45 protein-coding genes and 1 pseudogene (1 of these 46 only partly in view) are annotated in these 47714 nt (G+C 64.3%); 31 read left to right on the top strand and 15 right to left on the bottom strand.

Translation table 11 applies throughout. From position 1 onward, the window contains the following. The first annotated feature begins 711 nt into the window (after positions 1 to 711). From MMB92_RS03360 to MMB92_RS03285, 15 genes are all read left to right on the top strand, one after another. On the top strand, positions 712 to 1359 hold the full coding sequence (locus tag MMB92_RS03360; RefSeq protein ID WP_277562517.1) for a lytic transglycosylase domain-containing protein: 648 nt from the start codon (positions 712 to 714) through the stop codon (positions 1357 to 1359). 24 nt (positions 1360 to 1383) lie between these two features. Beyond that, a complete protein-coding gene (locus MMB92_RS03355) occupies positions 1384 to 1737 on the top strand; it encodes a TrbC/VirB2 family protein (RefSeq protein ID WP_077177727.1) in 354 nt (117 codons plus the stop codon). A 19-nt stretch (positions 1738 to 1756) separates the two neighbouring features. Next, on the top strand, positions 1757 to 2077 hold the full coding sequence (locus MMB92_RS03350; protein ID WP_080323868.1) for a VirB3 family type IV secretion system protein: 321 nt from the start codon (positions 1757 to 1759) through the stop codon (positions 2075 to 2077). 1 nt (position 2078) lies between these two features. Further along, entirely contained in the window at positions 2079 to 4559 is a 2481-nt protein-coding gene (locus tag MMB92_RS03345) for a VirB4 family type IV secretion/conjugal transfer ATPase (RefSeq protein WP_080323867.1), read from the top strand. Further along, on the top strand, positions 4556 to 5707 hold the full coding sequence (locus tag MMB92_RS03340) for a type IV secretion system protein (protein ID WP_277562516.1): 1152 nt from the start codon (positions 4556 to 4558) through the stop codon (positions 5705 to 5707). The genes MMB92_RS03345 and MMB92_RS03340 overlap by 4 nt, the downstream gene beginning before the upstream one ends. A 15-nt stretch (positions 5708 to 5722) precedes the next feature. After that, complete coding sequence (gene virB5, locus MMB92_RS03335) at positions 5723 to 6430, top strand: P-type DNA transfer protein VirB5 (RefSeq protein WP_059781567.1); 708 nt, start codon at positions 5723 to 5725, stop codon at positions 6428 to 6430. 181 nt (positions 6431 to 6611) lie between these two features. Then, positions 6612 to 7316: a type IV secretion system protein gene (locus MMB92_RS03330; protein WP_077177731.1), complete on the top strand. Its 705-nt coding sequence runs from the start codon at positions 6612 to 6614 to the stop codon at positions 7314 to 7316. Then, on the top strand, positions 7313 to 8137 hold the full coding sequence (locus tag MMB92_RS03325; protein ID WP_077177732.1) for a TrbG/VirB9 family P-type conjugative transfer protein: 825 nt from the start codon (positions 7313 to 7315) through the stop codon (positions 8135 to 8137). Before MMB92_RS03330 ends, MMB92_RS03325 begins: the two co-directional genes overlap by 4 nt. Continuing rightward, entirely contained in the window at positions 8130 to 9353 is a 1224-nt protein-coding gene (virB10, locus tag MMB92_RS03320) for a type IV secretion system protein VirB10 (protein ID WP_080323866.1), read from the top strand. The genes MMB92_RS03325 and virB10 overlap by 8 nt, the downstream gene beginning before the upstream one ends. Further along, positions 9350 to 10501: a P-type DNA transfer ATPase VirB11 gene (virB11, locus tag MMB92_RS03315; protein ID WP_212266459.1), complete on the top strand. Its 1152-nt coding sequence runs from the start codon at positions 9350 to 9352 to the stop codon at positions 10499 to 10501. The genes virB10 and virB11 overlap by 4 nt, the downstream gene beginning before the upstream one ends. A 363-nt stretch (positions 10502 to 10864) precedes the next feature. Then, a complete protein-coding gene (locus MMB92_RS03305) occupies positions 10865 to 12577 on the top strand; it encodes a type IV secretory system conjugative DNA transfer family protein (protein WP_077177735.1) in 1713 nt (570 codons plus the stop codon). Then, a complete protein-coding gene (locus MMB92_RS03300; RefSeq protein WP_277562515.1) occupies positions 12574 to 14421 on the top strand; it encodes a PriCT-2 domain-containing protein in 1848 nt (615 codons plus the stop codon). The genes MMB92_RS03305 and MMB92_RS03300 overlap by 4 nt, the downstream gene beginning before the upstream one ends. Before the next feature lie 74 nt (positions 14422 to 14495). Next, the gene (locus MMB92_RS03295) at positions 14496 to 15509 is read left to right on the top strand and encodes an LPD7 domain-containing protein (RefSeq protein ID WP_277562514.1); all 1014 of its coding nucleotides are present in this window, start codon (positions 14496 to 14498) and stop codon (positions 15507 to 15509) included. A 6-nt stretch (positions 15510 to 15515) separates the two neighbouring features. Beyond that, positions 15516 to 16034: a hypothetical protein gene (locus MMB92_RS03290; RefSeq protein WP_059781551.1), complete on the top strand. Its 519-nt coding sequence runs from the start codon at positions 15516 to 15518 to the stop codon at positions 16032 to 16034. A gap of 1 nt (position 16035) precedes the next feature. Next, positions 16036 to 17091 carry a relaxase/mobilization nuclease domain-containing protein gene (locus MMB92_RS03285; RefSeq protein ID WP_277562513.1) on the top strand — a complete coding sequence of 352 codons (1056 nt, stop codon included), beginning with the start codon at positions 16036 to 16038 and terminating at the stop codon, positions 17089 to 17091. 512 nt (positions 17092 to 17603) lie between these two features. On the opposite strand, the gene MMB92_RS03280 is transcribed toward MMB92_RS03285, so the two are convergent. The 3 genes from MMB92_RS03280 to MMB92_RS03270 all read right to left on the bottom strand — a co-directional run bounded on the left by MMB92_RS03280 (position 17604) and on the right by MMB92_RS03270 (position 20808). After that, entirely contained in the window at positions 17604 to 18413 is an 810-nt protein-coding gene (locus MMB92_RS03280) for a TlpA disulfide reductase family protein (protein ID WP_058902647.1), read from the bottom strand. 579 nt (positions 18414 to 18992) lie between these two features. Continuing rightward, a complete protein-coding gene (locus tag MMB92_RS03275; RefSeq protein WP_034202893.1) occupies positions 18993 to 19583 on the bottom strand; it encodes a DUF4410 domain-containing protein in 591 nt (196 codons plus the stop codon). 220 nt (positions 19584 to 19803) lie between these two features. Next, complete coding sequence (locus tag MMB92_RS03270; RefSeq protein ID WP_062885210.1) at positions 19804 to 20808, bottom strand: hypothetical protein; 1005 nt, start codon at positions 20806 to 20808, stop codon at positions 19804 to 19806. Positions 20809 to 20990: 182 nt separating this feature from the next. Between MMB92_RS03270 and MMB92_RS03265 the strand changes: the two genes are divergently transcribed. The 3 genes from MMB92_RS03265 to MMB92_RS03255 all read left to right on the top strand — a co-directional run bounded on the left by MMB92_RS03265 (position 20991) and on the right by MMB92_RS03255 (position 22506). Continuing rightward, the gene (locus MMB92_RS03265) at positions 20991 to 21242 is read left to right on the top strand and encodes a type II toxin-antitoxin system Phd/YefM family antitoxin (protein ID WP_062885211.1); all 252 of its coding nucleotides are present in this window, start codon (positions 20991 to 20993) and stop codon (positions 21240 to 21242) included. After that, positions 21242 to 21661, top strand: a complete 420-nt coding sequence (locus tag MMB92_RS03260; protein ID WP_171984103.1) for a type II toxin-antitoxin system VapC family toxin — start codon at positions 21242 to 21244, stop codon at positions 21659 to 21661. The genes MMB92_RS03265 and MMB92_RS03260 overlap by 1 nt, the downstream gene beginning before the upstream one ends. A 119-nt stretch (positions 21662 to 21780) precedes the next feature. Then, positions 21781 to 22506 (top strand): class I SAM-dependent methyltransferase, encoded by a 726-nt coding sequence (locus MMB92_RS03255; RefSeq protein ID WP_006493299.1) that lies wholly within the window; start codon positions 21781 to 21783, stop codon positions 22504 to 22506. Between the two features lie 162 nt (positions 22507 to 22668). Here MMB92_RS03255 and MMB92_RS03250 read toward each other — a convergent pair whose 3' ends face one another. Continuing rightward, a complete protein-coding gene (locus MMB92_RS03250) occupies positions 22669 to 23133 on the bottom strand; it encodes a hypothetical protein (protein ID WP_012493077.1) in 465 nt (154 codons plus the stop codon). A 78-nt stretch (positions 23134 to 23211) separates the two neighbouring features. Continuing rightward, positions 23212 to 23613 carry a hypothetical protein gene (locus MMB92_RS03245; RefSeq protein WP_077021669.1) on the bottom strand — a complete coding sequence of 134 codons (402 nt, stop codon included), beginning with the start codon at positions 23611 to 23613 and terminating at the stop codon, positions 23212 to 23214. 167 nt (positions 23614 to 23780) lie between these two features. Here MMB92_RS03245 and MMB92_RS03240 point away from each other — a divergent pair, with 167 nt between their 5' ends. Further along, positions 23781 to 24104 carry a helix-turn-helix transcriptional regulator gene (locus MMB92_RS03240; protein ID WP_227743184.1) on the top strand — a complete coding sequence of 108 codons (324 nt, stop codon included), beginning with the start codon at positions 23781 to 23783 and terminating at the stop codon, positions 24102 to 24104. Between the two features lie 273 nt (positions 24105 to 24377). Here MMB92_RS03240 and MMB92_RS03235 read toward each other — a convergent pair. After that, positions 24378 to 24852 (bottom strand): annotated as a pseudogene (locus tag MMB92_RS03235) (GNAT family N-acetyltransferase). 234 nt (positions 24853 to 25086) lie between these two features. On the opposite strand from MMB92_RS03235, the gene MMB92_RS03230 reads away from it, so the two are divergent. Next, positions 25087 to 26751 carry an ABC transporter ATP-binding protein gene (locus MMB92_RS03230; protein ID WP_277562512.1) on the top strand — a complete coding sequence of 555 codons (1665 nt, stop codon included), beginning with the start codon at positions 25087 to 25089 and terminating at the stop codon, positions 26749 to 26751. Between the two features lie 18 nt (positions 26752 to 26769). Here MMB92_RS03230 and MMB92_RS03225 read toward each other — a convergent pair whose 3' ends face one another. Then, positions 26770 to 27807 (bottom strand): aldo/keto reductase, encoded by a 1038-nt coding sequence (locus tag MMB92_RS03225; protein ID WP_060265452.1) that lies wholly within the window; start codon positions 27805 to 27807, stop codon positions 26770 to 26772. Between the two features lie 127 nt (positions 27808 to 27934). On the opposite strand from MMB92_RS03225, the gene MMB92_RS03220 reads away from it, so the two are divergent. The 3 genes from MMB92_RS03220 to MMB92_RS03210 all read left to right on the top strand — a co-directional run bounded on the left by MMB92_RS03220 (position 27935) and on the right by MMB92_RS03210 (position 30666). Then, the gene (locus MMB92_RS03220; RefSeq protein WP_277562511.1) at positions 27935 to 28816 is read left to right on the top strand and encodes a LysR family transcriptional regulator; all 882 of its coding nucleotides are present in this window, start codon (positions 27935 to 27937) and stop codon (positions 28814 to 28816) included. A 177-nt stretch (positions 28817 to 28993) separates the two neighbouring features. Beyond that, positions 28994 to 29293, top strand: coding sequence for a helix-turn-helix domain-containing protein (locus tag MMB92_RS03215; protein WP_006494624.1), 300 nt, complete (start codon positions 28994 to 28996; stop codon positions 29291 to 29293). Positions 29294 to 29313: 20 nt separating this feature from the next. Continuing rightward, positions 29314 to 30666 carry a pyridoxal-dependent decarboxylase gene (locus MMB92_RS03210; protein ID WP_277562510.1) on the top strand — a complete coding sequence of 451 codons (1353 nt, stop codon included), beginning with the start codon at positions 29314 to 29316 and terminating at the stop codon, positions 30664 to 30666. A 3-nt stretch (positions 30667 to 30669) separates the two neighbouring features. On the opposite strand, the gene MMB92_RS03205 is transcribed toward MMB92_RS03210, so the two are convergent. Continuing rightward, the gene (locus MMB92_RS03205) at positions 30670 to 31587 is read right to left on the bottom strand and encodes a LysR substrate-binding domain-containing protein (protein ID WP_006494622.1); all 918 of its coding nucleotides are present in this window, start codon (positions 31585 to 31587) and stop codon (positions 30670 to 30672) included. Between the two features lie 144 nt (positions 31588 to 31731). Here MMB92_RS03205 and MMB92_RS03200 point away from each other — a divergent pair, with 144 nt between their 5' ends. The 5 genes from MMB92_RS03200 to MMB92_RS03180 all read left to right on the top strand — a co-directional run bounded on the left by MMB92_RS03200 (position 31732) and on the right by MMB92_RS03180 (position 40052). Beyond that, positions 31732 to 32955 carry a Zn-dependent hydrolase gene (locus MMB92_RS03200; protein ID WP_006488437.1) on the top strand — a complete coding sequence of 408 codons (1224 nt, stop codon included), beginning with the start codon at positions 31732 to 31734 and terminating at the stop codon, positions 32953 to 32955. Between the two features lie 119 nt (positions 32956 to 33074). Next, positions 33075 to 33542: a cupin domain-containing protein gene (locus tag MMB92_RS03195; RefSeq protein WP_006488377.1), complete on the top strand. Its 468-nt coding sequence runs from the start codon at positions 33075 to 33077 to the stop codon at positions 33540 to 33542. Between the two features lie 326 nt (positions 33543 to 33868). After that, positions 33869 to 36334 carry a GH92 family glycosyl hydrolase gene (locus MMB92_RS03190; RefSeq protein WP_277562509.1) on the top strand — a complete coding sequence of 822 codons (2466 nt, stop codon included), beginning with the start codon at positions 33869 to 33871 and terminating at the stop codon, positions 36332 to 36334. Between the two features lie 65 nt (positions 36335 to 36399). Next, complete coding sequence (locus MMB92_RS03185; protein WP_060265462.1) at positions 36400 to 39078, top strand: GH92 family glycosyl hydrolase; 2679 nt, start codon at positions 36400 to 36402, stop codon at positions 39076 to 39078. 152 nt (positions 39079 to 39230) lie between these two features. Beyond that, the gene (locus MMB92_RS03180; RefSeq protein WP_034202882.1) at positions 39231 to 40052 is read left to right on the top strand and encodes an SDR family oxidoreductase; all 822 of its coding nucleotides are present in this window, start codon (positions 39231 to 39233) and stop codon (positions 40050 to 40052) included. Between the two features lie 87 nt (positions 40053 to 40139). On the opposite strand, the gene surE is transcribed toward MMB92_RS03180, so the two are convergent. The 3 genes from surE to MMB92_RS03165 all read right to left on the bottom strand — a co-directional run bounded on the left by surE (position 40140) and on the right by MMB92_RS03165 (position 42144). Beyond that, complete coding sequence (gene surE / locus MMB92_RS03175; protein ID WP_006494616.1) at positions 40140 to 40919, bottom strand: 5'/3'-nucleotidase SurE; 780 nt, start codon at positions 40917 to 40919, stop codon at positions 40140 to 40142. Between the two features lie 189 nt (positions 40920 to 41108). Further along, positions 41109 to 41417: an AzlD family protein gene (locus MMB92_RS03170; protein WP_006486305.1), complete on the bottom strand. Its 309-nt coding sequence runs from the start codon at positions 41415 to 41417 to the stop codon at positions 41109 to 41111. Continuing rightward, the gene (locus MMB92_RS03165; protein WP_058902653.1) at positions 41410 to 42144 is read right to left on the bottom strand and encodes an AzlC family ABC transporter permease; all 735 of its coding nucleotides are present in this window, start codon (positions 42142 to 42144) and stop codon (positions 41410 to 41412) included. Before MMB92_RS03165 ends, MMB92_RS03170 begins: the two co-directional genes overlap by 8 nt. 125 nt (positions 42145 to 42269) lie before the next feature. Here MMB92_RS03165 and MMB92_RS03160 point away from each other — a divergent pair, with 125 nt between their 5' ends. The 3 genes from MMB92_RS03160 to MMB92_RS03150 all read left to right on the top strand — a co-directional run bounded on the left by MMB92_RS03160 (position 42270) and on the right by MMB92_RS03150 (position 44349). Further along, positions 42270 to 42728: an Lrp/AsnC family transcriptional regulator gene (locus MMB92_RS03160; protein ID WP_006486309.1), complete on the top strand. Its 459-nt coding sequence runs from the start codon at positions 42270 to 42272 to the stop codon at positions 42726 to 42728. Positions 42729 to 42953: 225 nt separating this feature from the next. Next, complete coding sequence (locus tag MMB92_RS03155; protein WP_006486306.1) at positions 42954 to 43523, top strand: hypothetical protein; 570 nt, start codon at positions 42954 to 42956, stop codon at positions 43521 to 43523. A 148-nt stretch (positions 43524 to 43671) separates the two neighbouring features. Then, entirely contained in the window at positions 43672 to 44349 is a 678-nt protein-coding gene (locus MMB92_RS03150) for a YebB family permuted papain-like enzyme (RefSeq protein WP_006486296.1), read from the top strand. A 54-nt stretch (positions 44350 to 44403) separates the two neighbouring features. Here the strand turns inward: MMB92_RS03150 and MMB92_RS03145 are convergent, their stop codons facing one another. The 4 genes from MMB92_RS03145 to MMB92_RS03130 form a co-directional block, all read right to left on the bottom strand. Then, positions 44404 to 45036: a LysE family translocator gene (locus MMB92_RS03145; RefSeq protein WP_277562508.1), complete on the bottom strand. Its 633-nt coding sequence runs from the start codon at positions 45034 to 45036 to the stop codon at positions 44404 to 44406. A gap of 142 nt (positions 45037 to 45178) precedes the next feature. After that, the gene (locus tag MMB92_RS03140) at positions 45179 to 46048 is read right to left on the bottom strand and encodes a PASTA domain-containing protein (RefSeq protein WP_277562507.1); all 870 of its coding nucleotides are present in this window, start codon (positions 46046 to 46048) and stop codon (positions 45179 to 45181) included. 106 nt (positions 46049 to 46154) lie between these two features. Then, the gene (locus MMB92_RS03135) at positions 46155 to 46487 is read right to left on the bottom strand and encodes a DUF2322 family protein (RefSeq protein ID WP_006493310.1); all 333 of its coding nucleotides are present in this window, start codon (positions 46485 to 46487) and stop codon (positions 46155 to 46157) included. A gap of 53 nt (positions 46488 to 46540) precedes the next feature. Next, a protein-coding gene (locus tag MMB92_RS03130) for an MFS transporter (protein ID WP_080747331.1) crosses the window boundary here: on the bottom strand, positions 46541 to 47714 show its 3' portion. 260 nt of this gene lie beyond the right edge of the window; only the last 1174 of its 1434 coding nucleotides appear in the window; the start codon falls outside the window, past its right edge — the gene reads right to left on this strand; it ends in the stop codon at positions 46541 to 46543.

Below are 47714 nucleotides of genomic sequence, written 5' to 3'. Positions count from 1 at the left end.
CCGAAGCGATGGTGCGCCCGGCGAGTGCATCGCTCCTCGGCCTGTCAACTGATACACCCGCTTTGCGCTTCGCCCCATGCAACACCTCCTCGATTAAAGGTGTTGCGACGACCGGTTGAATTCGCCCATGGCGATATGGAAGTAGATTTCAGCTGGACATTGGGGCTTCAATTTGCGCCGATGCCGCCACCCTGACAGTCCGCTGGTTAGCCTAGGCAGCGGGCCCTGATAGTGCCGGGACCGGGCACAGGCCCGCGCATTGTTGGTGTTTGTGGACAATGCGACGAGCCGGTTCGGATGCGGTACTTCACGCAAACTGAATCGACCTTCAGCTGCTTCGGAGCGACGTGAGCAGGCATCGAGCGGCGCGGCAAACCGGGGTCGGCCACTGACACGGTTCAACGGACAGACAAACGTTTGAGTCGAACTGATTTCAATCGGCGATACAGAGCCAACCCGACGGGAAAACCCGTCTACAAGACGGGTTTGGGTCAGTGCTTACCGGCTGCTTGAATACCCTCGTGTTCCCGCCATCGTTTGCGCGGGTCCGACAGCGAGGGGGCAGATCATGCGCGTGAACGACAATATGGACCAGATACCGGTGCGCGGCCGAGCCGAGGGTGCGACTGTCATTCGGACGGCCGGTACGCCCGTATTGATGATATGTCGACGCGATAATATCAGCGCGCGCCGCACGAGCGGAGATGGGCGATGACCACTCAAGACTTCGTGGCGATGGCTCAGCAGTGTGCGCCTGCCGTCGCCCCGCAGACGTTGGCTGCCATTGTACGAATCGAATCGGGATTCAATCCCTACGCTATCGGTGTTGTCCATGGCCGTTTGGTGAGACAGCCTCGGCGCGAGGACGAAGCGATCGCCACGGTCAAGGCATTGCCAGCGGCGGGGTGGACCTACAGCGCCGGCCTCGCGCAAATCAATCATGACAACTGGTCTCGTTACGGATTGACCGCGAGGACCGTCTTCGACGTCTGTCGGAACCTGAGCGTTGGTGCGGCTATTCTTCGGGCATGTTTTCTGCGGGCTCGCCCTATTCATGTCCATCCACAAGAGGCGTTGCGCGCTGCGCTGTCGTGCTATGCGAGCGGGAATTTCGTAACCGGTTTTCGCGTCGGATATGTGCGACGGATTACGGAAGCAGCGGCGTCGGGCGACACTTTCGTTCCTGCGCTGACGTCATCTGCAAAGCCGATTCCGGTGATACGCGACCGTGTGACTGGGTCTCGGGCTGAGAGCCGCGGGCGCTCGACTCCTGTGTCTCCTCCATCCTCGAACCCGAACGACGATACAGCGCGAAACCAAAATAACGGTGGAGTCGAAGGCAGTGCCGTTATTTTCTGAGCAAGGAAGGTGGAATTCGGCTGGATGGAGTGCATTATGAAATCTGTATTCCTAATTAACATAAGCGACGTGAGACTGAGAAAAACGTGTGTTGCGTGGATCTCGTCGAATTGGCGCCGCATTGCAGTGCTCGGCGTGCTCGTCATGGCAACCCCTCCGGCATCTGCACAACTCAGTCAGGTCAATACCTTGCTGATCACTATTCAGAACACGTTGCTCGGTGTGGGCGGGGTGGTGTGTTCGATTTCCATCATCTGGGCCGGCTTCAAAATGATGTTTCAGCACGCCCGGTTTGGCGATATCGCGCATGTTTTCATCGGCGGCCTTTTCGTTGGCTGCGCAACGGTTATTGCTGGCATGTTGATTCCGACGGCCTAACGTGAACACGGAGCTGATTGTGAACACACTCTCTGATCCCGTATTCAAAGGCTGCACGCGGCCAGCGATGCTATGGGGCGTTCCACTTGTACCGCTGTTGATGGTCGCCGGCGGCATGCTGATCCCGGCAATCTGGGTATTGATGGCGAGCGCGCCTTTGGGTGTCGCAATCGTACTGTTGATCATTCCCGTGTTCGCGACGATGCGCATGATTACGCGTCAGGACGACCAACGTCTCGCTCAGCGCATGCTACGCGTGAAAATGAGACTGTGCCAGCGCAACCGGCGCTTCTGGGGCGCGCATGCCTATGCGCCGACCCGATTGAAGGCGCGAGGGTGACATGAGCACACCGTCGGCACACGCAACCCTCGTACCGCGCGAAGTGGTGCTCGCAGATTTCATCCCATTTTCGTCGCATGTCACGGACCGCGTGATTCGCACACGCGAGGGTGACTATATACAAATCTGGAAAATTCCCGGGATTGCATTCGAGACGGCCGATCCTGCCGATATTCTCGCGCGCCATGTCACCTTCAATCAGCTGGTGCGCAATCTGCCGGGTGGCCACGTCGCGCTATGGACGCATCGGCTACGGCGGCGTACCGCGGACAGGTTCGAGACGACCTATCTCAACCGATTCTGTCAGGACTTGGCTGAGCGCTACTACGCGAGCTTTGCCGGTTACACGATGATGACCAACGAGCTCTACGTGAGCGTCGTATATCGTCCTCACCGGACGCGATTGGGGCGGCTGTTCAGCCGTGCAGCACGCCGTACAGTTGACGACATTCAGCGCGATCAGCAAGACGCATTGCGTGCGTTGGCCGATATCGCCGCGCAGATCGAGACTGGTCTCAAACCGTGGTCGCCATGCGCGCTCGGTGTGTATGAACGCCGCGATCCATTGACCAAGCGGCTCTGTCGCTATTCCGCCGCGCTCGAGATGCTTGGTTACCTAGTCAACGGAACGTGGGAGGCGGTACCGGTTGGATACGGTCGAATTTGCGACACTTTACCAACCTCGCGCCTGTTCTTCCACCGTGAGAAGCTCGAGATCCGCACACCTACGCGCACCCGCTATGCGGCGTTGCTCGACCTGAAGGACTATCCGGAGCAAACCGAGCCAGGCATGCTCAATGGATTGCTCTACGGCGACTTCGAGTACATCGAAACGCAAAGCTTTACCGTGCTTGACCGTCCCAGTGCCAAGGAGGCGCTCGAGCGCCAGCGCAACCAACTGATTGCGGGAGATGACGTTGCTGTCTCGCAAATCGAGGCAATGGATCAGGCCGCGAATGATCTCGTTAATGGCGATTTCGTTTTGGGGGAGTACCACTACACGTTGGCTGTGCTGGGAGATACCTTGGATGAGGTAGTGCGGCATGTCGCTCAAGCACGAACGAAGCTTGCAGACGCCGGCTTCCAGAGTGCGCTCATTGATCTGGTCGCCGATGCTGCGTGGTTCGCGCAGTGCCCCGGCAACTGGCGATACCGACCGCGAGAGGCGAAGCTCACATCACGCAACTTTTGCGCGATGGCCAGTTTGCATAATTTCGCGACTGGAAAGCGAGAGGGTAATCCGTGGGGCGAAGCTATCACGATTGTCAAAACGCCCAGCGGGCAACCGCTCTATCTGAATTTTCACGCGACGCCCGAGAAAGTCGACTCAAACGACGAGAAGGCGCTTGCAAACACGCAGATCATCGGCCGAGCCGGTGCAGGCAAGACTGTGCTTGAACTGTTTCTGCTCGCGATGGCAATGAAGTACGGTGTGATGGGCGTGCTCTTCGACAAGGACCGAGGAGCGGAAATCGGGATTCGCGCCATGGGTGGTCAATACACGGTATTTCACCGTGGTGAGCCCACCGGCATGAACCCGTTCCAGTTGGAAGCGGACGAGGCGACACACAGTTTTTGGATACGTCTCGTGTGCAAGCTGGTCGACAACGGAGTACCGCTGTCCGCGAAGGATGAGCTCGATATCTCTCGCGCGATCCGGGAGGTTGCACGCATGGATCGATCGCTGCGTCGGTTGTCCATGGTCAGGCAACTGTTGCCAAACGTTGGAGATAACAGTCTTCATGCGCGGCTTGCCAAATGGTGCGCCGGCGGGCGCCTCGGGTGGGTGCTCGATAACCCGGTTGACCGGATTGATCTAGATGCGCACCGATTGTTCGGTTTTGACGACACAGAACTGCTCGACGATCCGGAGGTATGTGCGCCACTGACGATGGTGCTGCTGCATCTGACCGAACGCCTGATCGATGGGCGGCGTTTCATCTATGTGATGACGGAGTTCTGGAAGCGCCTGCGCGACCCGGTGTTCAGCGAGTTTGCCAACGACAAGCAAAAGACCATTCGCAAGCAAAACGGCCTAGGTATTTTCGATACCCAGTCCCCTGCGGATGTGCTTAGCAGTCCAATCTCTCGTGCGCTTGTAGAGCAGACGGCTACATTTTTCTTCCTCCCCAACCCGAGCGCAGACCACGATGATTATGTCCACGGTTTCAAGCTGACCGAAGCAGAATTCAACATTGTGAGACGCATGGGTGAGCACAGCCGGCTGTTCTTGGTCAAGCAGGGTCATCGTTCGGCAATCGGGCGACTCGATCTCTCGGGAATGGGCGACGTGCTCGATGTCCTGTCGGGCACGTCAGACAATGTTGCGTTGCTCAATACGATCCGGGCCAAGGTCGGGGACGACCCCGATGTGTGGTTGCCGCGCTTTCATGATGCCCTGACTGCTCGCCGGCGCCAGACGAGTGCGTTTCAAACCGCATTGTCGAGCACCGCTACACACGTGCAAGGTGGTGTTCTATGAATGGCCTCTTCAGCGCGGTGGGCGGTACGCTCGAAAATGGTATGCACACGTACGTAAGCGATGCATCGTCTGCGTTGTCGTCCGCGTTAGTACCCGCGGCTACCACGGGAGTGGTGATCTGGGTTCTCGCGTATGGCATGGCAGTGATTCGCGGAGAGGCACACGAGCCGGTGCCGGCATTTGCGTGGCGAGGTATGAAAGTCGTCATCACGCTCGCGTTTGCGCTAAGTGCGGGGCTGTACCAGTCCCAGGTCGTCAGTGCCGTGAGCGAGACGACAACCGGCGTCGCCCAGGCAATTCAGACAGCAGCCGTTCGTACCGGCGCAGGAAATGGTGGATGCGGGTCAGTAGAACAAGCGAGCGAGGCAAGCGAGCATGCTGTGGGCATTTACCGGACGCTCGATTGCTATGATCGGCAGCTTAACCTCGTGGTCGACGCCTATTTCGACAAAGCGACCCATGAAGGTCTGAGCATGAGCGGCATCGTCGCAGGTATCGGCGACCTCGCTTGTGGTCTGGTTGCCGCCTTCGGGGGCGCAATCTTTCTGATGGTGCTCGGCGTCGAAGTGATGATGGCACGCATGCTGCTCGACCTCGTACTTGCGCTGGGTCCCATATTCATTGCGTGTGGAGCATTTAGTCCTACTGTTAGATTTTTCGAAGCTTGGACTGCCAAGCTCGTGAACTATGCGCTGTTGCAAGTGTTGGTTGCGGCTTTTCTTGGTCTCGCGCTCGCAGCGTTCTCGGCCAACCTCGCACCGTTTCAAGTAACGACTGCTGATCCGGACGCTTCTGCCGATGCGTTGGCCGCTGCCGCCCGTCAAGCACTTCAAGCAAGCGCCCCGTGGGCGGCGGCTTTCGGCATGTTTGTTACATCCATGCTATTGGCGACGATTGGGTGGCAGTTGCCGGCTGTGGCTTCGGGGCTTGCGGGCGGTGCGACCGTCTCAGGCTTTGGAGCGTTTGTCGCCGGCTACGCATCCAGACAGGCGGCAGGTGCGCTGGCCTTCGCACTGCGCAGTGCAAACCGAAACGCGTCTTCCGGCGGTCGAATATCTAGGCCTGGCGCATTGGTGAGCGCCGTTTCGCCGCATCCTCCCGCCTATCAACGGGCTGCACGCGAGCAGCTTGACCGTGCGCACGACTGAACAGGAAGCGAAGCCATGAAGCGATACCTATTCACGCATGTACTGATGAGCGTCATTGTCGCGGGCTCGGCGTCGTTTATTGAGCCGGCGAAAGCGGAAATCTATTCGGTCTATGACGAAAAGAACGTCGCCCAGGCGATCGCGATGGTCGGGCAGCTCAAACAACAAGTGCAGCAGGAGATGGCGTTGTACCGCTCAATGAGCGGCGCGCGCGGCTTTGGTGCGTTGCTGGATAGACCGGGGGTGGTCAATGCGTTGCCGGGCAATTGGCAAAGCGTGTATGCAGCGATTCGCGAGGGAGGGTATGCCGGATTGACTGGTCCGGCCCAGGCGCTGCGTGCGCAAAGCAAGCTCTACGACTGTGAAGATCAGCATGGCATCGATCAGCGAATTTGTCAGCGTGCATTAAACAAGCCATTTCAGGATAAGGCACTTGGCCTGCAGGCATATCAGACCGAGCTTGCCGAACTCGACCGGATTGAACGTCTGATGCGGCACATCGATACGACACGGGATCCGAAGGGTATCGCGGAACTGCAAGCACGAATCCAGTCGGAGAGTGTGGCGGTCGGAAACGAAATGACGAAGTTGCAGATGTTCAAGATGCTCGCGGAAACCGAGGATCGCTTGATTACCGAGCAGCAGACTGAACTGCTTCTTAAGCGAGCGGGCAACACGCGGCGACTTCAGGATCAGATGGTGCCGATCACGTTTGGTCGATAAGGAGAACTGCAATGACGCGACGCCGGATGATATGCGTGCTTATCGGGCTGAGCATGTCGATGTCCGGATGCAGCGGTGTGCCGTCCAGGCTCGTGCTACCCGATGGAGCTCACCGCGTACCGGTCAATCAGCAACTACCGGTGCCGCCGGGGGCGAACCTGCGGCTGGATGGAGCTTGTCCGTGAACGATCAAAGCGATTATCGGCGTGCGCTTGATTTTGAGGCGTCGCTCACCGCGTTGCAGGCATGCTCCGAGCGTCGCGCATGGCAAGTGGCGTTTGCCGCCGTTATTGTTGCGGTCGGTTCGGTAGCGGCGCTTGCCGCGATGATGCCGTTTTATCGCGTGGTGCCGTTGCCTATCGAGGTGAACAAGCTCACCGGCGAGGCGCAATTCATCGAGGTGCTCGACGCAAAACACGTGCCGCTGCGTGAGATCGAAGATAAGCACTGGGTCGAAGTCTATGTACGCACTCGCGAGCGCTACGACTGGGGACTGTTGCAAATGGATTATGACCGTGTCCTGGATATGAGCGACGAATCGGTCGCGCGCGCATATCGTCAAATCTATAGCGGTCCGAACGCGTTGGATCAGCAACTGGGCGCTTCAGTTCAATACCGCACCCGAATAGTATCGACGACGCTCGTGCCCGACGAGCCGGGACATGCTGTTGTGCATCTCGAGCGCACGGTGCGCAAGAACGGCATCGATACCGGTGAGCCAGCAAAGCGCTTTGTGATTACGCTCGCCTTTACCTACCGCCCCACGGTGCTGGTGCGGGAACGTTCGGCCATCGAAAATCCATTCGGCTTCAAGGTGACGGCGTACAGCCGAGATGTGGAGGATACGCCACCTGCTCCACAGCCCGGTGCAGGAGCTGGCCGATGAAGACGCTCGCGACCATGGCGATCCTGTTGGCGTGCTTTGCGGCGCAAGCAGTCGACGCACACGTCATGCCGGACTGGACGCACGATGCCAGGGTGCGCAAAGTGCGTTATGTGCCGGACGAAGTCGTGCGCATTATCGCGCAGCGCGGCTTTGCCACCCACGTCGAGCTGGATCCGACCGAGCACATTCTTGTGGTTGCGCCAGGGGACCGCGACGGTTGGTATGTGGTAGCCAATCGGGGTGACCATGACGTTTATCTGAAGCCGAAACTCGCCGCTCATGACACGAATCTGATTGTCCGGACCGATCGGCGCAGCTACAGCTTTGATCTTCTCGTTCTGCCCCTGAAAGCACGCTTTGGCAACGCGCACGAGATGTACCGGGTAAGTTTCGTGTACCCGGACACCGCTGCGTCGGATGCGTTTATTGCCGCGCGCTTGGCGTGTTTGCAGAAACGGCTGTCTCAGCCGTCTGTCGTGCGTAACGCCGCGTACTCGATGCAGGTCATGCCACATGCAGAGGATATCGCACCGTCCGCAGTATGGGACGACGGTCGCTTTACGTACATTCGAATCCCCAACAATCGTCGTATACCCGCGATCTTCCGAATCGAGGACGATGACACCGAACGCGTGGTGGACAAGCACATGGACCGTGATGTGGTGGTCGTCCATGAGCTTGCTCGCCGACTCGTGTTGCGTCTGGGCGATGAGGCGGTTGGTTTGTGGAACGACGCATTCGACATTGATGGTGTCGCGCCGCGGCACGGTGTGACGGTCGACGGCGTGCGCCGCACGCTGCGGAGTCGCGAACATGACTGAGGACACTTCGCCCAACAGCGCAGCGACGGACGACAGGATCCGTCGCAACAGCTCGGCAGATATGGATACAGGTATGGGATCCGAATCATCTGTCATGCTCGATCGCGGCATGCCCAGCCTGGATGGGTTCGGGCGACGATCGTTCATCAACTGGCTAGTACCGCTCGCGATCATCGTACTTGCGCTAATAGGCGCGGTCTGGACAGTTCATGGTGTGCTCGCTCACCGAGACGAGGCTGCGCGTGCGCGCCGCAGTGCGCTCCATGCGCGAGGCGCACACGAAAAGGTGTTCGACGAGGTGCCGGCACTTGCCGAGCCTGCATCGGCTGCTGCTATGCCTATACCGGCGCCAGCACCGGCCGCGGTACAGCCTGCGCCGTCCAGTGATCGTGCTGCTCCGTTACGCAGCTACTACGACGCGCCGTTGCTTGCCGTTGGGGCCAGCAATGGGCAAATGGCAGACGCGAGCGAGAGTGAGTCAGCTTCCCCCAGTATTTTGCCCGTACATGCGGACCAGCAGCCGTCGAATGCGACTGCCGGTATGGCCGAGGAGCGGGCGAAACCCTTCTCACAGCCGCTGTCTCAGGTGCTCACGCCGACGCGCATGCCAAAGATGATGGCAGCGTTTATCGGCAACCGCAGTTTGCTACTCGCTCAGGGCACAAAGATCGATTGCGCGGGCGACACCGCGTTCGATTCCACCCAGGCAGGTATATCGACTTGCACGGTCGCACGTAACGTCTATTCCGACGACGGGCGCGTGGTGCTGATCGAGCGCGGCTCGCAAATCAATTGCGAATATCGTGCGAATCTTGCGCCTGGGCAACGACGTGTATTTATTCTGTCAGCACGAATTGCTACGCCGCACGGGGTAGCCGTACAGATCGATTCGCCGGTAGCCGACGCACTGGGCCGCATGGGTATGGATGGATCGATCGAGAATCACTGGGGCGCGCGCGTGGGCGCGGCGATGATGCTCGGACTGAGCCACGATGCGATCGGTTATCTGGCCACGCGCGGCAGCAATGGCAACGGCACGATTGTCTACCAGAACACACAGGCGCAAGGCAGCGACATGGCCACACGCGTACTCGATCAGACCATCAATATTGCCCCGACGCTCAGGCAACATCAGGGTACCGAGTTTACGATTGTCCTTGCTCGCGATCTGGACTTCAGCTCGGTTTATGCACTGGAGCCGGAGGGGGTGCGATGAAGGCGTTCGACGCAACACGTCAGCCGCAAACCGATCGCGTAGCCGATGCGATGTCGGTATTGCCCGATGATGCATCGGTGACGGAGCTGATGCGTTCATTCGCACCGTTGCTCGACGACGAAGCCGTAACGGAGCTCGTGATCAACCGACCACAGCGTATTCTGACCGAAACCCATCGCGGGTGGCAGGCACACGATTTACCGGAACTTGATTTCGAACGACTCATGGCGTTCGCCGTGGCGATTGCCACATTGACGAATCAGGGCGTCTCGACCGAGCATCCGCTGCTTTCCGCGCTATTACCGGATAACGCGCGCCTCCAACTCGTGGTGCCGCCCGTGGTTCCGCCGCGGACGGTATCGATCACGATCAGGCGCCCGAGCGCGGATGAAAAGACGCTTGAGTGCCATCGTGCCGACGGCATGTTTGAGGACACGGTTTGGAGACACGTCGGCGGTCTCGGCAAGACAGGCCTAGCGTTGCGCGGAGCCGATCGGATGCTCGTCGAGCGGCTCGAAGCGCGTGATTTTTCCGCCTTCTTTGAAAGCGCCGTGCGAGCACGCCGCAATATTGTCATTGTCGGCAGCACGGGCTCCGGCAAGACGAGCTTTATGCGCAGCTTGTGCCGATACCTGAGCGCAACCGAGCGCATCGTGACGATCGAAGACGTACGCGAGCTGTTCATTCGGCATCTCGAAAACTGCGTCCATCTCCTCTATAGCAAAGGCGCTCAGGGGCGCGCACACATAACGCCTGCAGATTTGATTGCCTGCGCCATGCGCATGCGTCCCGACCGGGTGTTGCTTGCCGAGCTCCGCGGGGCGGAAGCGTACGACTTCCTGAAGCTTTTGACCACCGGGCACGCCGGCTCGATGACGAGTTTTCATGCGTCCAGTGCGGGCATTGCCATCGAGCGTTTTGCGCTCATGGCGAAGGAGCATCCCGAGGCAGCTGCCTGGGACATTGCTTCGCTCAAGCGTGTGCTGCGCTTGACCATCGACGTGATCGCTCACATGGAGGCGCAGCCCGTATTGGACTCACACGGTGTGCAGGTCGGCAAACGCTGGGCGATGACCGAAGTCTGGTTCGACCCGCGCGAGAAGGCTGCCATCGAGTTTGGCCCAACCGAGAGGTGCTGCGATGCATGACATGTCCGGGACGCTTGCTCCAGTGTGGCGTGTGACGATTCTTACGCTTGCCATCACGATCGGGATATACGTCGGATTGGCCGCAGCCGAATGGTTAGCCTCGTGCATGCTATATGCAAGCATGCACCGCAATCCCATTCGCGCAAGCTGGTCAACGTGGCTTGATGCATTAGTGGCATGGTACGACGGCCGTCTTCCGAATATGGGGAGACGTGTGGCCGGTGCGGGCCTCATGGGGTTGCTTGTCGCCTTCGGCGGCCCTGCGCTTGCCGTGTATACGTGGCTGGAACAAGCAGGCCGCAGACCCTTGTATGGCGACGCGCGCTTTGCGAATGATGCGGAGATTCGTCGGGCGGGGCTGTTATGAGACAGATTGCACCCGCGAAGTCTCAACCGACGCTTGTGGTGGGCCGTTGGCGTGGCCGCTATCTGCGCTTTGCCGGCCAGCAATTCGTGCTACTTGCCGCGCCCGCTCGTTCAGGAAAGGGCGTGGGGATTGTGATCCCGAATCTGCTGAGCTATTCCGACTCCGTGGTCGTGCTTGATATCAAACAGGAAAATTTTCGTCTCACGGCAGGCTTTCGGCGCGCGCACGGACAAGCCGTGTACCTGTTCAATCCGTTTGCAGAAGATGGCTGCACGCACCGCTACAACCCGTTGTCGGTCATTGCAGACGACATGTTTCGCGTCGGCGACATTCTGGCGATCGGTTATGTGTTGTATCCGGCCGGCGGGCATGACGAATTCTGGAAAGACCAGGCACGCAACCTTCTGTTGGGACTGGTCCTGCTGCTGTCCGATTTGCGTGAGGCGCGTCGTGCTGGCGCGAGCGGGGTGCCCGACTACCCGATCACAATGGGCGAGGTATTGCGGCAATCGTCGGGAAATGGTCAGCCGGTCAAAACCTACTTGAACCGGATGCTTATACAGCATCGACAGTACTTGAGCCGCGCCTGTATTGATGCACTGAATCGATTCCTCGCGAATGACGACAAGGTCCTGGCGAGCATTCTGGCCACTTTTAATGCGTCACTGACGATCTGGGCCAACCCGATTGTTGACGCGGCGACGAGCGCGAACGACTTTGATCTGCGAGACGTCAGACGCCGCAAGATGTCCGTATATCTTGGCGTGACGCCCGATCACTTAAGTGAGGCGGCGATACTGATGAATCTGATGTTCTCGCAGCTCGTGAATCTGAACACGAAGGAGTTGGCAGAGGACAATCCGGCATTGAAGTATCAATGCCTGCTGCTGCTCGACGAGATGACGGCAATCGGAAAAATCCATATTATCGCGCGTGCGGTGGCTTATATGGCGGGCTACAACCTGCGCCTACTCTCGATCGTGCAATCCGACTCGCAGCTCGAGTCTGTGTATGGCCGAGCTGACGCGAGGACCATTGTCACGAATCATGCGATGCAGATTCTTTTCGCCCCGCGCGAACAGAAGGACGCCAATGCCTACTCCGAGATGCTCGGTACGCGCACGGAGCGATCGCGCAGCACCAGCCGATCGAATGGCATGTTCGGTGCGCGCGGCGGTGCGAGCGAGAGCTTTTCCGATCAACGTCGTGCGCTGATGTTGCCGCAGGAGATCAAGGAGCTCGCGCGCGACAAGGAAATCATTCTTCTCGAAAATACCAAGCCGATTTTGGCAGACCGGATCTGCTATTGGCGCGATCGTGCATTTACTTCACGGGTAATGGACGCGCCAGCGGTGCCTGCACTCGATCTCGTGAGATTTGGTGCACAAATCGAGCAGCGGCTGCGCGAACTGAGCGATGACGACGTCGATGAACAGACGGGCGAGCTGACGCATGTGCGAGCGGACTATCTGGAACTTGTACACGCCTGGGATCCGCGCGAGCTGCCGCAGGCGCTGGACAATGTCAGTTGCGAGGAGGTAGCCGCGTATGTGGATCGGCATTTCACGCTGCTGGGCGTGCCGGCCGAGGACGTAGCGCGCGCCGGACGTCGGTTGGCGCGCGGCGAAGATGGCATGACTGATACTGAGACGGGCGCGCGCAAGCGCGACCCGAGCCCCGTCGCCCGGGCAAGTGGTGGTGTTCAATGAGCGTTGCATATATCAGTGAGGCGGATCGAGTGCGCACTGCTTTGGCGACGATTCCGGCTGACGACTATACGACATGGGTCGACATGGCGTTCGCCGTGAAGCATGGGCTTGGCGAGGCAGGTTTTGAGCTGTGGGATGCATGGAGCCAGACCGCGCCGAATTACGATGCACGATCGGCGCGTGCGACATGGCACTCGGCGAGCGAAAGTGGGGCGATTACGCTTGCGTCGCTGTTTTGGCTGGCCCGCGAGCATGGGTTCGATCTGGCCGGCTCGCGCGCGTTTGGCGATCGCGCGGCGCGGTCCGCGTCGGCGCATGCCCCCATTGTGGGCTCCGACGCCTCACTCGAGCGCAAGCGCAGGGCGCGCCGCGCCGCGGTCGCTCGGGATGCGCTGAGTATCTGGCGTTGGGCACGGCCGGTGGCACCTGACCATCCTTATCTGGTGCGCAAGCAGATTGCGCCGTTGCCTACCCTGCGCGAGCTTGAAGCAGAAGAGTTGCATGTGCTGCTCGGATACGCCCCGAAATCCAATGACACTGCTCTATTGGGACGTGTGTTGATCGTGCCTGTTCGTATCGGCCACCAGATTTCGACACTCGAGCTGATCGATTGCGAAGGGCGTAAATCATCGCTGGCAGGCGGTGCGAAGGCGGGAGGCTGGTGGTCTGTTACGCCCGAACAGCATCGACGCGACGCGTGCTTGCCGGTGCTGATTGCCGAGGGTGTGGCCACTGCCGTATCCGCATGGCAGGCGACAGGGTGGTACACGCTTGCGGCTTTGTCGAGCGGAAATTTATCCAAAGTGGCTACGGTATGGCGCGCGCAGCACCCAAAGGATGCGCTTGTGATTCTGGCCGATCTCGGTGCTGGATTTACGCATGCGGAGCATGCGGCGCGCAATGCCCATGCACGACTGGTCGTTCCTCGGTTCGCATCGGGGGCGCATATTGCGAATCAGTTGCCGACCGACTTTAACGATATGGCGGTGCTCGACGGAAAGGAGGCGGTCGGCGAGCTGTTGCGGCGTGCGGTACTGGAGACACCGGCGCCTACATCGACTGACGCTAAGGCGAGCCGGACGCAAACCGAGGGTATGTCGTTTTACTTGACGGGAGACGCAGACATGGGATCGAGGAAGACGGACAAGGGCACGGGGGCGGACGACGTGCGCCGGCACGCCGAGGCCGACCGCTCGGACGGTGATTGCGCGTCGACGCAGCCATCTGGTACTCCGGAGGAAGGGAAACAGGCTTTCACCCACGAACCGGCGGCGAGCTCGGTCACCGAAACCACGGACGACGGGCAGCATTCGAGCCGGGGGCCACGTCATGTGGCGGGAGAATTCATATACGGGCTCGACGCCGTGCCCACGGAGGTCAAGGTGGCGGCCGAGCGGCGGTTTGGGGCTGCACTGAGGATGTCCACGCCACGAGAGAACGGAGGTCCCTATCGCGGGGAGGTGCTCAATACCGAGCATTTCCTTGTTCAAGAGGTGGCACCACGCAGCGTGGTGTTCCATGCGAAGGGAAGGATGACATTCGTGTCGGACCGGTTACGGTGGATGGACGAGCACCATCGCCTAAACGGCGCGGACGTACAGATTGTCTACGAAGGTGAGCGCGCGAAGCTGTACCCGTGGGACCGGGCTCGCGATCAGCTTGAGCGGGCGGTTGCATCACTGAAAAAATCTGCGCGGGAAATGGGGCTCGACGACATGGACGTGAAGCTCGATGCGCTGCATGCAGCGTCATGGGCGCGCGTGAAAGCTGCACGTGCGGCCGCGCTCGCGCAAGCCAGGTCGCGCGTGGACGGGCGTGGCGATATCGACGACCCGCAGCGGTAGCGATTCGGTCACGCGCAATATGGATGGTGACGCCGCGCAGCTGAGCATTGCGCGACGCATAACCGGTGAGGTACATGATGGATGATACCCAGTCGCCGGCGCTTTTCGCACCTAGTGCGGACTTCGCCGTGAACGCCATCGAGCCTGAATGGACTGCGGACGTCGACATAGCGCGACGTCGTCCGTCGGACCGCTTTCCGGCACAACAATTCGGCTACCTCGCAATGCTTGCGCGTCGGCGCAGCGAGTCTGATGCGGCGCGCGCCCTGCTACGAGAGCAGGCTGGTGGCAGCCGCTTCGAGGCGGGGCGTGACGATGCAGGCACGGATGGTGTGTCCGATACCGGCGCGATAAATTCGGTGCCGAAGTTCACGGAAATCGCAGACGCGCCAGAGCGAGTTAGGCGAGGCTACCTGCGCGCCGGCAGTCAATATTTCCTGAAGGAGGCCCCGTACCCTCTGGTATTCGAGGATCGGGGGCGATATCTCGTCACGATGCAAACTCGTACAGACATTGTTGCTTCCATGATGGATATGGTGCAGGCGAAGGCGTGGACGCGCATTCGCGTGTCGGGGCACGACGCCTTTTGCCGCGAAGTATGGCTGCAGGCCGTTTCGATCGGTATTGAGGTAAGCGGGTACACACCGAAGCCTGCCGACCTAGCGCGCCTTTCTGAGTTGAACGCGCCCACGGAACACACACGCGATCGCGACTCCGAGCGTCCTGTGTTGCAGCCGCAAGTAGGGACGACTGCAACGCCTGCGGGTGCCCGCGACGAAAGTCCAGACCGTCGCATGGGCGCACCGATGCGCCACTCGAGATCGCTGGACGATGAGATTCAGCTCGCCGTGATTGTGGCGGCTATGCGCGAGCAGGGTTTCAGTGATCGTTCGGTCGATCGTGTTAAGCGTCGCGCTGTGCGCATGCTCGAAGCGCTTCACGCTGAGGGCGTCGAGCTTCCCCGACCTCGCGTGTTCGATCCGACGGCTCCTTCCGCGCGAGCGGAAAAGGACGAACCCCAGCAATCGTCTGCCCCGTCGCGAGAAATCAATCACGCACCCGCCATGCAGTTGCCTGGCCAACGGTAGACGAACATGGGATCGCGAAACCGAGCGCGCATTGCGGTCGAACTGGGTGCGCTAAAGCCTTTGTGGCAGGCACGATGTGCGCAGAACGGGGTGAGCGCCGGTGAGGGCATCAGGCGGCTCGTGGCCGAAGCACTGGATATTGCCCATGACCCGCCGGACACGGCTGCAATACTTTCGGCGCCGAGCGAGCCGTTTGTACGGATCGGTGTGGGTCTGATGCCGGCCGAGTTGCAATGTATCAAAGGGCTGGCCCATGTCCAGGGGGTCACCGCCAATCGATGGATTGCTGCGTTAATTCGCGCCCATCTGACCGGAGAGCCGCAACTGGGAAACCGGGAGATGATGCTGCTTGCGGAATCGAATCGGCAGCTCGCCGCGATTCGTACGCGACTGGGTGAGCTCGCGCGCGACACGGGCGAGGGCCACCACGTACCTGATTGGGAGCACGCGCGCGCCATGATCCTTACACATCTACGTTTTGTCGCACAGTTGCTGCAAACCAACCTGGACCGATGGAGCCGTTGATATGCCGTTTCCCAGACAGTACGTCGATGCGCTGCTCGTCAACTGGGGCGATCGACTGTTTCACGATCCGCTACGGCATGTGCGCGCCCCGCATCTGCCCGGCGTGGCATTGCCGCGCGATGCGCGGCGTCTGCGCGAACGGCTGGCTTTGACGCTTCGGCGCGCGCCCGAGGTCATGGTCAAGATTACCAACAAAGCGTCAGGCGCACAGGGCATGGGTGCGGTGCGTCGACACCTGCAATATATTTCACGCGATGGCCATGTCGAGCTGGAAGACCAGGACGCGCGCGTGTTGGTCGGAGACGCTGCCTTGCAGGATCTTTTTGACGAATGGCGGTGGGGTGGTTGGGGGATGCCGGAAGACAGTCGGCGTCGGGAAACCTTTAATTTGATGCTGTCAATGCCCGCAGGCACGGACCGCGCGGCCGTCCGAGAGGCCTCAAGAGCGTTCGCGCGCGAGATATTCGGCGACGGACGATTGTACGTGTTCGCACAGCACGATGATCAACCGCATCCGCACGTACATCTGTGTGTTCGGGTGCGTGGTCCTGACGGGCGGTGTCTGAATCCTCGCAAGCGGGACCTGCGTACATGGCGCGAGGTGTTTGCGCGACAGTTGCGCGAACACGGGGTCGATGCGAACGCAACGCCGAGGCTGGCTCGCGGTGAGACACAACGCTTTCCGACGCAGGCGGTGGTACGAATGCAGTCTCGTGGAGTTGCCCCGCGTTTTTACCGATCGGTGCTCGATGAGCGGGCGCAAATGGCGTTATGGGATGCGCATATCGAAACATTGGCAGTCTGGCGTGGGGTCGCGCAAGCATTGGCCCATTCCGGTGTCCCTGAAGACCGAACCATGGCAATGGCTATTGTGGATTTTGTGCAGCACATGCCGGCGAGGCAATTGCAGCCCGGCGCTACCCGACTCGACTCGGCCACCACGTGCTCACATCGTGCCCCCCCTCATGAGCACAGGTATATCGCTCGCTTCAAGGGTAAGCAGCGCAGTGTTGATGACAGGCCACCCGAACCGGATCCGCTATTTGACCGAGACTGATCGCCTTTCCGTCGGCCGTGTTTGGGTGTCGGGTGCGCGATTCTGCACGCATGACGTATGCTGCCGCGAACGGCGATTCGTGTGCACACACTGTTGGTTCACGGGCGTCGTGCGATTGTGGTACCGCGGCTGATGGGCACTGGGTAACGTGATGGCGTCCGTCGGCCTGACCGGTTCGCGACGTATACCGGCGCCGTCAGTGTTCACGTATGCAGAGCTTGCATCTGCTTTCGCGCATGCTCTGGCCTGGCGTCGAAGTCACGCGGCTTCATGTCGAGCCCTTAGGCGTAAGCAGATTCCATATCGGCAATGCCCATCAGGCGGAGCGCGGCATACAGATACGGAGTGAAGGCATCCGTCTCCTGGCCGATGTGCAGGCCGTCGCGCGAGTTGGCCACGATCGCGCTGACACCTTCGACGAGGCTTATCGGATAGGTCTTCGTGTACCGATTTGTCGCGCTCGAAGCTCGGAAGTGATGAAGCGGCGTCGCTTCCCGATCCGCCGCCGGGCATTACTGTCCGAAGCGCTGCGTGACGGTGTCCTTTAGGCGCGCTGCAGTCAGCTCGCCCATGTGCGATTCGACGAGCTCGCCTTTCGCGTTGAAGAACAGTGTGGTCGGCAGTCCACGCGAGCCATACGCATGCATCGCGTGCAGCGACGGATCGAGCAGCACGTGATCGAAACGCAGGCTCTGCTGCTCGAGGAACGCACGCACGGCGTGCGCGTTTTCTCCCTGGTTGAGCATCAGCACCGTGATGCTCGGATGGTCGCGCTGCGCCTGTTCGAGGATCGGCATCTCGCGCCGGCACGGTGCGCACCACGTCGCCCACAGGTTCACGACGACCGGCTTGCCGACGAAGCCCGCCGGCATCACGGGCGTCGAATCGAGCGCCTGGAGCGGCATCGCGGCAAGCGGCGGCGCGCCCCGCTGCAACGTCGCCAGCGTACCTTGCGCTATGCCCCACGCGCCTAGGCCCGCGACGATGCCGGCTAGCACCGGCCGACGCAGCGCCGGCAGGCGGCGCAGGCGCCAGGCTGCGAACACCAGCGCGGCCGCGATACCGATGCGCGCGTCGAAGCCCCCATCGCCGAGCGCGACGATCGCGCGCGGCGACGCCGCATAGTCCGGCCACCATTGCGCGACATAAGCGACCCGCGCCGCAATCAATCCGAGCAACAGCACGTCGAGGATCAGGCTCGACGCGCTCTTGTGATGCCCATCAGGCGGACGGCGCTGGATGAGGTGCGCGACGAGCCACGCCAGCAGCGCGGCGACAGCTACCGCGACGACGCGGATCGAGAAGGGACCAATGCTCAGCATGCGATGGGAAAAATGGACGTGATCGAGCGGGACAGGAGCGCAGGTGGGCCGTCGCAGTGCTCAAGCCTTCGACGGTCGTGCGGCGTTTCGACCGGTTGGCGCGTATGGGGGTTCCCTCAGAGAACGTAACGGCGTATTGCGGGTCGCGATGAGTGCCCCGGGGCAGCTCACGAGGGCGTGACGTTCACGCCAGCTTGCAGCGAATCAGACCAGTCTGATGGTCAACGGCATACCGTTCATCAACAATACGCAGACCGGTTTGGTGTGGTGTCCACCGGTATCCCGCCTAGGGATCTCTCCTTGCCGGCCGCTCCGCTCGCGAGCGGCCGCTTTTTTGCTGTCATGCGTGCGCGCGTGAATGCCTTGTGGCGGTCGGTGGGCGCGGCCGCACTCCGATGCATATCGGCTGATTTAACGGAATAGGACCGCTGCCAGATGCGAGCACCGGGCATTCACTCGCGCATTGCAGGACGCATGATGGTCGGTTCGTGACCGGCGAGGCAGTGCGTTGATGGCAGCACCGGGTCTGCCGCCATGGCCCGACGGGCCGCACATCCGCGATCCGTCGGGCGGCGGGCCTTACAGCCTCTTCGACGCTGCCGGTGCCGCGTCGCCTTGCGTGGCCGCGGCCGTCGGATCGAGCGTCGCGAGCGTCTTCTCGGTGAATTTCTCATACAGCCAGTCCATGCGCATGCTGTCGATTCCGGCGATACCGCCGAGCGCATACGACGCCGACACCTTGAAGTGGTCGACCGGATGATTGTCGGCATCGGTGAACGTGACGGTGCCGTCGACGTAATCGCTGCCGGCCATGAAGCCGAACATGACGGCCGAGAAACTTGAGCGCACGCGAATGCCAGTGACTTTGACATTCAGGTGCATCGCATCCGTTGCATCCGCCTTGGCCAGCAGCTTGCGTGCGTCCAATGCGTGTTCGATTTTCTCCTGCAGTTTCTTTGCGTCGAACTTCAGGTTGTCTTTCAACGCTTCCTGCGCGGCATTGTCGAGCGTGACCGTCACGATCACGGGCTTCTTGCCGAATGGGGTCGTTGATGCGGTCACGGCGGCCCCGGCCGTATCGCTGGCGTCGCGCGTCACGCTGCTGGCGCAGCCCGACAGGAAGCCGATCGTCACGAATGCCAGAGCGGCATGGCGGATAAGAGATTTCATGATTTGGTCTTTGATTGAGGTTATTGGAATGGGCTCTGTGGCCGAGCGGGAATCTAGCACGGAGCGATTCCATTCAAATCGTCGAATAGATCGAAAATCGATGCGGTGTTTGGTCGACGCGGCGCGATTGACCGAGGAATGGTCGAAGTAATGGGCAGTGCGTGATGAACGGCGGTGGAGATCCGCTATAGCTTGCGCGGCGGCGTCTCTTGGCTCGCGGTTATTGGCCGTTGCCCGACACCGCTTCGCCCAATCGATACGCGGTAAAGAACTCGTACCACGGCGAGCCTTGCGTGACCGGCACACCGAGCGCCGTCGTGCGCTGTTTCAGCGCGCCGAATACATCGTCGATGAACGCCCTCTGCGCGCCGTCGCGGAACGGAACCGGTTGCGTCCGCCCTGCGGCGAATGCGCCATACGCGATCGCCAGCAGGCGGGCGCGGTCGTCGGTGCCCGCGATCGTCGCGTTGATCGTTTCGACGAAGCGCGACCGGTCTTCCGCGCGCGGCGCGGACAGGCACAGGTACACGATCGCCGAGAGTGCATGCCGGTCCTTCACCCGCAGCAGCGCGGGTAGCCGCGCAATGATCTGTTCCACCGGTTCGTCGCGCAGCGCATCGGCGAAGTCGAGCACGGCAGTCATCGGGTTCGTGTCGGCTTTCAGGCGGTCGAGCGCCGATTGCGGGGCCGACGACGCGCCGTCCTGCATCCCCGCGGGCGCGGACCGCAACGCATCGGCCACCTGCTGCGTCCATTCCGGAAAGATCATCCGCACGTTGCCGAATTGCTCGCCGCCTTCCGCGGACGGATTCCACCGATAGACGATCGTGCCGCCGTGAATGAACGGCGAATACAGATGCTCGGCCGTTTGCGGTAGCGGCCGCCGGTTGATCGGCAGCCACGCGAGCGTGAGCCAGTCGTAGCGACCCGTCGCGGGCACCGCCGGGCTCGAACTCGCGACGACCTGCCACGTGCCGCGATTCGCATAGCGGCGGCGCGCGTCGGGTACCGGGACGGTCTGACCTTTCGCGGTGTCGAAATACGTCGTGCCGGTGACGTTCGCGCCGCTGTCTGCGGCCGGCGTGATGACGGAGATGACCCACGACGCGCCGTCCGCCGAACGGTAGTCGGACGGCCGCAGCGTCGCCACATCGTGCACCATACGTGTTTCCGCCGCGACGGGGCTCGGCGGGGCATCGGCGGGCACGGCATAGATACTCGGCATCGATTTTCCTCGGAATCGGTGCGCATCGTCGAGCGGAGGCGATGCGCGGCGGTGCGGGTTGTTTCTCGTAACTGTAGGACGTTGCTACCGGCATCGCGAGGAACCGCCGCACAGGGCGACGAATGACACGGAATCATATATTGTAGTAACAAACCTACATATATGGCTTCCAGGAGTTCATCGTGACCATCACCACGCTCTCGAGTCGTGAACTCAACCAGGACGTGACCAAGGCAAAGAAGGCGACAAAGGACGGCCCCGTGTTCATTACCGATCGCGGCAGGCCGGCCCATGTGCTGCTGAGTTTCGAGGAATACCAACGTCTCACCCGGCAGCAGCGCAACATTGCCGACGCGCTCGCCATGTCCGGTGTCGGGGACGTCGAATTCGACCCGCCACGCGCGAACGTCAAGATCAAGGAGGTCGATTTCTGATGATGTTCGTTCTCGATACCAATGTGGTTTCGGAACTCCGGAAAGTGCGGGCGGGCAAGGCGGACAGGAACATGGCGGCCTGGTGTTCGACCGTCGATGCGTCGGTGCTGTTTGTCTCGGCGATCACGATCATGGAGCTGGAGGCAGGTGTCTTGCAGATCGAGCGCAGAGATGCGGAACAGGGGGCGCTTCTCAGGGCATGGCTTGACGGGCACGTCCTGCCCGAGTTCGCTGGTCGCGTGTTACCGGTCGATACTGCTGTCGCCCAACGATGCGCACGGCTTCATGTGCGGGACCGGCGATCCGAGCGGGACGCGCTCATTGCAGCGACGGCGATCGTGCATGGCATGACCGTCGTGACGCGCAACGTTGCCGATTTCGTTGAAACCGGTGTCGCGATTCTGAATCCGTGGGATTGAGCGAACCAATCGACTTGCTCCCGACGGAAATCGGATTCCGCTTGCACGCAATCGCGTCGATGCGCTTCGGCTTACCATGCGCATCTTGGGCCTACGACGCAGACCGATCGGGAGCACGCATGACCGACACGAAAGCCATTACCGAACACTGGACGCGGGTCGCCGACCAATGGATTGGCTGGGCCGGCAAGCCGGGCCACGATGCGTTCTGGAAATATCGCGCGGGGCTCGCGGCCTACATCGGTCGCGGCACGGGCGTCGCGCTGGAGGTCGGCTGCGGCGAAGGCCGCGTGAGCCGTGAGTTGAAGGCGCTCGGTTACGACGTGACCGCGAGCGACGCGGTGCCCGCGATGCTCGATGCCGCGCGTCATGCGGATTCCGCGCATCGCTATCGACTGGCGGACGCGGCCGCGCTGCCGTTCGACACGGCCAGCTTCGATCTCGTGATGGCGTACAACGTGCTGATGGATCTCGACGACATGCAGGGCGCCTTACACGAGGCGCGCCGCGTGCTGAAGCCGGACGGCACGCTGTTCATCTCGCTCGTGCATCCGTTCCGCGATCGCGGTAGCTTTGCCGGGCCACAGCCCGATGCGCCGTTCGTGCTGACGGGCAGCTATTTCGGGCGCGAGCATTTCGACGGAGTGGAAACACGCGACGGGCTGTCGATGCACTTCGCGGGCTGGTCGCTGCCGCTGCAGGCGTACATGGAGGCGCTGGAAGCGGCCGGGTTCGCGATCGTGTCGTTGCGCGAACCGCCGCCGGATCATGCCGATACGGATCAGTTGAAGCAGTGGGCGCGCGTGCCGCTGTTTCTGTGGATCAAGGCTCGGCCATTGCGTTGAGCGCGTGCGACTGATAGGCGACGCGGATGCTTCGTGCGATTTTCAATTCGAATGTGTGACCGACTCATCGCGCGCACCTATGCTGAACGAGCGCGAGTCGGCACCGTGCTTTCGCGCCTCGACATCTTATACTCGCAGCGTGTCCGCAACGCTGAACTTGCGTTACACAACCTGCTGATCGTCGCTGGTCTCGATCGAAACAGACAAGAACTGCTTGCCACGCGCTGGTGCACCCGCCGGTTCCAGTCGCAAGAGAAAATCGAAATATCGCTCCGGGAGCTTTCCAAGTTGTTCCTGGATCGCTGCCAGCTTGATGAGGCACTGGGCGTCCCAGTTCATTCCGACAACAAGCTCGCTCGTCACGCCGTTCCACTCGCTAAGTAGAATAGAGGCCGCACGAGCATGCTCTTCGGCGAAGCGTTCGATGCGTTGTTCGATGTAACGCGCATCGTCACGCATCAACGTACCCGAGATACACAATGAAACGGTATGCGCGACGGCGTCGTGTTTCACGTACACGCTGGCGATACCGCTCAGGTGCCGGGATACCCGATCGAGTTGTTCATCGTCCAAGTCGTCCTGGACGGACAGTGCGCCTGAGAGGCTGTACGGTGCGGGCTCTTCCATTGCGAACCTCCAGAGGTTGGGGGGAAATCAATGTCCCGATTGGGCCTAGAATTCCAGCTTTTAGCTAGGCTAGGCGGATTATCCGAGCGGAGCTGCCAGTACCTGAGTGTTTTGAGCATCAGAATGTGGCGGCGTAGACGTGTGATGCCGGACGTATTCTGTCGCCGGACCTTTCAACCGCTCGACATGTCGGCCCGGCGCGAGAGACATGAGAGATCGTTCCCCGAACCGTATGCGACTGAATACGGCGACGGTCCGGGCCCACTTCTGGGAGAATTCTTTCAATTTTCCTTCAATGGAGGTGACTTCTTGATCGGTAAGTGCACCGCGAAGGCGGATCATGACCGAATGCGTGACGGCGTCGGTGACGCAGTAGACGGTCGCGGAAGCGGGCAAGCTCTGCGCGAACTGCTGTGCGTGATTGCGTCGGAAGTGACCGACGACGGAGAGTGCGCCGCAGATTTCATAGGTGGAAGTCATAACGCCTCCTGTGAGAGAGCGACGGCATTGTCAGATGCATCTCGCTACCGTCGGTATCCGATCGACCATACCTGCCATGTTATGTATCAAATGAGCATATGTCAATAAAAATGAATCAACCGGATATATTTTCCGTACGCCTGAGGCTGGAGCGAAAGCGACTGGGGATGAACCAGACCGAATTCGCGGCGGCGGGAGGCGTTCAACAACATGCGCAGGTCAACTACGAAAAAGGGGCGAGGCTTCCGGACGTGAGTTATCTGGTGGGGATCGCGGACTTGGGTGTAGATGTCCAGTATTTGCTGACTGGCCGTACGTCCGACCCCGTAACTTTGGCGCTAACCAGCGACGAAGAACTGCTCCTCGCGGGCTTTCGAGAACTGAAGCTGCGAGAAAGGCGCGGGGTGCTGGCGCTCGTGGCTGCGATCAATGGTACGCCGACGGAACGACCGGGGACGGACAAGCCGTCGGATGAGACCGAGGGCGTTTGATTTCGTGGGACATGCGAGGAGCGTATAGCCGAAATTTGAGGCCGCAGAGCAGGGGAATGGCCGATCAACAGGATTAATCTGCCCCCATTATTGGCGACGAAAACTGAGACATCGAAATGGTGTCCCCGAGGATACAAAAATCCGGTGAAAGGACGAATTTGTATCCCGCGGGCTACCCGGGGTTGGGGGCCATGTCCCCCCGACGGTCGGGGTGCACGTGGCGGGTCGTCGATGCGTTGAATGAGAGTGAGTTGAATACCCGATCAACTGTACTCAGCGCGGAAGCATCTTTCTGTAAATCCTGCCGTTCGTGCCGCGCCGGTGTCGTCGGGCGCGCTGCGCTGTGTGATCCGTCGCGTGCGTCTGCCAGCCAGTGCACGTATTCGGCACGATGTCGGCGCGCGGCGTCGTACACCGCTTCGATCAGCGCGCGGCCGACACCTTTGCCGTGTTCGCTGTCGAGCGTGGACAGATCCTGCAGATAGCAGGACGGCCCGACGTGCGTCGTGCTGCGGTGGCGCAGGAATGCGCGAACCCGACCGGCCTGCCGTGACGCTCCGCGACCAGCGCGAACACCGGTTCGTAGCCGTCGAAGGAGCGCGACCACGTGAGCTGCGTGATGTGCGGCGGTAGCGTGGCGTCGAAGCGGCTATCGAAGAAGCGGTTGTGATCCCATTGCGGCAGCCATTGATCGTAGTCGTCTACTCCCAACCACGCGTACAGTCAGGCCGGTATCGGCAACGTTCATGTTCGTGAGCCTTTCGAGGAGGGAAGAGCGTTGCCGGCCAGACCGGTCGCGGGGCGCAACGACAAGAGGGCCGGGGCACGATGGGGGGCCGCGGTGCTCGCGTTTTCTGATGTCACAGCGCAACTGCATGCGGCTACCGTCGTGCAGCCCGAACGGTGCGGTGGGCTTTCTTTCAGTCTGCTAGACTTTTTGGCCGCCTGTCGCCATCCGGGCCGCGCCCCGGTCCATTGCGCCATGAACGAACACCACGCACCGAATCCGATCACCGAGGTGCTGCGCGCCTACTGGAAGGCCGATCGCTGGATGTTACTGACGGTTGCGGCCGTCGTCGTGCTGTCGAGTGCCACCGCCGTTGCCGCTCCGTATCTGTTCTCGCGCCTGATCGACGCGCTGTCGCATCGCGGCGCGCTGCACGCGCTCATGGCGGGCTTCGTGGTCTACGCGGTGCTGCTGGGCCTGTCCAGCGCGCTGCAACGCGTCGTGCAGTACCTCGCCTTCATGACGTCCGGGAATCTGGGATTCATCACCAGCACGCGCTTTTTCGAGCGCGTCCTGAAGAAAACCGCGGCGTTCTTCGTCGAACACAATCCCACCGAAATCCAGAGCGCGAATACGCGCGGCAGCCGCGCGCTGGCGGTGCTCGTGCAGCTTGCGCTGATGGATTTGATCCCCGGCACGCTCCAGATCGTCTTCACCCTCGTCACGCTGGGCGCAATGATCAACCTCGAAGTGGCGGCCATCACCGCTGCGTATGGCGCGATCGCGGTGACGATCGCGATCGTTTCCGCGCGGCGCTCGCGGGTGTACCTGGATCGCGCGATCGAGGCCGGGCAGGACAATGCGCGGTTCGTCGGCGGCGCGATCAACGCGATGGAGACGCTCCGGCATTTCGGCAGCCACCGCTGGATGAGCGAGCGTTTCGCGGAGAAGGCGCGCGCCGAGCGCGACAACTGGCGCGCCTACGTGATGCAGCACGTAGGTTTTCTTGCGCTGCTGGGGCTCGGCCTCGCAGTCCAGTTCTCGGTAACGTTCTGGCTGCTGTTGCCGCGTCATGCGGCCGGCGCGCTGTCGATCGGCGACATCGTGCTGTTCAACACGCTGCTGCTGCAACTGAACCTGCCGTTCGACATGCTCGCGCGCTCGATCGACGAGAGTGTGCGCTCCCGCGCCGCACTCGTGCCGTTCGCCGCGCTCTGGACGGCGCCCGAGGAGCGGCAGGTGTCGCACGCGTCGGCGTTCGTGCCGCGCGAAGGGCGCATCGTGTTCGAGCGCGTCGGCTATGCATACGGCAACGGGCGCGGCGTGCGCGACGTCGATTTCGTGGCCGAGCGCGGCGGCATCACGTTCATTGTCGGCGAAACCGGCGCGGGGAAGTCCACTGTCTTCAGGCTGGCGTTGAAGTCGATCGAGCCGACCGCCGGGCGCATTCTCGTCGACGGTGTCGATCTCGCGACGATCGACCGTGCCGACTGGTACGGCGCGGTGGCCGTCGTGCCGCAGGACGTCGTGCTGCTGAACGAAAGCCTGGAGGACAACATCCTGCTCGGCCGGCCACGCGATGCGCAGCGCCTGCGCGACGCGGCCGCGAAGGCCACGATCCTGCCGTTCATCGAGGGCTTGCCGGACGGGCTTCACACGACGGTCGGCGAGCGCGGGCTGAAACTGTCCGGCGGCGAGCGTCAGCGCATCGCAATCGCCCGCGCGCTGTACGGCGATCCGACCGTGCTGTTTCTCGACGAGGCGAGTTCTGCGCTCGACGAAGCCACCGAGCGCGACATCATGGAGCACGTGCGGCTGCTGGCGCGCGACGTCACGGTGATCGCGATCACGCACCGGCGCTCGGTCATCGGACCGACCGACAAGGTCGTGCGGCTTGGCACGGCTCGCGTGCCGGCCTGATGCCCGTACCTCCACGACTTACCCGCGCATCGGCGGATTGAGCCGCGCGAACGCCGCTTGCCGGCGATACGGGAAGTACGGATACGGCGCTTCCACCGCGCTTGCCGCATCGAGTTTCGCGACCTGCGCATCGGTCAGCGCCCAGCCGACCGCGCCGAGGTTCTGCCGCAACTGTTCCTCGTTGCGCGCGCCGACGATCACCGACGACACGGTCGGCCGCTGCAGCAGCCAGTTCAATGCGATTTGCGGCACCGTCTTGCCGGTTTCCTCCGCGATCGCATCGAGCGCATCGACCACGTCGTACAGGCGCGCGTCGTCGACCGGCGGCCCGTAGCTGGCCGTTTCATGCAGCCGGCTGCCTTCGGGCAGCGGCGCATTGCGCCGGATCTTGCCGGTGAGCCGCCCCCAGCCGAGCGGGCTCCACACCAGCGCGCCGAGGCCCTGGTCCGCGCCGAGCGGCATCAGGTCCCATTCGTAGTCGCGGCCGACGAGCGAGTAGTACACCTGGTTCGCCACGTAGCGCGACCAGCCATGCCGGTCGGCCGCCGCGAGCGACTTCATGATCTGCCAGCCGGCGAAATTCGACACGCCGATGTAGCGCAGCTTGCCCGCGCGCACGAGATCGTCGAGCGTCGACATCACTTCCTCGACCGGCGTGCCGGCGTCGAATGCGTGCAGTTGCAGCAGGTCGATGTAGTCGGTGTCGAGCCGGCGCAGCGCGTCGTCGACGGCGCGCACCAGTCGTGCGCGCGACGTGCCGGCGTCGTTCGGGCCGTCGCCGGTCGGCAGGCCCGTCTTGGTCGAGATCAGCACCTGGTCGCGGCGCCCCTTGAGCGCGGCGCCGAGTACCCGCTCGGACGCGCCGTCGGAATACACGTCGGCCGTGTCGAACAGGTTGATGCCGGCGTCGAGGCAGATGTCGATCAGGCGGCGCGCTTCGTCGACGCCGGTATTGCCCCATGCACTGAACAGCGGGCCGGTGCCGCCGAAGGTGCCGGCGCCGAAGCTCAGCACGGGGACCTGGAGGCCGGAGCGGCCGAGCGTGCGGTATTCCATCTGCGTTTCCTTTCGTCGTATGGGCGCGGCGCGGCCGCGGATCGATCGTCAGGCGATCAATGTACCGTTTGCGCCATTCCCGGATAATCCAGAAGATGGCGAAAATATCCTTCGGAAGGAGCGAACAATGCTGCTCGATAACCTCGCGCTGTTCCTGCGCATCGTGGAGAAGGGCGGGCTGGCCGCCGCGGGTCGCGAGGTCGGTCTGTCGCCGGCCACGGTGTCCGAGCGGCTGACGGCGCTCGAGCGTCACTACGGCGCGGCGCTGCTCACGCGTACGACGCGCGCGATCAGCCTGACCGACGAGGGGCGCACGCTGGTGGACGGTGCGCGGCGCCTGCTGGCCGAGGCCGACGAACTCGAAAGCCGGGTGCGGCTGGGCGTGCGGACGCTGTCGGGGCCGGTGCGGCTGAGTGCACCGGCCGATCTCGGGCGCGAGCGCGTGGTACCGGTCGTCGACGCATTCCTGGCCGACCATCCGGGCGTGACGGTCGACCTGCATCTCGGCGACGGGTATGTCGACCTCGTCGGGCAGGGGCTCGATTTCGCGATCCGCCGCGGCACGCTGGCCGACAGTTCGTTGCGCAGCCATTCGCTCGGCCGTGCGCGGCGCGTGGTGTGCGCGTCGCCCGCGTATCTCGCTGCGCATGGCACGCCCGCGCATCCGGACGAGCTGGCTTCGCACGACTGCATCGTGATGCGCTTCGGCCAGGAGCTGTACGCCGAATGGCCGTTCGGCATCGACGGCGTATTGACGCGCGTGGTGGTGCGCGGCCGGCGCGTCGCCAACGACGGGGCGCTCGTGCGCGCGTGGTGCATCGCGGGGCACGGCATCGCGCTGAAGTCGCTGGTCGACGTCGAGCGCGATCTGGCGTCGGGCGCGCTCGTCGAGATCCTTCGAGACTTCTCGCCGGGCGAAGTCGATCTGCAGATCGTCTATCCGGGGCGTGCGGCGCAGCCGCGGCGTGTGCGGGCGTTGATCGACAGGCTGGCACAGGCGCTGGCCTGAAGCACGTTGCTTGCGCGCGCTTCGAGCGGTTGAAGCGGCGATCTCGCTGCGATCACGTCGAATGTGCGCCGGTGCATGCCGACGAACGTCATCATGCGTCGAAATCCCCCTTCGACTGCATTGCCCATATTTCGTCATTTAGCTAATATTCAAAACGTTAAACGAATCCGCACCCTCATGGACGACGTCACCCGCCTCAGCGCGCTCGCCAACGAAAGCCGTCTGGCCGTGATGCGCTGGCTCAGGCAACCGCGCAAGCATTTCCCGCCGCAGCCGCATGGCGACGTCGACGCGCTCGGCGTGTGCTGCACGTACATCACCGAGAAACTCGGCATCGCGCCGGCCACGACCACGCGCCACATGCGCATCCTCGCGGATGCCGGGCTCGTGCAGGCGACCCGCGTCGGCAAGTTCACGTACTACAAGCGGATCGACGGCGCGCTGCAGCGGCTCGGCCGCGATCTCTCGCAACTCTGACCCTGACCGAGGCAACCGACATGGACGAACTTTCCTTGCTGGCCGACGCCGACCGGCGCGCGCACGCGTATCTGGCTGCAACGAACGAGCGGCGCGCGTTTCCCGACGCGGCCGCACTCGCCGGCCTCGCTGCGTTCGACGAGCCGCTGCCCGATGCAGGCCGCCCGGCCGACGACGTGCTGCGCCTGCTCGACGAGCACGGCGCGCCCGCGACGGTCGCATCGAACGGCCCGAACTACTTCGGCTTCGTGATCGGCGCGACGCTGCCGGCCGCGGCGGCTGCCGAGCGGCTGATGCTCGCGTGGGACCAGTGCGCGTCGTCGTATGCGAATTCGCCGGTGGCCGCCACGCTCGAGCGCCAGACCGCGCGCTGGGTCGTCGATGCGCTCGGGTTGCCCGAAGGCAGTGCGGTCGGCTTCGGCACGAGCGCGACGGCCTGCACGCTCGTCGCGCTGGTGGCCGCGCGGCGCGCGCTGCTCGCGCGCAAGGGCTGGGATATCGACGAGGACGGGCTGATCGGCGCGCCGGAAGTGAAAGTCGTGATCTCCGCGCTCGCGCACATCACGGTGAAGAAGGCGCTGCGCGTGCTCGGCTTCGGGATGAAGCGCATCGTCGTCGCGCCGGTCGATACGCACGGCCGGATCGACCCGGCGCAGTTGCCGCCGCTCGACGACATGACCATTTTCTGCGTGCAGGCGGGCGAAGTGAACACCGGCGAATTCGATCCGTTCGCGGCGTTGATTCCGCCCGCGAAGGCGGCCGGCGCGTGGGTGCACGTCGACGGCGCGTTCGGCCTGTGGGCGCGCGCGTCGTCGAAGCGCGCGCTGACGGACGGCATCGACGGCGCGGACAGCTGGACGACCGACGGTCACAAATGGCTCAACACGCCGTACGACGGCGCGATGGTGATCTGTCGCGACGCGGCCGCGCTCGCCACCGCGATGAACAGCGACGCCGTCTACCTGAGCGGCGCGCACGATGCGCAGAAGAACCTGAACCTCGAATTCTCACGCCGCGCGCGCGGCATTCCCGTGTGGGCCGCACTGCGTTCGCTCGGCCGCGCCGGCGTCGCGACGATGGTCGAGCGGCATTGCGCGCAGGCAGCGCGGGTCGCTGACGGCCTGCGTGCGGCCGGCTACGACGTGCTGAACCGCGTCGTGCTGAACCAGGTGCTCGTGCGCGCCGGTACCGACGAGGAAACGGCGGCGATCCTCGAAGCCGCGCAGGCGTCGGGCGACGTGTGGTTCGGCGCGACCGTGTGGCAAGGGCGGCCGGCGTTCCGGATCAGCGTGTCGTCGTGGCGCACCGAGGACGCGCACATCGATCGTCTCGTTGCGTTGCTGACGAAGCTGCGCGGCGTGCACGTGGGGTGAGCGTCACGCGTCGTCCGCGGCCGACACGGTTGCGGACGCACCCTTCAGGCACTCGATGAAGTGCAGTGCGGCCGGCGTCAGCAACGCATGCCGCCGCATCACGATCGCGACCGTCAGCGCCGGCATCGGCTCGGCGAGATTCAACGCGACGATCCCGCGCGACTGGCGTTCGACGTCGGCGAGCGGTCGCGCGAACACGCCGAGCGCCTCCGTCTGCGACACGAGCCCGAGCGTCGCGGCAAACGATGGGCAGTGCACCACGCGTTTCGGTACGTCGAGGCCGAACGGCATGAAGATCGAGCGGATCAGGTCGTCGCCGCCTTCGCCGTAGCGCGGCACGCACCAGTGCGCATCGACGAGCTCGCGCAACGAGCGGGCCCGCGCGAGCCGATGCCGGCTTCGCGCGACGACCGCGAACGCCGTGCGGAACAACGGAATGCTCGCGAATTCGTCCGGGTCCGGCAGCGCGTTCGACAGTTGGTGCGTGACGATGAAGTCGAGCGAGCCGTCGCGCAGCCGCGCGAGGTCCGTCGCGGTCAGTGCATCGTCGACGTTCAGCGTCGCGCCGGGCAGGTCGCGCGTGAAGGCCGCGAACGCGCGCGGCAGGATCGTCAACGCGACGGTCGGGCTGACCGCGATCGATACCGAGCCGGTCGTGCCAAGCCGCAACTGCTCGATCTCGTCGCGCGTGCGCTGGATCTCCTCGACGATCAGCCGCGCGCGAATCGCGAATGCGCTGCCGTAATCGGTCAGCGCGATCCCCTTGACGCTGCGCACGACGAGCGGCACGCCCAGCTCGTGTTCGAGCTCGCGCACGATGCCGCTGACGGCCGGCTGCGTGACGCCGAGCGCACGCGCCGCACCGCGAATGGTGCGATGCTCGGCGACCGCGAGAAACGCATCGAGTTGCTTGAGCTTCATGGGCGATCGATCCAGTGAGAAAGAAAGCACGGGGGTCCGGGTGGAACGCCGGGTGACAAGTAAAAATTATCGTCCACAACAAAATCTTGGATTTTTCTTATTGGGTCGAGTGTATATGCTCGGTGCTTTTCAGGAGCGGCGACGATGATGCGCGTGAACCAGCAGAGACTGTGGGATTCGCTGATGGAGATGGCGACGATCGGCGCGACCGCGCACGGCGGCAGTTGCCGGCTCGCGCTGAGTGACGACGATGCGCAAGGCCGGCGCCGCTTCATCGCATGGTGCGAGGCCGCGGGCTGCGAAATCCGCATCGATCCGATCGGCAACGTGTTCGCGCGCCGGCCCGGCACGCAGCCCGGCTTGCCGGCCGTGATGTGCGGCAGCCATCTCGACACCCAGCCGCTCGGCGGCCGCTTCGACGGCGTCTATGGCGTGCTCGCGGGCCTCGAGGCGATCCGCACGCTGAACGAGCACGGCATCGCGACGCGGCACCCGATCGACGTCGTCGCGTGGACCAATGAGGAGGGCTCGCGCTTCACGCCGGGCATGATGGGCTCGGCCGTCTATGCAGGCGCGCTCGATCTCGACTACGCCCTGACGCGCCCGTGCATGCAGACGGGCGTGCTGCTGCGCGACGAACTCGAACGCACCGGTTTCGCCGGCACCGCGCGCGAGCGACAGATGCCGAAAGCGTATTTCGAAGCGCATATCGAGCAGGGGCCGGTGCTGGAGCAGGCCGGCTTGCCGATCGGCGTCGTGACGGGGGTGCAGGGCATTTACGAGCTCGACGTCACGGTGACCGGCTTCGAGTCGCATGCGGGCACGACGCCGATGAGCGTGCGCCGCGACGCGATGGGCGTGGCGGCCGCGATGATCGCCGCGATCGTCGAGCACGGCCATGCGTTCGATGCCGATGCGCGCGTGACCGTCGGCCATGTCGCGTGCGAGCCGAATTCACCGAGCACGATACCGGGCAAGGTGCGCTTCAGCGTCGACGTGCGCCACCCGTCGCGGCCGGCGCTGCAGCAACTCGTCGCCGATATCGAGGCGATCTGCATGGAGCGCACCGCGCTGCGTGGCACGCGCGTGCAGGTGCAGACGATCGCCGAATACGCGCCGGTGGTGTTCGATGCGGACTGCGTCGCGCGCGTGCGGCAGGCGACGGCCGCGGCCGGCTATCCATACCTGGAGATGTGCAGCGGCGCGGGGCACGACGCGGTGAACCTGTCATACGTCGCGCCGTCCGCGATGGTGTTCGTGCCGTGCAAGGCCGGGCTCAGCCACAACGAAGCGGAAGATGCCGATCCGGTGCACCTCGCGCACGGCGCGTCGGTGCTGGCGAACCTGCTGGCCGATTGCGCGCGTTGACTGCGTCGCCGGGTGCGGTTCGGCGCGCCCTTGCCAGCGTGAAAATGTCGGACAATGGCCGCTGCGCGCGCCGCGCCGGCGCTGCGTTCAACCGAAGCATTCACGCTTGCGAGATCCCCATGTCGACTCCCTTTCCCCGGGAACTGCTGAAGGCCGCCGATATCGCGAAGATGGAACCGACGCGCGCGGTGCATTCGCTCAATCCCAATGCCGTTCGTCTCAAGCGCCCGCTCAGCGACCTGACCGGGCTGACCCAATTCGGCGTTCACCTGCTCACGCTGATGCCCGGTCACGAATCGGCCGAATATCACCGCCACCTGTACGAAGAGGAATTCGTGTACGTGCTGTCCGGCACCGGCGCGGTGACGATCGGCGAGCACGCCAGCGAAATCGGGCCCGGCGATTTCATCGGCTTTCCGCGCGGCGGTGACGCGCATACGGTGCAGAACACCGGCGATGCGCCGCTGGAGCTGCTCGTCGGCGGCCAGCGGCTCGAGCACGACGTGTGCGAATACCCGCGCATCGGCAAGCGGCTTTATATCGCGGGCGAGCTCGAGGAGTATGTCGAGCTGCCGAAACAGCCGTAATGGCGAATTGCATTCGCCGTGACGGATTCCGTATAAAAATCGAATCAATCGCCTTTTGTTTAGATAAACAAAATAAAAATTCGTAAAAACACGGGGTAGAGAAAACGCGTTTATTTGGGCACGCTGGTGTCCATTGTCCGTTTCTGGGCGCCGGTATTTCGATAGGTCGGCGCAGCTTTTTTCGGATACCAGAATGCGGAAATAAATACGCGCCCGGCATTTTCGACCGATTGCGCGGGTGCGCGACAAGTCACGAAAAGATTCCTGATCGAAAGCTCAGTAGTTCGAACCAACGGCTTGATTCAAGAACGAAACGGAGACAGGCGATGTCGAGGAACTGGGGGTTGGGAACGGTGCTGCTGGCGCTGTGCGTGGCCGTGGCTTCTTGCGGCGGCGATGGCGATTCGCCGTCGGCCGTGGCGGCGAACATGTCGACGTCCGCGCAGTCGCAGGGCAATGAGAACGGCAACGGCGGCAACGACAACAGCAACGGCAACGAAAGCGGCAACGAAGCGGCAAGGAAAAACGCCGACATCCGCGTCGTCCAGTACGTCAACCCGCTGATCGGCACCGACTACGCGACCGACCAGCCGGCCGACCCGGTCGGCTCGGGTCTCGGCGGCGGCACGTTCCCCGGGCCGACGGTGCCGTTCGGGATGATGCAGTGGAGCCCGATGACGCCCACCGCGCAATACGACGGGCGCAAGGGCGACGGCTCCGGTTTCTCCGGCGGCTACTGGTACGGCGACACGTCGATCAACGCATTCAGCATCCTGCATCTGAGCGGCACCGGCTGCTGGGCGAACGGCGGCTACCTGAACGTGATGCCGCAGCTCGCGCCCGGCGACGCCGGCACGCCGGCCACGTTCGATCACGCGAACGAAACCGCGCAGGCCGGCTATTACGGCGTCACGCTCGGCAACGGCATCAAGGCCGAGCTGACGACGACGTTGCGCACCGGCTTCGCGCGCTTCACGTACCCGGCGCTCGCGCAGGGCCAGCAGGCGACGATCGCGATCGATCCGACCGTGCTGAACAACCGCGCGCAAGGCACGACGAGTGACACGGTCAGCCAGGTCGGCGACCGCGCGCTGTCGGGCACGATCGCGGGCGGCGGATTCTGCTGGGCCGGACATGCGGTGCCCGTCTACTACTACGCGGAATTCAGCCAGCCGTTCGCGGCGAAGCCGGCGCTGTCGAACAACCGCCCAGTCACGCTGACCTTCAACGTCGACAGCAAGCATCCGGACGTGATGATGAAGCTCGGCATCTCGTTCGTCAGCGAAGCGAACGCGAAGGCGAACCTGCGTGCGGAGAATCCGGCAACGGATGCGCGAGGCGAACGGAACTGGCGTTTCGACAAGGTGCGCCGCGCGGCGAGCGCCGCATGGAACGCCCGCCTGAACGCGATCCAGGTCGCGGGCGGCAGCGATGCCGACAAGACCAAGTTCTATACCGCGCTGTATCACGCGTCGCTGCATCCGAACGTGTTCAACGACGTGAACGGCCAGTATCCGGATTTCTACGCGTCGAACGGCGCATCGACCGCGCCGACGCGTCGGGTCGAAAACGGCCGCACGATGTACGCGAATTTCTCCGGCTGGGACATCGACCGTTCGTTCATCCAGTTGCAGGCGCTGCTCGATCCGGTGCGCACCAGCGACATCGTGCAGTCGCTCGTGCTCGATGCGAAGGCCTGTGGCGCGTTCCCGCGCTGGGCGTACTTCAATACGGAGACGGCCGTGATGCCCGGCGATGCGGGCTCGATCATCACGGCGAACGCGTATGCGTTCGGCGCTACGCACTTCGATACGCAGGCCGCGCTGTCGATCATGAAGGCCAGCACCGCGCCGGGTGCCGCGTGCGCGGGCACGCCGGTGATGGGCAGCCGCGCGGACTACGACCGGCTCGGCTACGTGCCCGCATCGGGCAGCGGCGACAACCAGAGCGCGTCGAACACGCTCGAATACGCCCTGCGCGATTTCGCGGTGTCGCGCTTCGCGACGGCGCTTGGCGACACGGCGACGGCCGGCGCGCTGCTGAAGTCGAGCGGCAACTGGCAACACCTGTTCGATCGCGGCGCGATCCGGCCGAAGACGTCAGCCGGCGCGTGGGTCACCGACGGATCGGGCTTCATGGAAGGCAATGCCGAGCAATACACGTGGTACGTGCCGCACGATCTCGCCGGCGTGATCGCGCAGGCGGGCGGCGCCGCGCCGGTCGTCAAGCGGCTCGACACGTTCTTCACGCACCTGAACATCGGCACCGAGCAGCCGTATTTCTACGTCGGCAACGAAGTGACGATGGCCGTGCCGTGGGTCTACGCGTGGGCCGGCGCGCCGTCGCATACGCAGCGCGTGCTGCACGCGTCGCTCGCCAACGCATTTGGCCCCGGCGCGGCGGGGCTGCCCGGCAACGACGATCTCGGCGCACTGTCCGGCTGGTACGTGTGGGCCTCGCTCGGTCTCTACCCGGTCGTGCCGGGTGTGAGCGGCGTTGCGCTGTCGAGCCCGCAGTTCGAGGCGATCACGGTGCGCGTCGGGCAGCAGGACGGCAGCTACCGCCTGCTGCACATCGCCGCGCCGGGCGCGGGTTCGGGCGACAGCGCGTCGTTCTACGTGAAGTCGCTGAAGCTGAACGGCACGTCGTGGCCCGCCGCGTGGCTGCCGCTCGAGCACATCGCGAAGGGCGGGAAGCTGACGTATGCGATGACGGCGGATGCGAGCGCCGCGACGTGGGGCGCCGATGCATCCGCGATGCCGTCGTTCCCGCGGGCGGCGGGCGCGCAATAGGGCGGGAGGATCGAAGAGCGGGTCTTGCCGACAGGATCGACGCAGAGAGAGGGAGGGACGAACGGATGAAGCTACGTCACGTGGTGGGTATCGGATGCCTTGCCGTGTTGTCGGGGTGCGGGGGCGATCAGGGGGCGACGGATGCGAGCGTGCTCGCGCAGATGTCGAACGCACCGGGCAACCAGAACGATCAAGGCAACCAGAACGACCAGGGCGATCAGAACGATCAGGGGGAAAACGGCGGCGCGCACAAGCGATCGGTGTTGCGTAGCGTCGATCCGATGATCGGCACGGCCAACCTCGACATCAACGCGGACTGGAGCAGCGGCGTGCGCGGCCACGGCCACGTGTATCCGGGCGCGACCGTGCCGTTCGGCATGGTGCAGCTCGGGCCGGACACGGCCGGCGGCGCGCATACGCTGCCGTGGAACTGGGATCGCACATCCGGCTACCAGTACGACGATCCGTTCATTACCGGCTTCACGCATACGCACCTGTCGGGGACCGGCATCGGCTCGGGCGGCGAAGTGCGGTTCCTGCCGACGCTCGCGCCGGTCGATACCGCGACGCTGGCCAAGGTTGCCGCCGATGCATCGATCACCTACGACGCGTCGTTCAGCCACGACGACGAAACCGCGAGCCCCGGCTACTACCGGGTGAAGCTGGCGCCGGTCGGCAGCGGCAACACGCCGTGGAACGTGCAGGGCGCGAAGATTCTCGCGGAAATGACGGCGACCACGCACGCGGGCGTGCATCGCTACACGTACTTCCCGAGCGCGGCGACGCAGAAACGCAGCATGATCGTGAGCATCGACAACCCGATCGGCGGCTCGACCGCGAGCGGCAAGATCCAGGTCGTCGACGCGCGGACGATCGCCGGCTGGCAGTTCACCAACAACTGGGCGAACGACAAGCCGACGTATTTCGTCGCGCGGTTCTCGAAGCCGTTCGATACGCAGCACGTCGCGTTCAGCGCGGACGGCTTCAAGGCGTACCTGACGTTCGCCGACGGCGGCGACGGCGCCGCGGTCACGGTGAAGGTCGGCATCTCGCCGTCGAGCATCGCGGATGCGCAGGCCAATCTCGCGTCGGAAGTCGGCGCGAAGTCGTTCGACCAGGTGCGCGGCGCGGCGGAGCGCGTGTGGAGCGCCGCGCTCGACCGGGTCCGGATCAAGGGCGGCAGCGCCGACCAGCGGACGATGTTCTACACGTCGCTGTACCGCACGATGCTCGCGCCGACGGTCTACAACAACGCGGACGGCAGCTACGTCGGCATGGATTCGTCGAACGACGGCACGACGTCGCCGCCGACCACCAGCAAGCATGCGAACCCGGGCTTCGACTATTCGTCGACGTTCTCGCTGTGGGACACGTTCCGCGCCGAGGCGCCACTGATGACGCTGGTGCAGCCCGAGCGCGTCGACGGCTGGGTCAAGTCGCTGCTGACGCAGTTCGCGCAGAACGGCAAGGGCGAGCTGCCGGTGTGGCCGCTGGCGCAAACGGAAACCTTCACGATGGCCGGCCACCCGTCGATTCCGATGATCGCGGATGCGTACCTGAAGCACCTGACGAGCGCGGGCATCGACGACATCTGGACCGCGTTGACGACCACGCAGCGCGCGAGCGCGCACGGCTTCGACCAGTATCGCCAGCGCGGCTACGTCTATGCGGGCGACAACGCGTCGGTGTCGACCACGCAGGACTATGCGTTCGACGACTGGGCGACGGCCGCGGTCGGCAAGGCGGCCGGCAAGAGCACGGCCGACTACCAGCCTTATCTGACACGCAGCCAGAACTACCGGAACGTGTTCAACCCGGCGCCGAACAACGGCTGGAAGTTCTCGCAGCCGAAGGGCGCGCAGGGCAACTGGGTCGCGGGCTTCGATCCGACGGCCGCCGAGAAGACCGACTTCTCCGAATCGAATTCGTGGGTCGACACGTGGAACATCTTCCACGACTTCCCGGGGTTGATCACGCTGCTCGGCGGCACAAGCCAGTTCATCGCGCAGCTCGACCGCACGTTCGATCCGGCCAACCCGCTGACCTTCCAGTACAACCAGGGCTTCCCGGACCTGACCGGCCGCAGCGGCCAGTACTTCGCGGGCAACGAACCGGCGAACCACCTGCCGTACCTGTACGACGTCGCCGGCATGCCGTCGAAGACGCAGGACCGCGTGCGCACGGTGATGGACGACATGTACTCGCTGACGCTCACGGCCGGCGATCGTGCATTGCTGAGCGGCGACAGCCTGAAGGCCGCGCTGAACGATCCGCGGCGCGTGCGCGATGCGGCAATTCCCGGCAACGACGACTGCGGCCAGTTGTCCGCGTGGTACGTGCTGTCCGCGCTCGGCATCTATTCGCTGAATCCGGTGGGCGGCGTGTTCTATTTCGGCACGCCGCTGTTCGAGGAGGCGTCGATCGACATCCCGATGGCATCAGGCAGCGGCACCGGCGGCGCGTTGACGTTCGGCGGTGCGCGACGCTTCACGATCACCGCGCATACGGCGTCGGGCGCCGCACCGTCGTCGGTCAATCGCTACGTGCAGTCGGTCAGCCTGAACGGCGCGCCGCTGCATCGGCCGTACATCACCTATGACGAGATCAAGGCCGGCGGCAGGCTCGATTTCGTGATGGGCTCGACCCCGAACGATGCGTGGGTCGGCCAGTGGAACGGCCAGGACCCGAACAGCGCGCTGGCGCCTTCGCTGCTGGCGGCCGGCGGCACGACCCGCGCGCAGTAGCAGCGCGCGCCGTCAACGCGCGCCGCCGGCGACGCTGCCCGACTCACCGGGCAGCGCGCGCGGCGGGCACGAAGGGGCCGGATCGATTGCGCCTCGATCCTGTGCCTCGTCGCGCTTATGATGCGGGAACGCCACTGACTGGGTTCCACGCCATGGACGCGCCGCTGCCGCCGATGTCTGCCCCGATTGCCGAAACGGCACCTGAAACCGAAACCGCCGGCGAGCCGCGCGCGGCGCGCCTGCACCGGCCGGTCGCGCTCGTCACCGGCTCGACGTCGGGGATCGGCGCGGCCGTCGCGCGGCGTCTCGCGGCCGACGGCTACGCGGTGATCCTGCATTCGCGTCGCTCGGCCGAGACCGGGCGTGCGATGGCGCGCGAACTCGGCGCGGCTTACGTGCAGGCCGATCTCGCCGACGATGCCGAGCGCGTGAGATTGATTCGCGACGCGCTCGCCGTGCACGGGCGGCTCGACGTGCTCGTCAACAACGCGGGCGTCAGCCGCGTGATCGCGCATGACGACCTCGCGGCCGCCACGTCCGACGTGTGGCGCGAGATGCACGAAATCAACGTGATCGCGCCGTTCCGGCTGGTGGCCGAAGCGGAGGCCGCGCTGCGCGAGTCGGCGTCGCGCGGGCGGGCCGGATGTGTGGTGAACGTCAGCTCGCATGCCGGCGTGCGGCCGAAGGGCGCGTCGATTCCGTATGCGGCCGCGAAGGCCGCGCTCAATCACACGACACGGCTGCTCGCCCGCACGCTCGCGCCGGCGATCCGCGTCAACGCGGTCGCGCCGGGGCTCGTCGATACGCCGCTGACCGCCGACTGGACGGACGCGCAGCAGCTCTGGCGCGAGCGCGCGCCGATGCGTCGCGCGGCGACGCCGGACGATATCGCGCAGACGGTCGCGATGCTCGTCGCGTCCGATTACGTGACGGGCGAGATCGTGATGCTCGACGGCGGGTTGAACCTGACTTGATGGGGTGACGGGCGACGGCTGACGCGGTGAACCGGCGGCGCGCGCATCGTATGCGCCGCCGCAGGGTTTGTTCGAACGCGCGATCGATCAGCCGAGGTTCGACCGCAGCCGTGCGAGCGCCTGATCGTGCGTGCGCTCGAACTTCAGCGGCGTGACCGCGATATACCCTTCGCCCAGCGCGACCGTTTCCGAATCCGCATCGTCGTCGCGCGGCGCGCGCGCGAGCTTCAGCCAGTGATAGTCGATCTCGCGCGGGTCGCGTCCCGACACGATCTCGACGCCCTGCAGCGTGCCGGCGCCCTGGTTCGTCACCTTCAGGCCGCGCACGTCGTCGGCCGGCCGCGGCGGGAAATTCACGTTGAGGCACGCGTCGCTGTCCCAGCCGGCCGCGACGAGCCGGCGGATGACGTCCGGCGCATGCGCGAGCGCGGTGCCCCACGGCACCGCATTGCGATCGGTGAAGGCCTGGCTCAGCGCGATGGCCGGCACGCCGACCAGCATGCTCGTCATCGCCGCGCCGACCGTGCCGGAAAACACCGTTTCGGTGCCGAGGTTCGCGCCGCGATTCACGCCGGACAGCACGACGTCGGGCCGCGCGCCCTTCATCAGGTGGCTGACCGCGATCGCGACGCAGTCGCCGGGCGTGCCGCGCACCGCGAAGCGGTGCTCGCCCTTGCGATGCACGCGCAGCGGTTCGTGCAGGCTCAGCGAATGCGACGTGCCGCTCTGGTCTTCGGCTGGAGCGACGATCCACACTTCGCGGGCGAGTTGCGTGGCGACCTGTTCGAGTATGTCGAGGCCGGGCGCGTCGAATCCGTCGTCGTTGGTGAGCAGGACACGGTCGAACAGCGGGCGGGTTGCTTGCATCGGGGCGATCCTCGCGAAGGGCAATCAGACGGGAAGGGCGGCGTGGCGCAAGCCACAAGGCTAGCACTCCCGCGCGAGGATCGTCGTGTCGCGCGCATGACGTCGGCCGGCGTGGACGTGAAAACGGGCGCATCGCGCGCCCGTTCGTCGTGTCGTGGAATGCGGTGCCGGGGTGGCCGGCGGCACCGCTCAGCCGAGCAGGTAGCGCAGCAGGCCGGCCGACACGACGCCGACGATGACGGTCGGCAGGATCGACAGGCGCGTCGCCGCAAGCAGCGTGAGTGCAAGCGCGAGCAGGTCGGCCGGGCGCGTCGACACGAAGGCCGGCGCGATCACCGAGATCAGCACGCAGCCGGGCACGTTCTCCATCACCGACGCCATGCGCGGGCTCAGCGTGCGGTTGCGCAGCAGCACGTAGCCGAGAATGCGCGACAGGTAGGTGGTCGACGCCATCAGCACGATCGTCGCGACCGTGCCGAAATCCGGAAGCTCAGGCATCGCGCGGCTCCCACAGCAGCGCGGCGATCAGCCCCGCGCAGGCGCCGGCCGCGACGTACCACGCACCGGGCAGCGCGAGATGGGTGGCCGCCGCGACGACGAGGCTCACGAACCACGGACGGCTCGCACGCACGCCTTTCCACATGCCGCGCAGCAGCACCAGAAACACGGCCGTGAACGCCATGTCGAAGCCGTACTGTTCGACGTTGCCGATCGTCGGGCCGACCGCCGCGCCGAGCGTCGTCATCGAGATCCACGTCAGATAGAGCCCGATGCAGATGCCCGCGTAATAGGGCACGCTGATGTGCGTGGCCGAGCGCTCGCGTGCATCGGCGAGCGACATCGCCCAGCTCTCGTCGCACATGAAGAACAGCGCGACGAACGCGCGGCGGCGCGGCAGGCGCCGGATATACGGCTCGAACGCGGCGCCCATCAGGATGTGGCGCGAATTCACGAGGAACGACATCGCGACGATCAGCGCGATGTGCGGCGGCGACGTCCACAGATGGATCGCCGCGAATTCGGAGCCGCCGCCGAAGTTCAGGCCCGTCATCATCGGCACCTCGAACAGGCTCAGTCCTTTCTGCGCGGCCTGCGCGCCCAGCACCAGCGCGAACGGCACGAAACCGAGCATGACGGGCAGCGCCGCGCGCAAACCGCGACCCATCTCGGCGACATAGGCGGGCTTGTTGCGAAGCCCGGACGACGTTGAAACGCTACTGCTCATCACTCCTCCTTCGGGGGAGGAATTGTCTGCTTTTTTGACTCGAATCGGGTTGCATTGTCGCCAGATTTTTCTCAGAATTTGGCATTGAACGCGTGATACACGAATTTTTTGGAATCCGATGCCAAATGAAACTTGACGCTATCGACCGCCGGATCCTGAGCGCGCTGCAGCGCGACGGCCGTATGCAGAACGTGGAGCTCGCGCACGAGGTGGGGCTGTCGCCGTCGCCGTGCCTGCGGCGCGTACGGCTGCTCGAGGAAGCCGGCGTGATCGAGAAGTACGTGGCCGTGCTGAACCCGGCGAAGGTCGGCAAGGGGCTGACGATCTTCACGCGCGTGTGGCTGAAGGGGCAGGACGCGGAATCGGTGAACCGTTTCGCCGAGGCCGTCCAGCAGATGCCAGAAGTCGTCGAATGCCACCTGATGGCCGGCGACTGCGATTTCCTGCTGCGCGTCGTCGCGGCCGACATCGACGATTACCGGCGCTTCCAGATGGAATACCTGACGCGCATCCCCGGCGTGCTCAGCGTGAAGACCGACATTCCGATGCAGAAGGTCAAGCTCACGTCGGCGCTACCGACCTAGCGCGAAGCGGGCGCGCGGTGGCGCGTCGACGCGCGGTCATCGCGCGGTGACAATCGCCCGATACACTGACGGGGTGAGTCGCGTCGCACGGAGTGCCGGTGCGCTCGCGTACTGTTCGATGTGCAAGCAACTAACGGTCAATGCCGACGCGATCGGCCCAGCGGCGCTGCGTGGCGCGCCGGGCCGCGCGTCGCAGAGGATGCGTTTCTTCCTGTCGAGCCCTACATGCAGCCATTCAATACGCCGTGGAATTCGCTGGAAATCGTCAAGCTCGCGCTCGGCGTGCTGACGCCGTTGTCGGTCGCCTGTCTCGGCTGGCTCGTCGCGCGCCGACTGAAGCGGCTCGAGCTCGTGCAGTGGACCAACCAGCGGCTGATCGAGAAGCGGCTCTCGCTGTACGACACGGTCGCGCCGCAGCTCAATGCGCTGCTGTGCTTCTACACGTGGATCGGTTACTGGAAGGACATCTCGCCGGACGACGTGATCCGCGCGAAGCGTGACCTCGACCGCACGTTCCACATATACCGCTACCTGTTCGACGACGACGTGTACGACGCGTATCACACGTTCATCCACGCGTTGTTCGAGATGCATACGGGGCCGGGCCGCGACGCGCGGATCCGCTCGCTGATCCAGGCGCCCGACGGCGATCGCAGCGTGCACGGTTCGTATCAATGGAAGCCGGCATGGTCCGAGCGTTTCTCGACCGCGAATGTCGTGTCGAAGGACGACGTGCTGCGGCATTACACGCGGTTGATGGAGCGGCTGCGCGTGGCGCTGGGTGCGACGCGCTGAAGGGTGCTGGGTTCGGGCGCTTCGCGTGTCACGCCAGTATCGAAATCCGCCACCCGGCGGCGCGGATTCCCGCCCTTGCAGATGAAGCGGATGCGGCGTGCGGCTGCGCCTGCCATGCTCGCGCCATGTCCACTCGCGCGAGGTTCGTATGGTCGTCGACACCGGCCGCCAGCCGCTTCTGATCCGTTCGCCCGGCGCGCGCCGGCGGCTCCTTTTCGCCGGCGCTCCCGACTCGCTTGCCGAGCCGTTGCCGGCCGAACCGGAAATCGGCGACATCGTCTTCATCCGCGTCACCGTGCGGCCGTTTCTCGAAGTGGCGAGCGCGACGCGTTCATGGACGAATCACGTCGGCATCGTCGTCGGCGAGCGTGGCGGCGAGACGCTGATCGCCGAAAGCACGTTTCCGCTGTCGCGCGTCACGACGATGTCGCGGTTTCTCGCTCGCTCCGATCGCGGCGCATGCGTGATCGCGCGGCTCAGGCAGCCGCTCGACGCCGCGCAGCGTCGCGAACTCGTCGCCGCGGCGATGCGCCGGATCGGTGTGGTCTACGACACGGGTTTCAATCTCGCGTCGCGCCGGCAGTTTTGCTCACGTTTCGTGCGCGAGGTCGTGTGCGAGGCGACGCGGATCGTGCTCGGCGACGTCGAGACCTTCTACACGCTGCTGCACCGGAATCCCGATCATCCGCTCGGCTTCTGGAGGATCTGGTATTTCGGCCGGATTCCGTGGCACCGCCGCACGGTGACGCCGGCAAGCATCCTCGATAGCGGTGCGTTGCGCGTGGTGATGGACACGCGTGATTCGGGTACCGGTCGCGACGACTGACGGCCTCGCGTGTCGTCGGGGCGCGCACGGTTCCGTTCGCGCTGCTGGCTGCCCTCAGTGCCGTCCCGCTATCGCGAGCCGCGCCGCCAGCCCCACGAACACCGACCCCAGCAGATACTGCGGTACTTTCGACGGCCGGCGGCGCGCGCCGATCCGCTGGCTCAGCCGGCTCGCGGACAGAATCACTGCGCCGTTCACGACGATCCCGATCAGGTTGAGCACCGTCGCGAGCACGAGAATCTGCACGGCGATCGAGCCGTGCTCGGGCCGCACGAACTGCGGGAACAGCGCGAGCACGAACAGCGCCATCTTCGGGTTCAGCAGGTTCGTCGTCAGCCCTTGGCGAAAGATCGTCGCGGTCGAATGGCGACGTGGCGACGCGACGGGCGACAACGCGGCCGCACTCGAACGGAAGGTTTTCCACGCGAGATACAGCAGATACGCGGCGCCTGCGAAGCGCACCGCGTCATAGGCGAGCGGCACCGCAACGAACAGCTGCGACAGACCGAACGCGGCCGCGAGCGCGTGGCAGTAGGTGCCGGCCTGGATGCCCGCGAGCGTCGCGAAGCCGGCGCGTCGCCCCTGGCTCACACTGCGGGACGCGATCAGCAACATGTCGGGGCCCGGCGTAATGGTCAGCGCGAGACACGCGCCGGAGAACAGCGCGAGCGCGGAGAAGTCGATCATGGCAGTCCCTTTTGCGAGTGCGGCGTAAAAGGGAATCCAGTTTAGGAGGGCGGGCGAAGCCGGTCAATCGAGCGAACGGACGATGGCCTGGCGGCACGGATCGCATGACGCATGCATCGCGCATGCGCCGCCTGCACGCCGTTCACTGCTTGCGACAGGCAACCTGATAGTCGATCACGGTGTTCTTGGAAGGCCGGTCCGGCTCGCCGCCCACCGTCGTCACGCCGAGCACGCCGGCCGCATTCCGGTAGCGCAGCGCGCAATACCCGATGCCGGTGCCCGAGCACGCTTCGGCTTCGATAATGCCGTGCTTCGCGAGCGTTGCAGCCCCGTCCATCGCGTCCGGCTTCTCGCGCGGCCGCAGCGGTTGCCAGCCATGCGCGATCAGTATCTTGCGGGCCGCGTCGAGCGGCTTGCCGTATACGTTCGGCACGACCGCGCGGCCGCTGCAGTGCGTGCTTTCGGCGGCGACGCGGGTCAGCCGCAGGCCGCCGTTTTCCTCGTGCAGCTCGCCGACGGGCGCTCCGGGGCCGTCGCCGCCCCAGACGAGCAGTGCACCATTCTCCAGACGATCGACCGAGCCGAGCTGCCAGCCTGCCTTGCGCGCCGTGTAGCCCAGCGCGACGAGCGTCGCGCCCTCGAATACGCCGAGGTTGCCGTTGCGCGCGAAACAGATTGCGCTCGTGCCGGCGTTGAATCCGCTCGCGAAGCTCACGACCGTGTAGCGCCCAAGCGGTGCCTCGGATGTCACGATCCAGTCGCGCTTCGCGACTTCGCGGCCGGCCGCCGTGGTCGGCTTCGCGCGATATCGCGTGCAGAACGGATCGAGCGAACCTCTTTCAGGCGAGTGCGGCAGCGTGCCGAGCGGCACGAGCGACGCTCCGGCGATATCGGAGGCCGTGCGCAGCGGCTTGGCCGATGCCGTGCCGCCGAACGTGGCGCCGGCAAATACCGCGACCGAAACGATCGACGCCAGATGCCGGGTGAGCGGCGAGGCAACGGAAGGAAGCACGCTGGTTGTCTCCGGGGAAAGTGGGACGGGCGCGGCAAGCGCTTTTTCGCCCGTCCGTCACGGTCGCGCGCGCCGCCTGGCGGCACGCGTACGTGTCGCCGCCGACTCAGTCCTTCGCGACGACGTCGATGCGCAGTGCGTCGCCGCCGGCCACGATCGCCAGCAGACGATCGACGTTCGGGTGCGCGCCCGGACGATTGCGCGCGTCGGCCGTATGCTCGGCGAACACCGCGAGGCCGTGCTCGGCCGCTTTCGCGTCGAGCGTGCCGAACGCCTGCTTCAGATAGTGGTACACCGCGAGCGAGCCCTGCTTGCCTGGCTGGTTCTCGATGGTCGCGACCACGTCGCCGTTCGCGCCGACGAGATCGATGCGCGCGATGCCGTCGATGGCCGGCAGTTGCGCGAGGTTGTCCTTGAATACTGGGGTCGGTTGAATCACTGAAAACACTCCGTCGGTTCGGTCATGGGCCAAGGTGCGTGGCCGACCGTATCTTATCCGATCGGCCTCGGTGCGCCGGCCCGCGTGCCGGTGCTGGCCGTGCGCCACGCGAGCGCCGCGCCCGCGAGCTGCAGCGCGCTGCCCGTCAGCATCGCGACCCGCAGCCCCGACGCGCCGCCGCCGCACGCGTCGTACAGCGCGCCCAGCAGCGCGACGCCGAAGACCGCGCCGATCATCCGCGTCACGTTCATCAGCGATGCCGCCGTGCCGGCGCGCGCGGCGTCGACTGCGCCGACGGCCGTCGCGGCCAGCGAGCCGACCGCGAGGCCGAGGCCCGTGCCGGTCAGCGCGAGCCCCGCCTCGGCCCACGCGAGCATCGGCGCGTGCGGATTCGTCGACCCGGCCGCGCCGATACCGATCGCGGCGAGCCCGAGCCCCATCAGCGCGACGCCGCCCGCGCCGGCCGTGCGTGCGCCGACGCGGGCCGCAACGGCACCTGAGCCGAACGACACGAGCGCGAACGGCACCGACATCGGCAGCAGTGCGAGGCCGGCGCCGCTGGCGTCGAGCACGTGGTGGCTTTGCCATGCGAGCGGGAGCACGAACAGCATCCCGTAGCCGCCGAACGTCATCGCGCCGTTGCCGACCAGCATCCCGCGGAACGCGCGATTCGCGAACAGGTCGAGCGGCACGAGCGCGGCCGTGCCGAGTCGCCGTTCGATCCGCACGAACAGCGCGATCGCGGCCGCGCCGGTCCCGATCAGCAGCGCCGCGCGCTGCGGGTCGTGGCGCGCGTCGATCGTCGCGAATACGACGCAGCCGATCGCGATCGCACCGAGCACCTGCGCGGCCGGATCGAAGCGCCGGCCCCGCGGATCGGCTGATTCCGGCACGACGGCGCTGGTGAGTGCGATCGCGGCGATGCCGAACGGAATCACGACGCCGAAGATGCTGCGCCAGCCGAGCGCGTGGATCAGCACGCCGCCGAGCGTCGGGCCGACGATCATCGCGATGCCGCCGCACGCGGCCCAGATGCCGAGCGCGCGTGCGCGTTCGGCCGGATGGCGCCAGAGCACGCGGACGATCGCGAGCGACGCGGGGATCAGCAGCGCGGCGCCCGCGCCGGCGAGCGCGCGGCCCGCGATCAGCACGCCCAGCGTCGGCGCGAGCGCGCACACGACCGACGCGCCGCTCAACACCGTCGCGCCGAGCACGAATGCACGCCGC

This window comes from Burkholderia sp. IO2 (assembly GCF_029522185.1).
GTDB lineage: Bacteria > Pseudomonadota > Gammaproteobacteria > Burkholderiales > Burkholderiaceae > Burkholderia > Burkholderia cenocepacia.
The sequence above is the reverse complement of the archived record's forward strand: the minus strand, read 5'-3'. Positions and strand labels throughout refer to the sequence as shown.

What these genes read in the sequence shown, in the direction of transcription:
- MMB92_RS03360 (WP_277562517.1), top strand. Translation starts at nt 712, where the DNA reads ATGACCACTCAAGACTTCGTGGCGATGGCTCAGCAGTGTGCGCCTGCC.
- MMB92_RS03355 (WP_077177727.1), top strand. Translation starts at nt 1,384, where the DNA reads ATGGAGTGCATTATGAAATCTGTATTCCTAATTAACATAAGCGACGTG.
- MMB92_RS03345 (WP_080323867.1), top strand. Translation starts at nt 2,079, where the DNA reads ATGAGCACACCGTCGGCACACGCAACCCTCGTACCGCGCGAAGTGGTG.
- MMB92_RS03340 (WP_277562516.1), top strand. Translation starts at nt 4,556, where the DNA reads ATGAATGGCCTCTTCAGCGCGGTGGGCGGTACGCTCGAAAATGGTATG.
- virB5 (WP_059781567.1), top strand. Translation starts at nt 5,723, where the DNA reads ATGAAGCGATACCTATTCACGCATGTACTGATGAGCGTCATTGTCGCG.
- MMB92_RS03325 (WP_077177732.1), top strand. Translation starts at nt 7,313, where the DNA reads ATGAAGACGCTCGCGACCATGGCGATCCTGTTGGCGTGCTTTGCGGCG.
- virB10 (WP_080323866.1), top strand. Translation starts at nt 8,130, where the DNA reads ATGACTGAGGACACTTCGCCCAACAGCGCAGCGACGGACGACAGGATC.
- virB11 (WP_212266459.1), top strand. Translation starts at nt 9,350, where the DNA reads ATGAAGGCGTTCGACGCAACACGTCAGCCGCAAACCGATCGCGTAGCC.
- MMB92_RS03305 (WP_077177735.1), top strand. Translation starts at nt 10,865, where the DNA reads ATGAGACAGATTGCACCCGCGAAGTCTCAACCGACGCTTGTGGTGGGC.
- MMB92_RS03300 (WP_277562515.1), top strand. Translation starts at nt 12,574, where the DNA reads ATGAGCGTTGCATATATCAGTGAGGCGGATCGAGTGCGCACTGCTTTG.
- MMB92_RS03295 (WP_277562514.1), top strand. Translation starts at nt 14,496, where the DNA reads ATGATGGATGATACCCAGTCGCCGGCGCTTTTCGCACCTAGTGCGGAC.
- MMB92_RS03290 (WP_059781551.1), top strand. Translation starts at nt 15,516, where the DNA reads ATGGGATCGCGAAACCGAGCGCGCATTGCGGTCGAACTGGGTGCGCTA.
- MMB92_RS03285 (WP_277562513.1), top strand. Translation starts at nt 16,036, where the DNA reads ATGCCGTTTCCCAGACAGTACGTCGATGCGCTGCTCGTCAACTGGGGC.
- MMB92_RS03280 (WP_058902647.1), bottom strand. Translation starts at nt 18,413, where the DNA reads ATGCTGAGCATTGGTCCCTTCTCGATCCGCGTCGTCGCGGTAGCTGTC.
- MMB92_RS03275 (WP_034202893.1), bottom strand. Translation starts at nt 19,583, where the DNA reads ATGAAATCTCTTATCCGCCATGCCGCTCTGGCATTCGTGACGATCGGC.
- MMB92_RS03270 (WP_062885210.1), bottom strand. Translation starts at nt 20,808, where the DNA reads ATGCCGAGTATCTATGCCGTGCCCGCCGATGCCCCGCCGAGCCCCGTC.
- MMB92_RS03260 (WP_171984103.1), top strand. Translation starts at nt 21,242, where the DNA reads ATGATGTTCGTTCTCGATACCAATGTGGTTTCGGAACTCCGGAAAGTG.
- MMB92_RS03255 (WP_006493299.1), top strand. Translation starts at nt 21,781, where the DNA reads ATGACCGACACGAAAGCCATTACCGAACACTGGACGCGGGTCGCCGAC.
- MMB92_RS03250 (WP_012493077.1), bottom strand. Translation starts at nt 23,133, where the DNA reads ATGGAAGAGCCCGCACCGTACAGCCTCTCAGGCGCACTGTCCGTCCAG.
- MMB92_RS03245 (WP_077021669.1), bottom strand. Translation starts at nt 23,613, where the DNA reads ATGACTTCCACCTATGAAATCTGCGGCGCACTCTCCGTCGTCGGTCAC.
- MMB92_RS03240 (WP_227743184.1), top strand. Translation starts at nt 23,781, where the DNA reads ATGAACCAGACCGAATTCGCGGCGGCGGGAGGCGTTCAACAACATGCG.
- MMB92_RS03230 (WP_277562512.1), top strand. Translation starts at nt 25,087, where the DNA reads ATGAACGAACACCACGCACCGAATCCGATCACCGAGGTGCTGCGCGCC.
- MMB92_RS03225 (WP_060265452.1), bottom strand. Translation starts at nt 27,807, where the DNA reads ATGGAATACCGCACGCTCGGCCGCTCCGGCCTCCAGGTCCCCGTGCTG.
- MMB92_RS03220 (WP_277562511.1), top strand. Translation starts at nt 27,935, where the DNA reads ATGCTGCTCGATAACCTCGCGCTGTTCCTGCGCATCGTGGAGAAGGGC.
- MMB92_RS03215 (WP_006494624.1), top strand. Translation starts at nt 28,994, where the DNA reads ATGGACGACGTCACCCGCCTCAGCGCGCTCGCCAACGAAAGCCGTCTG.
- MMB92_RS03210 (WP_277562510.1), top strand. Translation starts at nt 29,314, where the DNA reads ATGGACGAACTTTCCTTGCTGGCCGACGCCGACCGGCGCGCGCACGCG.
- MMB92_RS03205 (WP_006494622.1), bottom strand. Translation starts at nt 31,587, where the DNA reads ATGAAGCTCAAGCAACTCGATGCGTTTCTCGCGGTCGCCGAGCATCGC.
- MMB92_RS03200 (WP_006488437.1), top strand. Translation starts at nt 31,732, where the DNA reads ATGATGCGCGTGAACCAGCAGAGACTGTGGGATTCGCTGATGGAGATG.
- MMB92_RS03195 (WP_006488377.1), top strand. Translation starts at nt 33,075, where the DNA reads ATGTCGACTCCCTTTCCCCGGGAACTGCTGAAGGCCGCCGATATCGCG.
- MMB92_RS03190 (WP_277562509.1), top strand. Translation starts at nt 33,869, where the DNA reads ATGTCGAGGAACTGGGGGTTGGGAACGGTGCTGCTGGCGCTGTGCGTG.
- MMB92_RS03185 (WP_060265462.1), top strand. Translation starts at nt 36,400, where the DNA reads ATGAAGCTACGTCACGTGGTGGGTATCGGATGCCTTGCCGTGTTGTCG.
- MMB92_RS03180 (WP_034202882.1), top strand. Translation starts at nt 39,231, where the DNA reads ATGGACGCGCCGCTGCCGCCGATGTCTGCCCCGATTGCCGAAACGGCA.
- surE (WP_006494616.1), bottom strand. Translation starts at nt 40,919, where the DNA reads ATGCAAGCAACCCGCCCGCTGTTCGACCGTGTCCTGCTCACCAACGAC.
- MMB92_RS03170 (WP_006486305.1), bottom strand. Translation starts at nt 41,417, where the DNA reads ATGCCTGAGCTTCCGGATTTCGGCACGGTCGCGACGATCGTGCTGATG.
- MMB92_RS03165 (WP_058902653.1), bottom strand. Translation starts at nt 42,144, where the DNA reads ATGAGCAGTAGCGTTTCAACGTCGTCCGGGCTTCGCAACAAGCCCGCC.
- MMB92_RS03160 (WP_006486309.1), top strand. Translation starts at nt 42,270, where the DNA reads ATGAAACTTGACGCTATCGACCGCCGGATCCTGAGCGCGCTGCAGCGC.
- MMB92_RS03155 (WP_006486306.1), top strand. Translation starts at nt 42,954, where the DNA reads ATGCAGCCATTCAATACGCCGTGGAATTCGCTGGAAATCGTCAAGCTC.
- MMB92_RS03150 (WP_006486296.1), top strand. Translation starts at nt 43,672, where the DNA reads ATGGTCGTCGACACCGGCCGCCAGCCGCTTCTGATCCGTTCGCCCGGC.
- MMB92_RS03145 (WP_277562508.1), bottom strand. Translation starts at nt 45,036, where the DNA reads ATGATCGACTTCTCCGCGCTCGCGCTGTTCTCCGGCGCGTGTCTCGCG.